The following is a 57,671-nucleotide window of genomic DNA, read 5'->3' as shown; positions in this document are numbered from 1 at the left end:
CTACATCAAATTCCATTTTCAACTACAAAGAAAATTTTAGCACCGCCGTAGATTTGTAGTGTTCAAAAGAGAACAATTAAACAAGAATAAAAATAAAATAATACTATTATGACAAAACTAATTGTAATCACAGCCTTAACTATCGGAGCAACTATATTAGGAACAAACAATGTTCAGGCGCAAAATACAACTGCAACAACTACAGTAAACATTACCCTGAACGATGTGATCTCAATCGACGCCGGAAGTACTGCAATCGGCAATACCGTTGACTTCAACTATGCTACTGCAGCAGACTATAACTCTGATCAAACGATTACTAAAGCAAACTCTTTAAAGGTTACTTCAACCAAGAACTTTAACGTTAAGGTAAAAGCCGGAGGTGCGAATTTCATGAATGGAACCAACTTAATCCCTGTAAATGTTTTGACAATCAAAGCTGCTGCAGCGGCAGGAACAATGGGTGGTACAAAAAACGCTGTCGTTTTATCTGCAACTGATCAAAACTTAGTGACAAATGCACCACTTGGAAGCGCATTAACACTGAATTTGGATTACACAATTCCTGCAGCGAAATCATCATCTGCTGATATTTTAGGTAAACCAGCGGGAACTTACACGCAAACAGTAACTTATACCGCAACAGCTTTATAAGTGAATTTTTTTCATATTAATATTTTGTGATTTGGTGTTCGAAGGCTTCCTACAGGAGGCCTTTGATTTTGTATGTATTGATACCGATATAGAGAAATTGGCTTTTATATTATGATTATTCGCAATCTGTTTTCATTGAATACTTTGTATTTCATTGTTAAGTTTACGCCTTTGTATAACCTAAAAACAAGTTAGTATTTAAATTCTTTGTTTGTCATTGCGTTAATGAAAGACAGCGGACATTCAATTTCTATTTACACCAAATGAATAACTCATGTAGTTATTTTACTACATCAAATTCCATTTTCAACTACAAAGAAAATTTTAGCACCGCCGTAGATTTGTAGTGTTCAAAAGAGAACAATTAAACAAGAATAAAAATAAAATAATACTATTATGACAAAACTAATTGTAATCACAGCCTTAACTATCGGAGCAACTATATTAGGAACAAACAATGTTCAGGCGCAAAATACAACTGCAACAACTACAGTAAACATTACCCTGAACGATGTGATCTCAATCGACGCCGGAAGTACTGCAATCGGCAATACCGTTGACTTCAACTATGCTACTGCAGCAGACTATAACTCTGATCAAACGATTACTAAAGCAAACTCTTTAAAGGTTACTTCAACCAAGAACTTTAACGTTAAGGTAAAAGCCGGAGGTGCGAATTTCATGAATGGAACCAACTTAATCCCTGTAAATGTTTTGACAATCAAAGCTGCTGCAGCGGCAGGAACAATGGGTGGTACAAAAAACGCTGTCGTTTTATCTGCAACTGATCAAAACTTAGTGACAAATGCACCACTTGGAAGCGCATTAACACTGAATTTGGATTACACAATTCCTGCAGCGAAATCATCATCTGCTGATATTTTAGGTAAACCAGCGGGAACTTACACGCAAACAGTAACTTATACCGCAACAGCTTTATAAGTGAATTTTTTTCATATTAATATTTTGTGATTTGGTGTTCGAAGGCTTCCTACAGGAGGCCTTTGATTTTGTATGTATTGATACCGATATAGAGAAATTGGCTTTTATATTATGATTATTCGCAATCTGTTTTCATTGAATACTTTGTATTTCATTGTTAAGTTTACGCCTTTGTATAACCTAAAAACAAGTTAGTATTTAAATTCTTTGTTTGTCATTGCGTTAATGAAAGACAGCGGACATTCAATTTCTATTTACACCAAATGAATAACTCATGTAGTTATTTTACTACATCAAATTCCATTTTCAACTACAAAGAAAATTTTAGCGCCGCCGTAGATTTGTAGTGTTCAAAAGAGAACAATTAAACAAGAATAAAAATAAAATAATACTATTATGACAAAACTAATCGTAATCACAGCCTTAACTATCGGAGCAACTATATTAGGAACAAACAATGTTCAGGCGCAAAATACAACTGCAACAACTACAGTAAACATTACCCTGAACGATGTGATCTCAATCGACGCCGGAAGTACTGCAATCGGCAATACCGTTGACTTCAACTATGCTACTGCAGCAGACTATAACTCTGATCAAACGATTACTAAAGCAAACTCTTTAAAGGTTACTTCAACCAAGAACTTTAACGTTAAGGTAAAAGCAGGAGGTGCGAATTTCATGAATGGAACCAACTTAATCCCTGTAAATGTTTTGACAATCAAAGCTGCCGCAGCTGCCGGAACAATGGGTGGTACAAAAAACGCTGTCGTTTTATCTGCAACTGATCAAAACTTAGTGACAAACGCTCCACTAGGAAGCGCATTAACACTGAATTTGGATTACACAATTCCTGCAGCGAAATCATCATCTGCTGATATTTTAGGTAAACCAGCGGGAACTTACACGCAAACAGTAACTTATACTGCAACTGCTTTATAAGTGAATTTTTTTCATATTAATATTTTGTGATTTGGTGTTCGAAGGCTTCCTACAGGAGGCCTTTGATTTTGTATGTATTGATACCGATATAGAGAAATTGGCTTTTATATTATGATTATTCGCAATCTGTTTTCATTGAATACTTTGTATTTCATTGTTAAGTTTACGCCTTTGTATAACCTAAAAACCAGTTAGTATTTTAAATTCTTTGTTTCTCCTAGCGTTAATGAAAGACAGCAGACATTCAATTTCTATTTACACCAAATGAATAACTCATGTAGTTATTTTACTACATCAAATTCCATTTTCAACTACAAAGAAAATTTTAGCACCGCCGTAGATTTGTAGTGTTCAAAAGAGAACAATTAAACAAGAATAAAAATAAAATAATACTATTATGACAAAACTAATTGTAATCACAGCCTTAACTATCGGAGCAACTATATTAGGAACAAACAATGTTCAGGCGCAAAATACAACTGCAACAACTACAGTAAACATTACCCTGAACGATGTGATCTCAATCGACGCCGGAAGTACTGCAATCGGCAATACCGTTGACTTCAACTATGCTACTGCAGCAGACTATAACTCTGATCAAACGATTACTAAAGCAAACTCTTTAAAGGTTACTTCAACCAAGAACTTTAACGTTAAGGTAAAAGCAGGAGGTGCGAATTTCATGAATGGAACCAACTTAATCCCTGTAAATGTTTTGACAATCAAAGCTGCTACAGCTGCCGGAACAATGGGCGGAACAAAAAATGCTGTCGTTTTATCTGCAACTGATCAAAATTTAGTGACAAATGCACTACTTGGAAGCGCATTAACACTGAATTTGGATTACACAATTCCTGCAGCAAAATCATCTTCTGCAGATATTTTAGGTAAACCGGCGGGAACTTACACGCAAACAGTAACTTATACTGCAACTGCTTTATAATAAGACATTATTTATATCATTACGAAATTAATTTTTAATGAATTTAAAAGTGATATAACTCTGAAAGATCTTATAAATTAATGTTAAAATGGTCTATTTTAATATGATAAGTGAAATCAAGGTAATAATTAAATAATTACAAAATAATATGCCGAATCTAATAAAAAAGCTATTGTTTTTACTTGAAATTGGTAATCATCAATTTGATAGTATCCTTTGGAAAACTCGTCCAGAGAAAAGAAAAACTCTTGTTAATGATATTTTCAAATTTAAAATTCCTATTGGGAAAAGCAAAAAAGAAATACGTGAACTTTTTGGACATGAGCCACATATTTATACTTCCATGACATGGTCTTATCCTGTAGAATCAGATCAATTTGGAAACACCCTTTTATCATTATCACTATATTTTAAAGACGAAATTGTAACAAGCATAATGTTGAAATAAGTGAGTAATATATAAAACACAGCAACTATATATAAGCCCTCAACACCTATAAAGTGTTGAGGGCTTTTTTATTATGATTATCCATAATCTGTTATCATTATAAATACTTTGTATTTCATTGTTAAGTTTACGCCTTTGTATAACCTAAAAACAATTTAGTATTTAAAATTCTTTGTTTGTCATTGCGTTAAATTAAGGATTATGGAAGACAGCGGACATTCAGTTTATACTTAAACCAAATGAATAACTCATGTAGTTATTTTACTACATCAAATTCCATTTTCAACTACAAAGAAAATTTTAGCGCCGCCGTAGATTTGTAGTGTTCAAAAGAGAACAATTAAACAAGAATAAAAATAAAATAATACTATTATGACAAAACTAATCGTAATCACAGCCTTAACTATCGGAGCAACTATATTAGGAACTAACAATGTTCAGGCTCAAAATACAACTGCAACAACAACCGTAAACATTACCCTTAACGATGTGATCTCAATCGACGCCGGAAGTACTGCCATCGGTAATACGGTTGACTTCAACTATGCTACTGCAGCAGATTATAACTCTGATCAGACGATTACTAAAGCAAACTCTTTAAAGGTTACTTCAACCAAGAACTTTAACGTTAAAGTAAAAGCTGGAGGTGCAAATTTCATGAATGGAACCAACTTAATCCCTGTAAATGTTTTGACAATCAAAGCTGCTGCAGCTGCCGGAACAATGGGCGGAACAAAAAATGCTGTCGTTTTATCTGCAACTGATCAAAACTTAGTGACAAATGCACCACTTGGAAGCGCTTTGACACTGAATCTGGATTACACGATTCCTGCAGCGAAATCATCTTCTGCTGATATTTTAGGTAAACCAGCCGGAACTTACACGCAAACAGTAACTTATACTGCAACTGCTTTATAATAAAAATTTTCAGCTTTAAAGATTCCTTTAGCTACGTTTTCAGTAATTTTGGGAATCTTTATTTTTAAAAAATTTACACCATGCGCAAGTTAATTCACCTTTTCATTTTCTTTATTCTTACAGGGTCTTCTTCAATTCTGGCACAAAGTATCTCGATGTCGCCTACGCGACTGTTTTTTACCGGTAATCCAGGAGAAAAAGTAACACAAACAGTTACGCTTCAAAACAGCTCGGATAAGGATTATGTTTTTAATCTCAACTATAAAGATTGGGCTAGAGAAGAAGACGGAAATAAAGTTTATCTTGAAGCAGGCAGTTCAAAAACTTCTAATGCCGCTTGGCTGTCTACCTTGGAAAACGCTGTAACGGTTCCCGCGAAAAGTACAAAGGAAATTGTAGTAACCATGCAGATTCCGGCAAACGCATCAAAGTCTACCGTAACCAACAGCATGTTGTTTTTTACTCAACTTCCTCAGCAGGCAGATCAGGCACGTATTCAGAACGGGATTGGTATTATTACCTTATTTGAGGTTGGACTTCACATCTTCTATACACCGCCAGGAAACCAGAAAAAAAGTTTAGACATTACCAATATAGCTGAGGTAAGTAATGAGAGTGCAGCAAACAAAAAAGTCGCAGTAAGCATCCATAACGATGGAAATACCATCAATGATGCCACCGTTGAGTTTGAACTTACCAATACCGACAATGGTAAAGAAATAAAATTAGCCGCAATTTCAATCTCTATGCTTCCCAATACCGATCAGGTCGTTCAGTTTTCTTTACCAGAGAACATTTCAGGGAACTTTCTTGGCGTGGCTATTATCAAAATGGCAGGATCCAATGATTTACGCGTAGGCGAAAAAAACTTTAAATTTTAAAATTAAGTCTTGAAACCACAAAATGGAACACCGACATCAGTCCGAAGAAGAACAATATTATTTTTTGTACTTTTTCTTCTGCAATTTTCATTTGCCTTTGCGCAGGAAAAGAAGGATATAGAAATTCATTTTGAAAATAACCGTGTAGCTGTTGAGAAGGGTTCTACTTTCACTAATTTCCTGGTTATTGAGAATAAAAGTTCTGAAGAAATTACTATTCAGAATATCATACCTCAGGAAAAATATCCGGGTTTACTTTTCTATCCCAAAAATGACTTTCCCTTAGGTGCTGGTCAATCTAAAAATCTTCCTGTGAAACTGATCGCCAACTTGGATTTTATGAAACTGATATCCAATGAGATCAAATTCCAGATTTCGTATACCACCCCAACGGTTACCAGAACTGAAAGCGCTTCGTTCTTCGCTGACAAAGAAGAGAACAAAAACATCGCAATTTATACGGCTACATACGAAAATTTCATTAATCCTGCTGCACCCGAATCCTCAATTATGCTGATTGTAGAAAACCAGGGTTATAGCAAAAGAACCGTTAAGATTGATTTACAATCTATTCCTGATGGTTTGGAAATGATGCCAAAACAACATACTGTATCTCTGGAAGGTTTAGAAAAACAAACGATTGAGATCAAAATTGCGGTCAGAAAACAGAATACGCTTTTCCCGGAGTTTAATATTAATGCAACTGCCACAGACCTGCTTAATAATGAGATCGTGGGAAGTAACACGCTATACTTAGTCATTTTATCAAACAACAGACAAGTTGCCCGTGGAAACGAGGGAGTGAGTGGAACTAATTTTGCAGAAATTTCCTATAACGAAAACAGTTCAGGTTTCAATTTTCTTCAATTGAGAGGAAACACAGCATTTCGAGTGACTGAAGATTTGAAATCTCGTTTCAATATAGGTGCAGATTACTATCATGAAGACGGCCGCTATAATCTATATGATACCTGGCTGGAGCTGGAAAGAAAAAATACAGTACTACGACTTGGAAATGTTAATAGTAACGATTACGACTACCCGGTTTTCGGGAGAGGTGGGAAAGCTTCTACCAAATTGGGTAAAAATAATCAGATTGAAATTCTTGCATTGGAAAATAATTATAACCTTGCTGGTACTTATTTCCAACAAATAGAAGGATCTACCATAGTGGGTGCAAAATATGGTTTCGGAAATGATAAATCTTTTAATGGGAAAGTATCCTATATATTTGACCATGACCCACGCTTTAACGTAGATACGCAATTGGCAAACGCAGTAACCTCTTTTTTGGTTAACGATAAACACACGATCCGCACGGAGGTGGGTCTCAGCCACGAAAAAGGTCTCGTAAACAGAGATGAAAACGAAGGAGCTTCAATGGGGGCCAATTACGAAGGGAAAATCGGGAAATGGGATATACAATCTGTTAATTCTTTTGCCACCAAAAGTTATGCAGGGATCAAAAGAGGATCTTTTTTCTCAAATCAGCGAATAGGCCTACAATTATCTGCTTCTCAGCGTGCTTTTATGCAATATCAGAATTCACAGGTTGATCCAGAGTTTCTGAGTTTCCAAAATACGCCAATCCAGACTGCGAATACCGCTAATTTGCGTTATTATTTCAACAGTACAGAAGCTTTCGCAACAGGCTACCAGCTTTCTTTAAAGAAGTGGAATTTCTTACTGTCTCCAAAGGTTGAAAGGCAAAAAACAGCCAATTTTTATTCATCGCAGGAACTTTTTTCTTACAGAATGGAGGCCAACATAAGTACTACATTAGGTGCTCACGGATTAAACTGGACGGCGGAATATTCGTATTCAAAAGAGAACAATAAAGATGATTGGTTCAACAGCCTGAAAACAACCTTGTCTTACAGGTATAAAGCTTTTTCCCTAAACGGGACAGCCCAATGGAACGCAACCACCGTTTTTGATTTAAATTCTTATTACGATGTAGACCGTAATTTTGCCAACTATAACGTATATGCCTCGTATAATTTCCAGATGCTTAGTAATAATCTGATTGGATCTCTTTCAGCCGGAACTTCCTATTCGGAACTTTATAAAAATTTAAACAGCAATATGAGTGGTAATCTGGAATATAAAATTTCACCTTCGTGGTCATCCACAGGTTATTTTAATTTTTCAGGTTATAAATCTACAGCTGCTTATGCAAGTAGTGGCAGTTATTACCAGTTCAGAGTCGGGATTAAAAAATATTTTACCGCAGCTACGGCTCTTGGAAATCATAAAGTGACATTCCAGTTATTTGATGATAAAAATTTCAACGGACTTCTGGAAACAGGTGAAGTGGTTCTTGCAAATGAAATAGTGAAACTGGACAATTTTGTTGCACTGACAGATAAGAACGGAAAAGTAGTTTTTCAGAATGTGCCTGAAGGTATTTACACACTGAAGGTAAACGAAAGTGCAGGTGCACGATTAATGATGGATCCTGTGATTATGGTCGATAAAAATATCAACCGCAAAGTGGGTCTGGTAAAAAACATCAGAGTAAGTGGGAAATTAATAGAGATCAAACAAGCCTACGATGTTTTGGAAACGGATGTAACAGGAATAGTAGTGTATGCAAAAAGTGAAGATGGAGCGATCTACACTGCCGTGGTTAACCAAAAAAATGAGTTTGAGTTTTTCCTGAAAGATGGAAAGTACGAGCTCTATATTGAAAATGACAAATACAGCTATATTCAACCCAACCAAACTATTCAGGTGACTAAAGAAGGTTACTCAGAAACCGTAGTATTTGAATATAAGAAGAAAGATACCACCATAAAGGTGAAAAAGTTTTAAATTTAGACATATGAAAACGATGAGAGCTTTTATAATAGGAATTTTTACCGTGTGCTGCGGATCAACAGCCACGAAAGCTCAGGATGTTTACCTTTCTATTCCTGAAAATAATATTTTTAACAGGAGTGAATTTACTTCATTACCAACAAGGGTAATGAATACCAACAGAACAAACTGGGATTATAATTTTTTCGGATTTGCACCAACAGCTCCTACATTTAACTCTACGTCTGGGCCAACCTTTACGCACTCTTCCTCCTCATCTTCTTTACCCAGCTCCGTTCTACTGTGGCAGCTAGAAAGTATGGGCGGGCAGTTACCGTCTACTGGATATTTTGGTTATTTACCAGGTTTTCAGTCGTTCAGTACAAGCGCTGTAAAATGGTTTGAACCGTCAGTGTCAACTCTTGGCGGAGGATTCAATCGAGGAAATATCAATTTCACATTTAAAATTCCTGCCGCACAGTTTGCTGCCAATATATTCAGAGCAGGAAATTACTCCATGGATATCAGTCAAAATTATAATGATTTCACGCCACGTAATTTTAAAACAATTTTAGTGATTCCGTCATCCATCAGATGGCTCACAACATCTTTAACAAAATACATAGAAATATCTTCTCTGAATAACTACCGGACTACAGGCACGCAGGTATTCAGTTTAGAAAATACGGAAATCGCGCATACGATTGATTTTAATTTTTGGGCGAAAGCTTCCGCAAATGTTCAGTTCACTTCTTCCAAAGGCGTTCCGGGAACCAGAAATATAGCAAGCATTAAATTGGGTAGTAATGGATCTGCGCTCACGACCAAAGCCTTATCTGCCAATTTTCAGAATTTTTCCCCTGCTAATCTAAGTGTTGTAGCAGGAAACAGAAACAGCTTTACCCCCGAGCTTTATGTGTCTGCGGACGATTTTAAGAACAATTTTTTTGAAGCCGGAACTTATACTTTTGAATTGAACTTTAATGCCATAAGTACAGATAATTCAATTAACAGTTTGCAAAATACAGCTGTTCAGCTAAAGGTGCTTCCTCGGTCGGAGATCACCATCCCCAGTTCCGGGCGAAATGTAAACTTTAATTTTAATACAGCTGCTCAATACACCAATGGTCAGTCACAAATGATTCCAAACCAAATTATTTTGTCCAATAATGAGAGTTTTGAACTGTATGTAAAATCTGACGAAAATTATTTCAAGAAAGGCGGCCTGCAAACCGACATTAATTCCAACATATTACAAATTGGCATCGATGGAAGTTCTGTAAATGCTCCCTTATCCAAAACTCCCCAAAAAATTCTCTTTAACGGAACACCTGCTTTGGATCGCGAACTGAACGTACGATACACCATACCATCTGCCGGTGCCCAAAGTTTGGTCGGGAAAGAAAATACGACCTACTCTATCAATGTTTATTATAGCTTTACGGCAATTTAACAATATCTTATAAAAAGACTCTTCTCTATGGACCACTTTAATAGCAATAATCAATCGCCGGATCAGCAGTATAGTGACAAATTAAATGCATTGAAAAAAAAATATTCAAATGTTTTTGATTTTTTAGTGTTCGCAGCTGCTCAGATGGCTAATATGGAGATTTGTACCATGAGTATTGCCTCGGAAGGACAAGTTTATGTTCTCGCTTCCAGTGACGCGTCCCCCAATCAGATATATCCTCAGAATCCTCAATTTCTTTTTGATGATCAAACTTCGGTTTATGAGTTTAAGAAATCGGAATTTAAATTTCATAGAAGTTATGCTATACCGGGTCTTGAGGACAATCTTATCGCTCATTTAAATTTATTTGACAGGGAAGCGAAAAATTTAGATAAAGCAGAGGAAGATTTCGTCAATAAAATAGTGAACCAAGCGTCGAAATGGTTTTTGGTAAATGAAGTTGACATCACCGAAAGAAAAAACGTGGAGAATAAAATCTTGCAAGCAAAAGAGCTAGCAGAAAAAGCCTATGTTTTAAAATCGGAGTTTGTGGCCAATATGAGCCATGAGATCAGAACCCCGTTAAATGGTATAATCGGCTTTACAGAGCTCCTTTTGGATACCAATCTGGACGAAACACAGAGACAGTATTTGGAAATTATCAATCAATCGGGAGTTTCTTTACACAGCATCATCAACGATATTTTAGACTTCTCAAAATTAGAACAGCAAAAACTGAAGCTAAACCTCGACAAAGTAGAGGTCGAGGAAATGGTTTCAGAAGCCTTCAATATTGTTGCGTACAGTAATACTAATAAGCAATTAGAAATGCTCATCGATATTGACGACACCATTCCTAGATATATATGGACTGATGAGATGCGCTTAAAACAGGTTTTCGTCAATCTTTTGAGTAACGCTATAAAATTTACCGAGGAAGGTGAGATTACTTTATATGCTAAAGTTTTAGATGATTTAGAAGAAGGAAAAAAACAAATCCGGTTTGGAGTTCGCGATACAGGTATTGGAATTAACAGTGAAAAACAAGCTGAGATTTTCAATGCTTTTTCACAGGAAGATGGCAGTATTACTAAAAGATATGGTGGTACTGGTTTGGGACTTACCATTTCGAACCAAATCTTGGCACTTGCCGGCAGTGTTTTACAAGTCGAAAGCGATCAGGGAAAAGGCAGTGATTTTTTCTTTGATATTCAGTTTGATACAGAGGAAGAGGAACATGATGTAAGCTTCACTGATATTAAGAGAGTTTTGATTGTTGACGATAATGAAAACAACCGAAAAATCCTGAAAAGGATGCTGAAACGAAAAAATATCGAAGTAACGGAATGCGATAGCGGGCTGAAGGCTTTGCTAATGATCATGGAGAAGTCTGAATTCGATGTGATCATTATGGATTATCACATGCCTATTATGGATGGCATTGAAACCATTAGGAAAATGAAGGATATCATTCCCGACGTCACTCATGCAGCGCCCTATTTTGTTTTGTGCAGCTCTTCCGATGATACTAATTTACAGGAAGCATGTGACGAATTAGAAATAGAAAACCGACTCGTAAAACCGATTCGTATGAAACAGATGTACCAGCTTTTATCCACCTTAAAGAGTTCTGAAAAGAAAGAACCGGAGAAAATAAAAACTGTCGCAAGTGAAGTGAGTAAGCGCGAAATAAAAATTTTAATTGCTGAGGATAATGCTATCAATTTACTTCTTACCAAAACTTTTTTAAAGGATATTATTCCTCAAGCTTTGATCATCGAGGCAAAAGATGGCAATGAAGCGGTTGAAAAATACCAAAAAGATAGTCCTGATCTTATTTTAATGGATATTCAGATGCCTCATCTCAATGGTATTGAAGCAACTCAGAAAATAAGAGCCTTGGAAAAAAATACAGAAATACCTATTATTGCACTAACGGCAGGAAGTTTTCCTGGTGAGAAAGAAAAGTGTCTGCAAGCAGGAATGTCAGACTTTTTAACCAAACCTTTATTAAAACAAATCCTGTCTGATATGATTCAAAAATGGTTTGGTATAGAAATCGAAAAAAAATAAGTAATAAACCATGCTGAAAAAATACCGGAGTCTATTTTTTAAAGTATTGATACTGAATTTATGAATAACCTTGTCAACGAACTACAATTAAAAATCGAAAAACTGGAAAACGAAATCAGTTTTAAGAACGGACTCATCTCGATATTGTCTCATGATTCAAAAGAACTGTTTGGAAATTTTCTGTGGCTTATAGAAGCGTTGGAGCAAAAAACTATAAGTGAGGAAGATTTTTTTAAATTGTTGCCGCAGGTAAAAAGCGATGCCCGGAAGAATCTGCAAAGTGTTCAGGATAGCACCGCCTGGCTAAAAACACAATACGGGGAATTTAAGATTAAACCTGTGAAAATTATGGTGATGGATCTTTTTTACCATTTAGAAGAAAAATACGCTGCTAAATTAAAAGAAAAAAGCATCAAATTTTATTTTAAAGGAGAATCCGATTCATTTCTTACAACCGATCGCTTGTTGCTCGAATATGTTTTAGACAAAATTTTCAACAATGCGATCAAATACTCTTTGCCGGGGCAAGATATTTATTTACAGGAAGTTACATCAGGTGATCAGGTCATACTTAATGTGATCGACTTCGGAACGGGAATGAACGAAAAATATTTATCGACAATCTTCAGCTATGATAACCCCGTATTTCAAGGTACTGCTGGCGAGAAAGGAGCCGGATTAAGTTTGAAAATCGTTAAAAATTTCATATCCTTGCTGCATGGAAACATCCAAATCATTTCCGCCGAAAATAAAGGCACTACAGTTTCCCTTTTTTTTACATAAATTTATAGAATAATGGGCTTAAAAGTAAACGTTCGTATTATTGTAGCAGACGATCACGGTATTGTGAGGATGGGTTTAATACAAACTATCAAACGCCTCTTACCTGATGCTATAATCTCCGAAGTGGAGGATTTTAAATCACTGTACAAAGCAATTTTGAAGGAAGAATTGGATCTGGCCATTATGGATGTCAATATGCCTAATGGTTCTATTCAGGAAGCGATAGATTACATCAAAAACCACAAACCCCAATTAAAAATTCTCATATTTTCTTCTCAAGATGAAGAGTTGTACGCAATGCGTTATCTAAAGATGGGTGCCGGTGGCTATCTTAGCAAACAAAGCTCCAGTGCAGTAATTGAAACTGCTCTGACAGCGATGCTTAGTACAGGCCGGTATGCAAGTGAAGATGTAAAAGAAGCGATGTTTTTAGAATCGTTAAATGGTGCGACAAAAAACTCACCCTTTGAAGCACTATCCGACCGCGAATTGCAAATTGCCAATAAGCTTGCAGAAGGTCTTCCCCTCAAAGAAATTTCTAATCAACTTAATCTCCATTCATCGACGATCAGCACTTACAAAAACAGGCTTTTTGAGAAGCTGAAAATACGATCCGTACCCGAATTGGTGGAGATTCTTAGGCTGTATAATCAGTAAAAATTCTATTATTTCCCACTTTATCATTGCAAGAAATCTTTTAAAATACAATAAAACTTACCTATTACATTCCAAATAAAATGAAGATATAGAATTTTTCGGATCACATTTAACTGAAGGGTTTTATAGTAATTCCAAATTGGTCTATAAGATTTTGCAAGAATAATAGGATATTGCAGCGTCGTACGGCCTTTCTATAATTGGCCCTTTTGTGCCAGTTGTTTTATCTTTTCCTTATCTTTACTAAAACCTAGTCTGTCGTATATGGCTGAATATACTGTCTGGTAAGTTCTCTGACGCTTCAATTGTTTTGAATGACCTCTATTTAGTAAAAATTTCTCTCATTTTCATTTCCCGATCTGAATGCAATCGGATCAGGAAAATGTAACTTAAGCGAAGTTTCTCCCATTCTTCTTACTTTTCATTCACTATATTCATAACTTCCACAATTTCAGATCGTAGTTTTCTCATATAGTCTTACAGGTTTTAGTTTTAAAGTCTAACCATATGATTGTGAACTTCCTTTCACCCGCCAGCAAATAGAAAATTTGATCGGTCTAAAAATTGAAACCATCACAAGACCAGTTAAGAAATGGAAAAGGATATTATAGTGAAAGTAAAACCCGTAAATATTGTACTGATACTAGTCTAGCATCATTAAATTCTCTAAAATAAAAGCAAAGTTGATAATTTTACATAACATTAATCTATTAAAACATTGATAAAAAATTATTGAAATTTTAATCTATTTATAAATAATTCACTAACTTCAAAGAAAATAAGTTGATAAAAAAAGTTAATTTCAACTCATTTCAACAATATATATTACTTTTAATAGTATTAGGTTTGATCATCCGACTACTTACAATTTTAGTTAATTGATACAAATGATATTCATAAAAACCATTTAGCGAATTCTGCTATTTCACAAAAACTAATATACTAACTCAGGACTAAAATTGCAATCAAGTTAAGCAACCATCCTTGTATCTATAATATTGATCACCATATTATTAATTGTCATAGATTTCTTTTCAGTATTAGTGTTCCCACTTAAAATTAAACGGAATCTAATTTAAATAAATTCTAAAACAACGAACAAATGAAAAGCACAAACCAAATAGGGTTGGGTACTGCAGCCATTGGGCGGCCACAGTACATCAATATTAAGCAAAGCGATATGGAGGTTACCTTTTCCTTAGATAAAATCATTGAAAAAGGAAATCAGGTGTTTGATGAAGCTTACAACCGGGGCGTTCGCTTTTTTGATACCTCGCCGGGATACGGACTTGCGGAAGAACTTTTGGCAAGCTGGCTTCAAAAGAAAAACGACCCCAAAATTGTAGTTTCCACCAAGTGGGGCTATACCTATGTGGCCAATTTTGACCCCAATGCCAAAGTACATGAAGTAAAGGAACATTCGCTGGAAAAACTGAACCAACAATGGACATTTTCCAAAACGTTGCTGCCATTTCTGAAAATTTATCAGATACACTCGGCAACACTCGACACGGGCGTGCTCGACAATCATGCAATTTTGAACCGTTTGCATCAACTCAAAAAAGAGCACAGCCTCCTTATCGGGCTAACTACCACGGGCAGCAACCAGCTCGAGGTTTTACAAAAGGCAATGGAAATTACTGTTAACGGCGAAGCCTTGTTCGGCTCCTACCAATCGACCTTTAATATTTTGGATACCTCGATACTGAAAATAAAAGACCAATTGCAACAGCCGCAGCTCATCATAAAAGAAGCGTTGGCTAACGGGCGCCTAATACCAAATGGACACTATCCCCGATATGAAAACCTGTATGCCCTTTTGATGGGGCTGGCCAAAAAATATAACGTAGGAACAGATGCCATTTCAATGCGTTTTTGTATGGATCATTTTCCCAACGCCCAGGTGTTGAGCGGTGCAAACAACAAGGCTCATTTACAGGCCAACTTACGGGCAAATGATTTTAAATTAACTACAGAAGAAATCGATCAGTTATACCAACACAACATTGCCGAAACAGATTATTGGAACGAAAGAAAAAAACTGGAGTGGAATTAAACTAATAAAAAAAAGGACGAAAATGATAGACAATAAAACGAAAGCGGACGACCTTATTGAAGACTATAAGTTTGTCACTCCTAAAGAAATCGAAGAAGCAGTAAAAACTGGAAAATTAAATCAAACGATTTTCGGAATGAGTTGCTTTTGGGGTCCTGATTCTAATTTTGGAAGTATGCCCGGAGTGGTGCAAACCCGTGTTGGCTACGCAGGCGCATCAACTTTGGAGCCAAATTATCAGTACATAAAAGGGCACGCAGAAGTTGTAAAAGTCATCTACGATAAAGACAAGATCAGCTATAAAGAATTGCTGGGCGATCCCGCATCGTGGTCTTTTCCCGGCAATAAACAAGGACAATACCGGCCTTTGCTTTTTGTTTTTGATGAAGAGCAGCGGCAAGTTGTAGAAGACCTGATTAAAGAAATTGGAAAGGAGAATGCTCCTGAAGTGATTGAGGCCGGAGACCAAAAAAGTCATTTCTGGACTGCCGAAGACTATCACCAAAAACATCGCCTCCGCAGGAACGAAAAGTTTGTGAAACTTGCCAGGTTAGAATTTGGGGCCCGATGGGATGAGCATCTGTATTTTACGAAGCTAAATGGCGACGGAAAGAAAGGTTTCAATGCTTCGCAATGGCTTAAAAATTTACCCCAGGAATTGCAAAAAGCATACAGAACAGGTTAAATGTCTCCCGCAGATAAACGCAGAAACCAAGTCAGCGAAAATCCGCGAAATCCGCGGGAAATAAAAAAAATATACTCCCGCAGATAGCACAGATAAACGCAGAAAATAAAATCAGCGGGAAATTAAAAGACTAATACAATGACTGAAACCGATATTTCCTACAAAATAAGAGGAGCCATATTTGATATTTATAATGAGTTGGGTGCTGGTTTGCTCGAAAGCGTTTATGTGGCTGCTTTGGAATGGGAACTTCTAAACCAAGGACTACAAGTAAAACGTGAGGTACCTGTTCCCGTTCATTACAAAGAAGTTAAAATGGACTTGGGGGTTTAGACTGGATTTATTAGTAGAAAATAAAGTAATTATTGAAGTCAAATCCGTAGAAAACCTCGCAGAAGTACATCATAAACAAGTGTTGACTTATTTGAAAATAACGAAGTTAAAACTGGGCATTTTAGTAAATTTTAATGTAGCAAATATTAAGGATGGCATATTTAGGAAAGTAAACGGTTATAATAGTCTCCCGCAGATAACGCAGAAATAGAAATCAGCGTAATCAGCGAAATCCGCGGGAAATAAAAAAATATACTCCCGCAGATGACGCAGACAAACGCAGAAATGAAATCAGCGAAATCAGCGGGAAACAAAAAGATAAAACATGAATAAAACGAGACTTGAAATCATCAACAAAAGAGGTAATAAGCTTTGCGCTTACTTGGAACTTCCGGCCAACCAGAAGCCCCATTCTTATGCCATTTTTGCCCATTGCTTTACCTGCAACAGCACTTTAGCCCCGGTGCGCAACATCAGCAGAACCCTTACCAATTACGGCTTTGGCGTGGTTCGCTTCGATTTTATGGGATTGGGCTACAGCGAGGGCGAATTTGCAGAAAGTCATTTTTCGGGCAATATAGAAGATCTTGTTTCGGTAAGTGATTACCTCGGCGAGCACTTTAAGGCACCCTCACTTTTAGTAGGACATTCTTTGGGCGGTGCAGCAGCCATTGTGGCGGCATCCCAATTGGAAAACATTAAAGCAGTAGCCACCATTGGTGCGCCAGCTTCAGTATCGCACGCAAAACGCCTGTTTTCCGAACAAATAGATTTGGAAAGCGAAGCGCCTGTTGAAGTGAAAATTGAGGGACGCCCCTTTAAAATTGATGCCCAATTTGTAAAAGATTTTGAAAAAACCGATTTATTGGCCATTGTAAAATCGCTTCGCAAACCCTTGCTCATCATGCACGCACCGTTCGACAACAGCGTGGGTATTGAAAATGCACGGAAATTGTACCACGCTGCTTTTCACCCAAAAAACTTCATCAGTTTAGACGGGGCCGATCATTTATTGACCAATAGCAAAGACAGTCAATACGCGGGGGATATGATTGGTACATGGGCACAGCGTTATTTTGGAGAAGCAGAAAACGAAATGCTCGACACAAAAGGCGAACAACTGGTGGCGCACTTAAATGTAAAAGAAGATAAGTTTACCACCTTTATGCAAACCCTTAAGCACAGCCTTATTGCTGATGAGCCAGAAAGCTTTGGAGGTAACGATTTGGGGCCAGCGCCTTACGATTTTCTAAGTGCGGCTTTGGCCTCTTGCTCGGTGCTGACCGTGAAATTGTATGCAGAAAGAAAAGGTTGGGACTTGCAGGAAGTGTATGCCTACATCACGTATTCTAAAAAGCACAGCGACGACCTGATGATTGATGTTGAAAAGCCGGGAAACATAGACCATCTTTCGAAAAAATTGAAACTTATCGGAAACTTAACGGAAGAGCAACGCATCCGATTAACAGAAATAGCCGCTAAATGCCCCGTACACAAAACCTTAACCGGCAATGTGGTAATTGAAACAGAAAGAATGGAAGCGGATGAGGTTCATTAAAATTTTAACCACTACTTGTCCCGAACATCGGGATAGATAAATCGGTAGGTAATAAATAGAAAAATCAGGTCTCTATTTGGTTAAATTAAAACACAAAAACATAATAATGAAATACAAAAATCAAAAAAGTGCAGAATTAATTGCTATATTAAATGAATGTGCAGCTACCTGTCGTTTTTGTTCTGTAGCCTCGCTTAACGAAGAAACCGTAAAATCAATGGTTTCATCTATCAAAAGCAATTTAGACTGCTCAGAAATGTGCAATCTACTGGCATCTTACCTCTCTCGAAACTCCGCACACGCATCCCATTTGCTGAAAGAATGCATTGAAATATGCGAAGCCTGCGCCACCGAATGTGAAAAGCACCCCCACATGGACCATTGCCGGGAATGTGCTGAAACCTGCCGAAAATGTGCTGAGGCGTGTAAAAATGCACTTTGATAAACTTAAAAACATAAAAAAATGGACATTACATTAGAACAAGCAGAAAAAATAGTAGCCGCTGCTAAAACAAAGGCTAAAGAAATTGATACATTAATGAATATTGCCGTAGTAGATCGTGGTGTGCACCTCGTGGCATTTGCAAGGATGGATGGTGCATGGCTGGGCTCTTTGGATATCGCCATAAAGAAAGCAAAAACGGCAAAGTTATTCAATATAAATACGGGCGACATTGGAGCATTATCACAACCGGGAGCCTCATTATACAATATTGAACTTTCCAATGGAGGATTGATTTCCTTTCCCGGTGGTGTGCCTGTTAAAAATACTGCGGGAGAAATTATCGGAGCAATAGGCGTAAGCGGAAGTTCGGTAGAAAATGACCATGCAGTTGCCGAAGCCGGATCATTAGCATTGTAAGATTACCTTGTAATTCAGGGATGATGTTGATGAATTAAGATTTAGAAATGAAGTAAATCATCCATCAAAATAATATTTAAAACAGATAAACAAATAATAAAAACATAAATTATGCAAAAAATTAATTTCGCTGATAAATCGCTACACGAATTATACTCGTTAAAAGGCAGAAACGCCGTAGTAACAGGTGCTGCACAAGGAATTGGTCTAGCTATTGCAAAACGGCTGGCAGAAGCAGGCGCCAATGTAATACTTACCGACTTACAGGAAGATGTGGTTAAAAAGGCAGCAACCGATCTTGCAAAAGTAAACGGCGTAAAAACAATAGGCGTTGCCTACAACGTTGCCGACACGGCTAAAGCCACTGAAATTGCCGCGCTTGCTCAAAAAGAATGGGGGCAACTGGATATTTGGGTAAATAATGCAGGCGTTTTTCCCGTAATGAGTGCTTTGGATATTGGCGATAAGGAATATGACTTTTTGATGAACATCAACTTGCGTGGAGCCTTTGCCGGTGCAAGGGAGGCTGCAAAACTGATGCAGCACAACAGCGACGGCGGTGTAATTATCAATATGAATTCTATTTCGGGTTTAAAAGCGGCCACCAACTCGGCACATTATGTGGCTTCCAAACACGCTATTTACGGTTTTACCAAAGCGTTTGCACGTGATTTGGCCTCATCCAACATCCGTGTGCTGGCCGTTGCGCCCACGCTGGTGCAAACCCCCGCCGTTGAACATTTAGAGCACGACAGCAAAGGAGCTGAAGAAGCCTTGGAACACATCAGGCTAAATATCCCGTTAGGAAGGGCTGCTGAGCCGGATGATATTGCAAGGGTGGTACTGTTTGCCGCATCGGATATGGCAGCTTTTATGACGGGAAGTATGCTGGTGGTTGATGGAGGAGATATGGTGCTGTAAGGATACATTAACGATTATATACTTGAAATAATTGAACGGATCAAAACGGTAATATGAGAAAAATAGTTCTATTTTTAATTATGTTGAGCCTCCCGCTTACAGGATTTTCACAACAAGAAAAAAAGGAAGAATTTGAAAAAGGTATTTGGGAATTCAGTCCATCTATAATATACAGTTACGCCCCCTCTCTGTCAGAAGGCTTGCTCAAAACAGAGTTTCACGTTACGTATTGGGTTAATGAAGAATGGGGCGGTGGGCTTTCTTACACGCATAAATTTATCAACTCGGCAGAAGTTAATGATGATTTAGCCTTGATTGGCTCATGGAATGCCAATCGTTTTCTCACACTTCATTTAGGACTGAATTACACTATTCCTAAAAAAGAAGGAGAGAATGGTTTTTTCGGTATTTATAATGAAGCTGAAATTAATTTCAGACCCAAAAAGTGGTTTTCTTTTGGTCCCGTTGTCGGTTCAGTCCTTTCTAAAAGAACAGAACTGTATGGCGGGCTGCACTTGGCGTTTGAGTTTTAACTGAATTGGTTATCAATAAATAGCACTTTTAAGAATGAATAAATTATTATTTATCATGATAACAACAATTATATTTTTTTCCTGCAAACAACAAAACGAAACAGGAAACATCAACCACTGAAAATAAGCCCTCGACTCAAACTATGCTGAATATCAATTGATAAATTCGCCGGTTTGCTTACTGGTGTGGAGTAAGCCAATAGTATAATAAAAAATCAATTTAAAAAAATAAAGCTATGAATGGAACATTACAATCAAAAATATATAAAGTTGGATATTACATCTCACTTTTAGGAACGGTAGCGATTTTGCTTTGGATAGCACTTTTAAAATTTACGCCCCCGGAAGCAAATGGAATTAAGCTATTGGTAGAAAACAGTCCTTTCACTTCGTGGATGTATGATGTATGGTCTGTTTCAACAACAGCTAAAATTATCGGTATTTCAGAAATCATAATCGTTATCTTAATTATTTTAAGTATCTGGTTTTCAAAACTCAGAATTTATGCTACACTTGGTATGACGGCTATGTTTTTGGTAACGATCAGTTTTTGGTTTACCACCCCTGCCCCTGATGGGTGGCTAAAAATAGTTGACGGATTGCCGATGCCTAATGCCAATAGATTGAAAGACATTATGTTTTTAGGTTTTGGACTGATGCTGATTAATTTTCCTAAAAATAAACAATCAATTTAAAAAAAATAAGCAATGGAAAAACAATATAAAAAGTATAAACTAAACGAATTCGTAACACTACAAGTGCTTTCTTATACGGACGAAATGATGGTGGTCAAATTATGGTTTATCGGCAAAGGCTTCGACAGTACGCACCACCACGGCAACCAGGAAGTAAACATCGTAACTGGTGGCGAGTTTGAAGCTACGAACGGTACCGAAAGAATAAAAGTATATCCCGGACAAGCGGTAAAGGTACCTTCCAATTTTGAGCACAACATGGAATGCTTGTCGCCCACCGGCGAAATGGTTACGGTTTGGACCCCGGCAAGGCAGGATATTATTGAAAAATATACAGAACAAGAATAATCTTAAGCAAACAAATTATGAATAAATTAATGTTATTTACACTAATTTTTATGGCTTTAAGCATCACTACAAAAGCACAAAATGATATGAGCGAGAAAAACAAAACCGAGAAGAAAAACATCGTCAACCAGTCCTTTGGTAAAATCGATTTTAAGAAAAAACTTTATGCGGAAAACGTAACCAATTATTTGGATCTGCCTACACAAATTGCCAAAAAATACGGTTCGTTCAGTTATGCCGATTTGCCGCTCGACCGTCAAATTGCCGAGCAGGTTCGTCTTTGGGCTTCAATTCGCTACAAATGCAGTTATTGCACCATTTTTCACACTAACGATGCAAGAAATACGGGAATGGATACTCATAAAGTTGACAATATTATGGCTTATAACCAAAGTGATCTTTTTTCTGCCAAAGAAAAAGCAGCGCTGAATTATGCTTCCGCCATTTCGTATGTGGATTATGAAAAACTGCCAGCCGCAACTGCCGAAGTAAATAAATATTTTAACGAAGCCGAAATTGAAACCATTATTATGTGTACGCTTTTAATGGATATTTGGGCAAGAATATTTGCGGTACAGGGCAACACACCTTATTATACCCAATAAACGGATAGTGATGGAAAATAATTCAGACCTAAATCAAATCAGTATTGGAAAACCACTTCCCGATTGGACTCTGGAAAGCATTTTTGGAGATGCCGTTCCCGATAAAGCAGACTTTATTGGAAAACCTTTGTTGATTTTGATATTTAGTTTCGGTTGTCCCGGATGTGTGGGCAGAGCCATTCCCTTTGCCAATCGTAATGTGTACGAAAATGGAGAAAAGCTGAATGTATTGGGCATTCACAGCAATTTTGAGGGGGTTGATTTTACTGCAGCACAATTTCAAAAACATAAAGAGGATTTGTTTATCCGCTTTCCATTTTATAAAGATTTTAAGTTTAATACCACATTTTTGGAATATGGTGCGGGCGGAACACCACATTGGGTAGTAGTTAATAAAAATGGCATTGTGGAGTATTCAATTTTTGGCTCTGACCCTAATAATGCACTGCTCCGTTTGGGGTATTTGATAGATGAATTAACAGAAGAGGATCCATCTGAGAAGAAGCAATAAGAAAAGCACAATTAAAAAATTGAAGTAAATTGATTAACAAAAAAATGGAAAAACCAGACGAAAAAATAGCATTTGGAGGAAGCTGCCACTGGTGTACAGAAGCCATTTTTCAATCGTTGATTGGGGTAAAAGTGGTAGAACAAGGTTTTGTAGCGACCAATACCGGTTTGGAAGATTTTTCCGAAGCGGTAATTGTGCATTTCAGCCCGGAGGAAATTTCACTTAAAGTTCTCATTGAAATACATTTAAGAACGCATAGCAGCACCGTGATGCACAGCAGGAGAAACCTTTACCGATCAGCTGTTTATACCTTTTCTGCGAATCAGGAATCGGAGGCTAAGGCAATACTGAAAAATCTGCAAAGCGGGTTTTCAAAACAAATCATTACCCAAGTGTTTCCGTTCGGAGCCTTTAAACGCTCTCGTCAGGAGATACTTGATTATTACTATTCAAATCCCCAAAAGCCCTTTTGCAAAAATAATATTGACCCGAAATTGAAGTTGCTGCTAAAAGAATTTGCTGATGTGACAGATAAAGAGAAACTGCAACATTTGAACGAAAATTATTAATTCAATAAAAAAAAAGAATTATGAATAATCCAAAAGATTTAGTAAGCACCATTGCCGATTTAAACAGGCAAGGCTATACACACGAGTTCAGAATTAAAAACAAACAATTATTTTCCGACCAACTAAATAAAGGATTTGCAATGGAAGCCTTTAGCATTGATGATTCGTACACGTTTAGCACAGACGGAGAAAACGATGGAAGTGAACTCTTGTTTGCTATCACACTTATGGGCGAAAACATCAAAGGATTTTTGGTAGATGCCTATTCTGCCCTCGAAACTGTAGAAGCAAGCGAAGTACGAGAAAAGTTTAATGCCAACAATGCACATATTCATCATTTAAGTGATGCAGAAACCAAATACGGCTTACCTCGTGTGAAAAAAGAAGTATTCAATAAGTCACCTGAGCGGTATATATTCCGCATTGGTTTTCCCGATTTTCCGGCCTGTCCATTTGGCAATAAATTTGAGGCACTTGGTTGGGATACAAAAGATGAGAAGTATGTATGGCTGGTTTCAAGTATTATAAAGGACAATAGATTGGTACGAAAGCAGTATTAAAATTGATTCTTTTAAAAAAACAATGTGGTTGAAAGCATCATCAAAATAATTAAAAAACAGCATTATGAAAGCAGTATTTAACAATGTAATTATCGCAGAAAGTGACAACACCGTTGTAGTAGAAGGCAACCATTATTTCCCACCACAAAGTTTAAAAAAGGAATATTTTACAGTATCCGACCACAAAAGCACTTGTCCGTGGAAAGGATCAGCCTCGTATTACTCTGTAAATGTGGACGGAAAAACAGAAACCGATGCCGGTTGGTATTATAAATCGCCATCAGAAGCCGCAAAGGAAATAAAAGACCACGTTGCTTTTTGGAAAGGCGTAAAAGTGAGCGAGTAAAACTTAAAAATATATAAATTTTAAACACATAGAGACATAGGCTACACCGGAAAAAAACTATGTCCGTATGTGGTAAAGTGGTTAAAAAAACAAAAAATGATTCAATACGATTACATTATAATAGGTTCCGGTCAGGCCGGTACACCGTTGGCTTTCAGTCTTGCCAAAAGCGGACGTGTTGCCATTATTGAGAAAGGTCAATTGGGCGGAAATTGTGTCAACAACGGCTGTATTCCCACAAAGACGTATATAGCAAGTGCCCGCAAAATGTGGGATATCTCACACGCCGAAGATTACGGGGTGGACATTCCGCAGTCCGGAAAGGCGAATATGCGAAAAATAAAAGAACGCAAAGAAGCCATTATCGGAGTAGACCGCAACGGCATAGAAAAAGGGTTTCAGGACGATAAAAACATCACGCTTTACAGAGGTGAAGCACATTTTGTAAACGATTACGAAATAGCTGTAAACGGCGAAACATTAACCGCCAAAAATATTTTTATCAATGTAGGCAGCCGACCGCGTGTACCGGAAATGTATCAGCATACGCCTTATTTCACCAATGAAAATATTTTGCAAACCACCGAATTGCCCGAGCACTTGATCATTATCGGTGGCAGCTTTATCGGTGTTGAATTTGCACAAATGTTTAAACGCTTTGGTAGTAAAGTAACCATTGTAGAGCGTGGACCCCGATTGATAAAAGTTGAAGATGAAGACATCAGTCAGGCGGTTGCTGATATTTTAAAATCAGACGGCATCGATATTATTCTTAACGCTGATGACATACAAACTTTGCAGAATAAGGACAGCTCTATTACCGTCAATGCCACCAAAGACAAATCGGTTTCGGTAACAGGGTCACATATTTTACTTGCCATTGGCCGTATGCCCAATACCGATACTTTGCAGTTGCAAAACACCAATATAAAAGTAAATGAAAGAGGCTTTGTTGAGGTAGATGATTATGGTCAAACCAATGTAGCAGGCATTTTCGCTATGGGCGATTGCAATGGAAAAGGCGCTTTTACACATACCTCTTACCACGATTATCAAGTGGTACAAAGTTTTTTATCCGGATCAAAAACAAGAAAAATCAGCGACAGAATTACCACTTATGGTTTGTTTACCGATCCGCCATTGGGCAGAGTTGGAATGACAAAAAAAGAAGCTTTACAAAAAGGATACAAGATTTTGTTGGCGCACCGACCAATGACCAAAATAAACAGGGCTAAGGCAAAAGGAGAAACAAAAGGATTTATGCAGGCGATTATAGATGCCGACACTCAACTCTTTTTAGGTGCTTGCGTACTGGGCGTTGGCGGTGATGAAATTATCAGCGCCCTCACCAACTTAATGTATGCCAAACAGCCTTACACCGTTTTGCGGGATGCCGTACACATTCATCCTACAGTAAGCGAATTGCTGCCCACTGCGCTGGAAGATTTAACACCATTGAATTAAACAATAACAATATATTTTGATAAAAAGAACATTCCATAGACTGCTGAAAAACAAATTATTGTTTTACGGAATGCTATTCGGGCTATTTTTCCTTATCGCTGGTATGGTCAATTCAGAGGCGTTAATTCATTTTTTAAATGCCGGAAATAACAGCTTGCTGTCTGTATTCAGCAATTATTATTTGTTCGTTGGAGCTTTTATTGTAGTGGTATCGCTCGTTATTTTATTTCTGCCGCTGGGTAAAAAAAGGCTGGGCAATAAAAAACCCGAATACTCTTATTTTAGCTGGATAGCCTTGTTGTACAGTACTGGTATGGGTTCCGGCTTGCTGTTAAGAGCCGTGCAGGAGCCGGTCTATTATTTAAACAATCCGCCTGTTGCCACTACCAATGCAGAAGTGCTGGCGTTGCAATACACTTTTTTCCATTGGGGTTTTACGCCTTGGGCGATGTACAGTTTATTCGGGTTGATTGTAGCCTACAATCTTTATGTCAGAAAAGTGCCCAATTTGCTGCACGCTCTTGTTCCTGCATCTAACAACAATTATTTAAAAAATATAACCATTGTATTTATTGTATTGATTACCATAACCGGTGTTATAGCTTCATTGGGGCTGGGTTCAGCACAACTTGTCGGTGGACTTAACCACACTTTTAATATAGAACTGGGCAACTACACGCTGTTGGCAATGGTGCTGCTTATCGGTCTTATAGCCACTTTTTCAGCGTTAACGGGCATCCAAAAAGTCATCAAATATTTAGCTGATTTTGACTTTGGCTTTTCCATTTTACTGATGTTGTTCATTGCCTTGTTTTTAGATTTTGCCCCATTTTTTTCGAATCTATTTACCGCAATGTATCAATACGTCATTCATTTTTTTGAAATGAGTTTGTCTATTGGCGGTTATGTAACAAGTGAAAGTTTCACCAAAGGGTGGACGGTTTTTTATTGGGCATTTTGGCTGGCGTGGGTTCCCTTTACAGGCATATTTATCGCCCGTATCTCAAAAGGAAGAACGGTAAGAGAATTTATAATTGCCACCATTTTGGTGCCCACTTTTGCTACGCTCATTTGGTTTTCGGTTTTTGCCAACAACGCCTTTGATGTATTGAGCCAAAGCAACACCGGGCAGTTTGACAATTTATACACTTCGCTGTTTGTGTTTTTGGAAAATTACCCATTCTATCAGCTCACTTTTATTATCGCCATATTATTGGTGCTCATTTCCATTATCAACTCGGTTGACTCCGCCGTTTTTGTATTGGGAATGTTGAGTGACAATGGAAATGAAAACCCTTCAAAAAATCACAAACTCATCTGGGGAGGCATCATTACCGCCACAGCCTTTGGTATTTCGGCATCCGGCACGAGCGATTTACTAAACGCCATTAGCAACCTGCTGATTATTATGGCGCTGCCATTCAGCTTGCTGTACCTGTATATTATTTGTAGATTTTTCATAACAATAGTAAATGAAAACAGCGAAAAACAATTTGAAGATAAAGACTAGAATAATTCTCACCATTTTAATTAAATCAAATCTTTAGTAAACTATGTTTACACAAAATATAAACGTCATCGACAGACTGCAAACCCCTTTTACACTTATGCCAAATGATTTGGATGAGGAATTAACCATTATATGGAATATAGGAGCAATAAGCAATGTAAAAGTGGATGGCCACGAAATTGAAATAGGCAAAAACTGTATATTATTTGTTTCAGAATTTTATATGAAGCTCGAGGCTCTATCAGGAACATTTCGGGTAATTAAGTTCAATAAAACATTTATCAATCCTATCGACTCGCTCAAAAATACGGGGGAATATTTAATGATTTTTTATGGACTTCACACAGTGGATCATTTGCCAAAAATTATGTTAAACGAAAAAGAAGTTATTATTTTTGAAACACTATGGCAGGAACTACTTTTGGAGATAAAAAATATAAACAATCCTATCTCAGAAGCGTTGACGAGAAATTCTTTTCAGCGTTTCCTGTTACTCAGTCAAAAAAACCACGCAGTAACCGAATTTGATATCCCGATTGATTTTAAAGATTTGAGGCTGATCCGCGAATTTCAATATTTGGTAAACACTAACTTTAAAGACCTAATGAAGGTTTCCGATTATGCAAGCATCTTAAAAATTTCTCCAAAAAAAATCGCTGAAGTATTTGGCTGTTGCTACAATAAAAAAGCAAGCGAACTGATTGCCGACCGGAGAAATCTATACGCCAAACGCCAATTGATGCACACCGATGAATTGATAAAAAACATTGCTTACGAATTGAATTTTTCAGATTCGCAGGCATTTTCACATTTCTTTAAAAAACAAAACAAAATGACGCCGGATGAATTCCGGACTAATAGCAAAACTGTTTAGTTTTTCTTTAATCCCCTGAAAACCAAACACCAATTAGACATTTCCAAACACCCTATTCCGTCTCATCGCTTGTTATCTTTGTGTAATAAAAGAGAAAAAAATGCCTATATTTCTTTTGAGTTCTTTCAAGTATTTATTTCACCTTTTAATAATACCAAGTTCTTAAAATTGTTTTGTAAATCGTAAAACTAAACACCAATTTCTGAAAGACAAACACTGGAACGATTTTCATTTGAGGTAAATTTGTATAAGTAAGAACTAAACACATAAGTATATGGAAAATCGAAATGCTCAGGTAAGATTTGAGACCTTTGATAAACTTACTTCCAACAAATTTTTAGAAGAACTAAAAGCAAAACAAAAAGAAAATAGTGCGTATAAAGCAGATTGCTCAACAGAAAGCTGTAAAAGATTAACCCCAAAATTCAGGCTTAGCTTGTGCAATGTCAAAACCATTATTATGCTTGGGATCATTATATATCTATGGTTGGCAAATTGATAAGAATTACAAAATTTTCATCAATCAGAAAACAAAACAACCAGTGATGAAGGCAATTAAACGGATTCTATTTAAAGTAAATTGTATAATAAATTAAAATAAAAAAATTATGATAAACTGGAATAATGTTATAAAATTCGCAACACACGGAAACCCTACACCCGATAGAAGAGTAGAAAAAACAGAGGAAGAATGGAAAAAAATCCTTACCCCGGAACAATTTAGAATTACCCGTCTAAAAGGGACGGAACGAGCCGGAAGTGGCGCTTTTTGTACCTCTCACGAAGCCGGAAAATACAAATGCATTTGTTGTGAAAATGAACTATTCGACTCTACTATAAAATTTGAGTCGGGAACAGGATGGCCAAGCTTTACGCAACCTATCAGAGAAAATGCAATAAAGTATCACAAAGATAGTTCCTACGGAATGATTCGGGTGGAAGTAATGTGCAATAATTGCGACGGACATTTGGGACACATTTTCCCGGATGGCCCAGAACCAAGCGGATTGAGGTATTGTATCAATTCAGAATCAATTGATTTGATAAGAACAGTAGCTTCAAACTAAAAATAGACCATTACCAATCGCCGAAACTTTGATCGTAATGATAACTATTACTGTTTTCAAAGGTTTAGCATAAAAAACAAAAGCAATGGATAATACACAAAATCAATCAATAAAAGCTCCGGAATTAAGAGTAGAACAATGGATAAATTCGCAAGGTTCCAAACTGGAAAATCCCATCAAATTATCCGATTATGAAGGAAAATATAAAGTTATATATTGTTTCCAGCATTGGTGCCCCGGTTGTCATAGTGTAGGGCTCCCGTCTTTGAAAAAGCTAGTTGATGCATTCAAAGACAGCGATAGGATTGCGTTTCTTGCTGTTCAAACTGTTTTTGAAGGAGTACACGCCAATACGTACGATAAAATTTTGGAAACACAGAAAAAATATGGATTAGAGATTCCGTTCGGGCACGATCCTGGAAAAGGAAGATCTACCATAATGGAAGATTACAACACCGGCGGAACGCCCTGGTTTATTTTTATAGATCAAGAAAACAATGTCGTATTCGCAGATTTTCACATCAATGTGGATGGTACAATAAAGTACTTAAAAGAAGTAACGAAATGATGAAAATCTAACGATAAGGTGGGCAAAAAAGGAAAATAAATTATATAAAGAAAACAATTACAATATGGCAAACAGTAAAAAAGTATATATCGCAGGCGGATGCTTCTGGGGAATGGAAGATCTGTTCAGAACAAGAAAAGGAATTATTGACACCGAAGTAGGCTATATCGGAGGGGAAAACGAAAACCCCACCTATGGCAACCATCCCGGTCACGCAGAAGGCATTGAGATAACATACGACACGACCGAAACTGATTTTAAAGAAATAGTAGATTATTTTTTCCGTATTCACAATCCTACTACAGTTGACAGACAAGGTAACGATAGAGGCTCGAGCTACCGATCAGCTATTTTTTTCCAAAATGACGAGGAAAAACAAATAGCCGAAGAAGTAATAGCTATCGTCAACAAATCAAACAAATGGGAAGGAAAAGTAGTAACCACACTGGAACCTTACACCAAATTTTGGCCCGCCGAGGATTATCATCAAGATTATCTGGTGAAAAACCCTAACGGATATACCTGCCACTTCGAGCGATTTGGAACTTTTCTAGACAAATAATACAAATCACCCTATAAATTTCTATGGGGTGATTTTTTTAGTAGATTTCTGAATAAATCGTAACAATTATATTGACACCAAAAGGTTTTATCCATTTGAAAATCAAAAAACTAACAGCTTTATTTATGATAATTTTACTATATTAGGTAGCATCATACCGCAAGATAAAATAACGTATCACAAATGATTGAAATATTACTTAAAAACAAAGAAATTATTAAGGTAAGTAGCACGAACGAAATTTTACCTGAACAGATGGACTTTTATGCCATTCAATTCATTGATTATACTGATCAGCAAATAAATTGGGCCGGAGAAAACTTCGGGATTAATTGTTCACTTATGAAGCGGTATGAAGATATCGAAATCAGTTCGCATTTTTTAGTAAAAAACAATCAGACGGCATTCCACATCTCTATCCCCTATTATTGTTCAAAAGAAGAAAATAAACTTGTGGAATCGCCAATATTCTTTATAATGAGTGATAGCGGTCTTTTTTTCTTTTCAAACTCTTCCATTGATCGATTTTTTAATTTAAAATACACTTATAAACTCAACGAGTTGCACGAAATATCAGATATGATAGAAATCCTGATGTTTCAACTTGAATTTATTTCTGACTATTATGCTGATATTACAGAAAGCGAAGCAAAAAAAATAAAAGACCTTGCAAATTCGATATTATTGAAAAATGAATCTTCTAAAAAAATTACAGATCAGATAACGACTTATAGTTTCAACAGTTTGCTATTAAAAGAATCTTTAATCGAAACGATAAGAGTTTTTAACCTGTATAAGAAAAATATCCAAGATCAGGATTCACATATAAAAGAGCGCATAGAATCAGAATTAGATGATCTTGCCGTGATTTCTGACTATATTCAGTTCAATTTTGAGCGTTTGGATAATCTGAGGGGAAATATAAAAAACAAAATAGATCTGGAGCAGAATTATATATTCAAGGTACTTACAGTAATCACTTTATGCGTTTCACTTCCTGCTTTAATTGCCGGAATATACGGGATGAATTTTAAAAATATCCCCGGACTGGATACAATATATGGGTATCCTATAACCGTCATGATAATGGTCGTTCCGGCTATTTTGCCTTATATTTATTTTAAGAAAAAAAAATGGTTGTGAATTATAAAACCACAACTTCGCAATGCGAAATAATTTTAGCCCTTTTTTGTAAAAAACAATTATTTTTTTTATTTCATATTCGATTATAGGTACAATAAACCTCTAAATATTTTCAGAGATTTTTATTTTAGAGTAATAACATTTTATATTTTATTTGTACAACTTGATGGTTAAAAGAAAGAGTTCTAAAGTATTTATAATGCCATCAAAAATAAATCTGAGTCTCAGGCATTTTTTTTCTTAGATCCTCAACTTCTGAAATATTGATAGGATTTCCTGTGAGAATAAGTGTTTTCAAATGTTTTAAATCAGCAATTTCTTTTGGTAATGATTGTAGCTGATTATTGGCCAGATTAAGACTGATGATGTTCTTTAGATTCTTTATTTGAGGCGAAATCTCAGATATTTTATTCTCACCTACATTAAGGAACTCCAGATTTTTTAATGCTAAAATATTTTTTGAGAGTGTAAGTAGCATATTTTTTTGCAGCTCAAGATATTTGAGCTTATTTGGAAATCCTGTTTCATTAAGATCATTAATCTGATTGGATGAAAGATTCAAAAATTTAAGACTTTTTATTTTTTCAACATCAGAAACCATACTGATTTGATTGCTGTGTAAATTAATTTCTTCGAGTCCCGAAATTTCTGTCAGAGCTTTTGGAAAAACGCTGAGGTTATTGGCATCGAGTTGTACAACTTTAAGCTTTTGAAGTTTGGCAAACTCAGGATTAAGATCCGTCAACTGATTAAGATTCATAGAAAAAGTGTTTAACTTTTTAAGTTTGCTGATTTCGTCCGGAATATATTTTATGCTGTTCTCGTTAATATTAAGAATCTGAAGTTCTGAAAGTGAAAATAGTGCATCATCTAGCTTTTCAAGATTATTCCCCATAATGTTCAGAAAAAAAACAGAATTCATTTTCGTAATATCAGGAGGCAGATTAAACAGACCTTTATCTCTGAAACTTAAGCTATAAACAGTTTCTTTCGACATCAAAGCAGCCTCCATATCTGTATAAGTAGGATATTTTACAGGATCAATCTGGGCATTTATTCTGGCAATACACAGTAAACAAAAAAGGCAAATATATTTTTTCATAAAACAAAAAAAGGTCGCCGGAAAAAATCCGACGACCGTTATAAAGTATTAAAATTATTTTTTGAAAATCTTAGCTGTTTTCTGGAATCCGTCTGCTTCAATATTTAATATTAAAACTCTTGAAACCTGAAGCTGGCTTGTGAAATCTAAGTCCAGACTAGTTGTAGATCCATTTACTTTCTTTTTATAGACAACTTTTCCGTCAATGCTGTACGCAGTAACTTCAAGATTTTTCAGTGCTTTTGGCGAATTGATTTTCACAATACCAGAAGTAGGGTTCGGAGCTACCGTTACATCATTTTCATTAACAACTTCTACTGTTCCCAAACTTCCTGAAGTCCCTAAAAACTGTTGTAAAGCAACTACAATAGTAGCCGATTTTCCTCTATAATCTATTGTATTCCCCGTTGCATCTACATCAGTAGAAATCGTAGAATTAGGATGCTGAATTGAAAAGAAACCAAATTTCTTATCCGGTGTAAAAGTAAGACCTGTTGGCTCTGATCCTGCAGGCATTGACGCAAATAATCTTACATTAGGATTTGCCTGTGTATGATCGGGACCAATCACCCAAATATAGTTTTTACCACCATCCTGCAGCACCCAAAGGTTTCCAAGTTCATCGAAAGTAAGGTTATCGTTTCCGTCCCCCCAAGATTCAGTTTTCATTCCCTGCGCGGTGTTGAATGTATAAGCTGTTGATGCTCCGCCTACGAAAGTTTCAACGTTTGAAAGCGTCATTCCGTTATCTGTCATTCTGTATACTTTATCTAATCCTTTTGCCGTAAAATAAACTTTATCGTCAAGTGGACTTATTTCTATATCTTCTACTCCATTGAAGGAAGTACCGCCTAATGACAAAGCTAAAGCAGCCGTATTATTTTGATCTGCCTGAAGTTTATTTGGCACCTGAATCCACTGTCCGGTTGTTGCTACCGGATTTCCACCACTTAATCCCTGATCAAGCTTCAAAACATATAAATTTCCTGAAGCCAGATTGTTTGGAGTATCCATCACATATTTATAAACCATATGAGTTCCGCCATCTTCGCCATAATAAGCTGTTGTTCCTGCATCGTTAATCACTACATTTTCATGATTCATGATTCCCATCTGCCAAAGCTTATCTTTAGTTCCTGCCTGGTTATGAGACATTACTTGCGCTGTGACAGGGTCTATCTCTACCAACCAGCCATAATCTTTGTATCCATCGGCATTAATATCGTTTGACGTAACAGATTCTTCAGCCGTTACCACCGTTCCCCAAGGTGTAATACCTCCCGAGCAGTTTCTGATCGTCTGCACAAGGCTCGGTGCCGAAAAACTCACCGCTCTTGATTTTGTTAACTGCCAAAGTTTGGTTGAAGTATTGTAATTAATTTCTGCCATGGTAACACCTCCCGGGTTTGTTTCATGGTTTACAGAAAGATATCCGTCCATACTGCTGTTATTTTTAGCAACATAGGCGGTAAAATCATTAAGGCCACCAACCAATCCGCCGCCTTCTGTGTAGTTATCACCTTCTTTTAGGATCAACTGATATTTATGTTCAGCAGGGATAATCAATTTTGCAGTCTGTGTTGTAGGAACAATTGATGTAAAACAGCTAATATGTGTACCGGTACAGTTGGAAACCGGTGGAGTTACCGTTGTTGTTGTTTTAAGATATGCGTCTATTGTTAAATCTGAGCTTGTAGCACTTCTATTATGAAGCTCAATTGAAATTCTGTTAGTTCCCTGTACAAATTTGTTTTTGGGAATAGAGAATATGTTAATAGCCGTTTCTGCAGCCCCATCAACAATTGTACTCGAAAAAGTACCATGAGTAATGGCTCCGGATGGCATATTATCTCTTATCACCTCTTCACCGTTTAGATAAACAATGATTCCGTCATCTCTCCTCACGCCAAATTCCATCGTATTCGAAAGATCTACCAGATTTACTGTGAAATCTTTGATAAGATAAGCAGTATCTACACCAGAAATAAAAGAAGTCGTAACAGGGTCACCGTAACCTAACGGACCATTTCCTACAGCCCAGTTTGAAACATCATAATTGGAACTTTTCCAGGTTGCGGGCAATGCCACATCTGCGTCGTTATACTTCCATGCACTCTGCAATGCAAAAATTGTCGTCTGTGCCTGGATCATCGATGTCGTCATCAATGCCAAAGCTGCGATACTAAGTAGTTTTCTTTTCACTTTTATTAAAATTTCATTTACCATGCAAAACTATTTTTTTTGCTTCGGCATTGCGTTACGCTATCTTTAATTAAACCCCGATGAATATTAAGATAACTGAAAGTAAATGTTACGAATTTTAACTTATTATTAAATTTGAAATTTATGTAAAACTGAAGCTTTATTTCGCTAATTTCTTAGCCTTACTGATGTCTGTCAAAGTATTCAGAAAAGCGATAAGTTGTTTTTTTTCAATTTCCGTCAGATCAAGCTTATCTGCAGGAAGCGTCTGATTTTTCATGGGTAAACCTAAACCTTCTCCTCCACCTTCATTATAAAAATCAATCACTTCTTCAAGCGTATTAAAAGCTCCGTTATGGAAATAGGGTTTTGTTAACGCAACATTTCTCACCGTCATGGTTTTGAAAGAATTCTCGTAAATCCATGAATTTTCTTTTTTCACATTAGAATTTATTCTTCCTCTGTCACCATCAAGTTCTATCGGTAAATTTGTGATTGGTTTTTTGGTCACTCCTAAAACTTCAGATTCATTTTCATTAAAGAACGGCGGAACAAGTCCTGAAAAATGAGGAGCAAAATGACATGTTGCACAATTGGCTTTTCCCATGAATAAATTAAAGCCTTTTTTAGCATCTTCAGAAATTTCTTTTTCATTTCTCATAAAACAGTCAAAATCACTTTCAAACGAATAAAGAGAGGCTACAAACGAACTTAATGCTTTGGAAAAATTCTGTTTGTTGATTTTTCCGTCTTTAAAAACTTTTTTGAATTCTTTTTTATACTCTTTGTTGTCATTCAACTTTTGTACAATTTTTTGATAATCGGTATTGAATTCATCCTGATTATAAATCACGTGTTCCGCCTGTTGCTCAAGATAAAAAGCTCTCATATCATAAAAAAACCTTTTTGCAAAAACTGCATTATACAAAGAAGGAGAATTTCTCAAGACGGTTTTTCCCTCTACATTACTTGCAGATTTCTGTTTTAGATCGGTATACGCATTTTCTGGAAGGTGACAGCTGGCGCAACTCATCGTTCCATTAGCACTGAAGTTTTGATCATAAAAAATCTTTTCACCTAAATTTTTCAGTTCTTCAGAATCTTCAGAAGGTTTTAAAATGGTATAAAAATAAGGATCAAGAAAATCTGCTTTAAAGAAATCTTTATTCGAAACATTCCAGCCCGAAAAATTCTTGAGATCATCAGGATTACCATCCCAACTACCTAATTCTTCATATAAAGGCTGAACAAATTGTTTATAAAACTCTATTCTGTCGAAAGACTCAAAATCGGTATTCTTCCCAAGATAAGTAATTGCCTGTTGAATAATTAAATTAGCTTTTTCTGTTTTAAAATTTTTAAAATAAGCTTCATCGTTGATGTATTCACTCATTCCTTTAAAAGCATGAGCAGCTTCCTCGGAAATATTAAGCGAACCCGGAGTATCAAAACCTGTCACACCCAAACTGTAAATTCTAATAAGTTCTATTCGCAAAGGCAAAGTTTTATTATTTCCTGAGCTTAAACCATTGTTCAAAGCACTTAAATAAAAGTTTGCATAACTATTGTAAAGGAAATTGGTAATTGTACTTATTTCTTCTTTTTTTTCATTGGCTTCCTCCAAAAAAATAAGCTCATCTAAAACCTGTAGTCCTTCGGGAGGCAAAGTATAGGCTGAAGTTCCCGCTGCTTCTATATGAAAAAGCGGCGCTGCATTAAGATGAGTTTTGGTAAATTCAGGATAATGATAAGCGACGAAAAATTCTATTTCTTTAAAAGAATTTCTGGTATTCCTTAAAGTTTGCTGAAGCTTTTCTAAGGAAATTTTTTCTTGAGAATAAAGTTCTACATCATTTTTCAGATATTCTAACTCAATTTTAAAATCACGTAAACCTCTGTTTATAAATTTATTATCATTTTGTACACCCTCATCAACGGAGTTAAAAGACATCACAGAAAAAATGAAAGCGCATGGAATAAGCAGTAAAAGATAATATCTCACAGTTTTAATCGCAAAAGTAGCCTGATTAGATTACAGGTATTTTACGCATAAATTAAATAATGTTTACAATTTGCATCCGACAAACTGTACGTTTCCCATTATTATGAATACAAAAAGCCAAAAAGACTATTTTTGTAAACGAATCTCTCATTTTATGCTTTGCAGATTTTAATTTGGTTCATCTAAAATACTTTGCACTTTTTCTCCAATTATTTTCAGCCTCACAATACTTTCACAGGTGATTCTGTCTGCAAATATGATTCTGAAATGATGACTGTATGCATCGGTGTATGAAAATGTATCTCCAGGTGTAAAAGCGATTTTTTGATTTTCACAAAATTTATAGAAATCAGGCATATTCACTTTTTTAGGAAGTCTTCCCCAAATGCTGTAACCGCCATGAGGCCTGTGAAAGTAACATTCTTTTGGAAAGTATAATCTTAATGCATTAAGAAGTTCTACGCATTGAATTTCTAATTGTTTTCGAAAAAAACGAAGATGTCGGTCATAAGAATTTTCGTCTAACAATTGTATCATTAGTTCCTGAAAAATAGGTGCTACAGACCTTCCCAAAGAAAACTTAATTCTTTCAGCCTGCTCAAAAAATCGACCTGTATTCAGCCATCCCAGACGAATTCCCGGCGCCAAAGTTTTTGAAAATGACGAATAGGTCATTACCCAACCTTCCGTATCAAAATTACGGATTGTCGACGGTCTTTCTCCATCAAAATAAAGGTCTCCATAAATATCATTTTCAATAATCGGAATCTCATTACTTTGCGCAATCGAAACAAGTTCTTCTTTTGCTTCATCTGACATTAAAATCCCTGTGGGATTATGAAAATTTGGAGTCAATACAACAGCACGAATATTATTTTCAGTTAAAATATCTTTTAAAAAATCAATATTAAATCCTGTTTTGTATTGTACCGGAATTTCGATTACCTTCAGTTTTAAGTTTGAAATCACTTCCAAAACAGAAAAAATACACGGACTTTCTACCGCAATCACATCTCCTGATTGAGTTACTGAAGACAGCGCAATGTAAAGCGCCTGCAAAGCTCCATCTGTGATGATGAGTTGTTCTGCATTTATTTTACAACCAAATTTTGTTGCCCGTGCAGCAATTTGATTTCTTAATATTTCTGATCCGTTCGCAGAATAATATCTGAGAATTGATGATCCTTTTTTCCGAATTACTTCCTGCATTTTCCTTAAGATCAATTTTTGAGGAACGAGCAAATCTGTCGGTGCAGCGGTATTAAATGAAATTTGTTCAGAAGACTTATCCGATTTTGAAGTAAGTCTTACTTTTTTATCAAAATCCACATTGCTTACAACTGGCGAAAATGTTGGTAAATCTTCAGGAATGTCTTCATTTACTTTTATAATAACAAAAAATCCTGAGCGAGGACGATTTATAACACAGCCTTTCATAACAAGATAATCATAACCACTTTGCACCGAAGTAATGCTCAGTTTATATTTTTCTTTAATTTCTCTTATAGAAGGTAACCGATCGCCTGAAACAAGAATTCCATTTTTGATCTGTTCCTCGATGACCGAAGTGAATATTTGATATTTAAAATTCTGCATAATCCCAATCTGTTCTGCACAAATTTACAAAAAGCAAAACTGTACCGTTTGATTAGTTTAAAACTGTACCGATATTATCATTCATAAATAACTTAGCTTTGAAAAAAATAAGAATGGAGATTGTTTCAAAATTTGTAGTAGGTTCAGATCAGGGAGTTGATGAATTTTTTGATGTTAAAAAAGCTTTTATTAGAAATTCGTATCAAGAGATTATTGCACCCGAAATTATAGACAACTACATTAAAGAATATTTTGATCATAGAAAAATGATCAATGTTTTAAATGACTTTTCTAATCAATTAATTATGGTGTTTGCAGATCAACAACCTGTAGGATATTGCTTTTTTCAAACAGGAAACTTTTATCCGGAAGCTGATGAAAATCAAAAAACAACAGCTATTAAAGAGTTTTCTATTCTTCAGGAATATGATTTGCCAGAAGTGAGACTTTCTCTTTGGAATAAAGTAAAATCGGCAATTCAATTTGCAGACAGTCTTTGGATCAATATCAGAGAAAACGATTCACAAATTCATTTTTTTAAAGATCAAAACTTTGTTTTTGTGAAAGATACGGTTTCAGAACCCTTCAATCTTCCATCATCCATTTATGAATTAGATTTAAAAAATTTATAAATCTTTCTTTAGTATATGACATTTTTTAACCGCAAAAGAATCAAAAGACTTTCTATAGTTTAAGTTAAGCAAAAGTTTTCAAAACGATTAACAACTCAGCTCTTTGCGTTTCGTAAACTTTTGAATTCTTATTTTTTCAATCTTTTCTTTTGATTCTTTTGAGGTAAAATATTTTTGTCATTACTAAAAAATTATTCATTATAAATCCACATCAATAAAGGTTTTTCAGAGTTTTGAATAATCGGGTCTAATTCTTTCATCGCATTATTGGAAATTGTAGGACAACCCCAACCTTCCGGCGAGCCTTTTGGGTAAACTTCATCATCACTCATCAATTCCCATGAATGAAAAACAATGAATCTTTGTAGCGCATTGTTATTGGTTTTTTCGAGACCGTGCATTAAATATTTCACATGAATTCCCCAATCGCTTCTTCCTCTTTCGCCTAATTGATATTTCCCCAAAGCCGAAAGATGGCTTCCGTCTTCATTACTAAATTGAGGATTGTCTTTTGATTCATCGCTGCTCCAACTATTGCTTCCACATCCATGACCTACCAAATATTTATTTGAAATTTTCTGCTCTTTAAAATCCCAGATGATAAAACGGCTCAATCCGGAATGCAGGCTCATATCAATTAAAATACAAAACTCAGTATTCATTTTTTTGCTTTTGCAAAATGCATAGGCTTCCGCAGCTTTCTTTTTTGTTTTATTTAAATCTAATTCGGGCTTTTTGACTTCATTGGATTTTTTATTTTCAAAAACATCATTATCAGTAAGGTTTTTCGACTCGTGTTTGCAAGACAAAAAAATGACAACTAGGAAAATCAAATAAAAATTTCTCACAAGATTTATTTATAGTGTAAGAAAATTCCATAATCTGTTGGCGTCCACCATGCTGCTTTTTGTCCGGCAGCTTTTAGTGCATCGTTTGCCCAGGTGTTGCAGGTATTCAGAAAACTATAACTTCCTTTCGCATCATAAAACGCATCATTATCGCTGTAAACAGCTTTAGTTGGAATCAATATATAACTACCGTTTGTATCTCTGTCAAATTTAGCATCGATAAACTTCACTAATTCTAAATATTGTTTTTTGCTGATCATTATTTTTTTGCAGTCAGCAGCTTCGGTCATCGTTTTGTAGAATGAAGCGTGCATTGCAGATTCACTCATCCAAAATGCAGCTTTTACAGCCGTAGAAAATTTCAGGTCTGACCAAGTTGGTGTATCCAGATAAAAACCTTTGTCTCCCCACCCGATTCCTACATAATTGTAATCTGACTTTTTTGATGTTGTATTTGCAAACGGAATTTTTGCGCTCCAATCGTGCAATTCATTTTTCACAGGCATTACAATATCGGTATGAACACCGTTGGTATAAATGTAAATCGGAATTTCTTTTTGCTCACCATCATCCTTTGCCGAAACTTCGATAAAAGGAAGCAGATAACCTAGGATAGCGTACAGCACAATGATTCCGAGGATTATTCCGAGGGTTTTCAGGAAATAGATCAGTATAATTTTCACACTCATGTTTTCAGATATTGAAGTTTAATAAAATTTAATCTAAATTTTTTCTAAAAGTATTTATTTTAATTCAAAAATTAATTAAATTTAGCTAACAAACATTCACAAATATGCTTAAAAACACGAAATCTCAAAAAAGATTTAAAGTAAGAGTAAAAACAGCTCCTAAAAGAACTCAGAAAAAACGTTGATTTTCTTAAAGATATTCTCTTTTTGAAAGTCAATTTTTCTTTTGTAGGAAAGGCTTTTTTAATTTTTATGAATTGGAATCTTTTATTTCTTTAGAACTAAAGTTTTAAGGAATGGTACAATACCCATATTATTTTTGGAAACTATAATTTCCGAACAGGTTTTTTCACCTTTTATATTTTGCTATAATTTCTCTGACGATTGATTCAAAAACTCAATATTTCTTTTCAAACCGGCAAATTTTGTGCGCTTCACAGGTGATTTTCGGAATATTTCGGAGAATATTTCCTGAGTCAATTCTTTCCATTCACCTTTTTTGAAACTTTTTAACGCTTCGTTAGGTTTAAATTTAGCCTGAAGATTCGGTGCGGAAAAACGGTTCCAAGGACAAACATCCTGACAAATATCGCAGCCAAACATCCAGTCTTCCATTTTATCTTTAAAGTAATCGGGAATTTCAGTTTTCAATTCAATCGTTGCATAGGAAATACATTTGCTTCCGTCAACAATTTTCTCCGAAACAATCGCATCAGTTGGACAAGCATCGATACATTTTCTGCAGCTTCCGCAATGATCGGTTGTTTCATGATCAGGAATTAAATCTAAATCACAAATAATTTCAGCTAAAAAATAAAAAGAACCACTTTGTTTGGTGATTAAGTTCGCATTTTTCCCAACCCAGCCAATTCCTGATTTTTTTGCCCAACTTCTTTCCAAAACCGGAGCTGAATCTACGAAAACACGGAATTCGAAATCTCCGATTTCTTCTTGTAATTCAGCAACCAAATCACGAAGAATTTCTTTTACTACTTCATGATAATCTTCAGCATACGCATATTTTGAGATTTTAAAATTCTCTAATACAGAAATTTTCTCTTCAGGAAAATAGTTATAGGAAAGCGAAATCACAGATTTGGAACCTTCTACCAACAATCTAGGATCTAATCTTTTATCGAAATGATTTTCCATGTATTTCATTTCGCCATGAAAATTATTTTTGAGCCATTTTTCCAAATGACGTGCATCTTCTTCCAGAAAATCTGCTTTCGAAATTCCACAATTCTGAAACCCAAAACTTTTAGCTTTAGATTTGATTAATTGGGAATATTTTTCAGCAGTTGAATTCATAGATTTCGCATTGCAAAACTAAGATTATTTTATAAATTTGTTGAAGTTTGGATGTGTGAAAATACTTCATACATTTATTTTGTAATTTAACTCAAAAAAATTAAATATTATGTCATTAGCAGATGTATTACAATCAGGAAATTATGCATTAATCGACGTTCGCGAGCCAATGGAGCTTGAAATGGACGGAAATATAGAAGGAGCAGTCAATATTCCTTTGGGAGAAGTTGAAGACAGAAAAGACGAAATCTTATCTATCGAAAAGCCTGTTGTTTTGTTCTGCAGAAGCGGAAACAGAAGTGGAAAGGCATTAGAATATCTGAATTCTCAAGGCTTACAAGATGGCTACAACGGCGGTGGCTGGGCTGATTTGAAAGCAAGCTTATAAGAACAGAAGGAACTTTTTTAAGTTCCTTTTTTTATTTAACTTTAATGATATTTATGATTTTAAAAGATAGATTTGAATCGCTTTGTCTAAACTTTACTGAAGATAAAATTTTAATTGAAAAATTTTGGATCAAAATTGAGAAAAATTATTCAGGGAAAAACAGGCATTATCACAATCTTCAACATTTAGAAACTCTATTTGAAGAAATTGAACATGTAAAAGATAAAATCAAAAATTTCAATACTATTTCATTTTCTATTTTTTATCATGATTTAATTTATGATGCGACTTCAAAATTAAATGAAGAAAAAAGTGCAGATCTTGCGAAAGAAAACCTTGGAGTTATAGGTTTGAATAATGAAGATGTACAACAAATTTACGAGCAGATTTTAGCTACAAAATCACACAAAAAATCGGATGATGAAGACACTAATTTTCTTTTAGATGCAGATTTATCGATTCTTGGGAAAAGCCCGCAAGTTTATTTAGAGTATATCAAACAAATCAGAAAAGAATATTCTATTTATCCGGATTTCCTTTATAAACCGGGAAGGAAAAAGGTTTTACAATATTTTCTAGCACTGGAAAATATTTTTAAAACTGAGTATTTTAAGAATAAATATGAATCTCAAGCGAGGGAGAATATAGAATTTGAATTGAGAAGTTTGTAGGTTTTTCTTATTTTATAAACCACCCCGTCAAAAATTCTTTAAATTTTCGCCACCCCTCCAGAGGAGGGGAATTGTAGCGAATTAATTTATTACGGAGTTTATAAATTCAATTGATTTATTTAAAACTATTTCCGGAGATTCTTTGTGCGGTGTATGTTCAACATTTGGAATGATGAATTTCTCCGATCTTCCTGCAACCTGCGAAACCGTTCTTTCAACTTGATCTAAAGTTCCGTATTCATCAGCTTCTCCTTGAATAAACAAAAGAGGACTTTTAATATTTTTCAATAAATACTCAATATTCCAGCTTCTGAACTTGTCGCTAAGCCAGATTTCAGTCCATGCTTTGACAATTATTTCCACTTTATCACCGTGATATTTTTCGAGACGTTGAGGTAGATTTGTGGTGTTGTAAGCACTTAATGCTTCTTCCACACCTTTCACTGTAATATCTTCAACAAAAATATGTCCGGCTTCACAGATTACAGCTTTCACTTTTTCAGGATATTTTGATGCGGCAATTAAGGCAATCGTTCCGCCATCGCTGTGCCCGAAAAGAATTGCATCGTTTATATCTAATTCAGAAAGCAAGTCATTCAATACATCTGCTTCCAGTTCCATGTAATTGTTTTCTCTTTCATGGGTAATCATTGGAAAAGACTTGCCATATCCTAAGCGGTCATATACCAAAACATTACATTGGGTAGCTTCCGCCAATTTTTCAGGAAAATCTCTCCAAAGCTGAACCGAACCTAAAGAATCATGCAGAAAAACAATTGTTGGTTTATTTTCGAATGAATTATTAAATTTTATAAATAAGTTTTGACCTTTTACATCAATTACCTCTTCAATCATTATTTATAAGCTCGGATTTTTTGTTTCATTAAATTCTTTTAAAAGGTTAGCAAAAACCGTTTCCACAGGAAGAACTTCGTCAATCAAAGCTGAAACCTGACCGATTTCCAATTCACCTTCTTCCATATCACCTTCAAACATTCCTTTCTTAGCCCTTGCTCTACCTAATGAAGCGACCAAAGCTTCCGCATTTCTTCCCACATTATATATTTCCTCAAGCTCGTTGAAAAACTTGTTTTTAACCATTCTTACGGGCGCCAATTCTTTTAAAGTAAGAAGCGTATCACCTTCATTCAGTTCTGTAATTTTCTTTTTCCAGTTTTCGTGAGCACTTGCTTCTTGTGTAGCCGCAAAACGACTTCCTATCTGAACTCCGTCTGCTCCTAAAATCATGGCAGCTTTCATTTGGGAACCTAAAGCAATTCCTCCTGCAGCAATCAATGGTTTAGAAATATGTTTTTTAACATTCGGAATCAGGCAAAAAGTTGTTGTTTCGTCTCTTCCGTTGTGACCTCCTGCTTCAAAGCCTTCCGCTACAACAGCATCAACTCCTGCTTCTTCACATTTAACGGCAAACTTGGTTGAAGAAACTACATGAGCGACTTTTAAACCTTCTTTCTGAAGCGTTTCGGTATATGTTTTAGGACTTCCGGCAGAAGTGAAGACTATCTTCACACCTTCTTCCAGAATAATATTGATGATTTCTTCTAAATTGGGGTACAGCAAGGCGATATTTACCCCAAAAGGTTGATCGGTAGCTTTCTTACATTTCTGAATATTTTCCCTTAAAATATCTGGATACATACTTGCCGAACCAATCAACCCCAATCCACCACAATTGGAAACTGCCGAAGCCAACTTCCAACCTGAATGCCAAATCATACCGGCCTGAATAATGGGATATTTTATATTGAAAAGTTCTGTGACTCTATTTTTGTTTTCGTTCATTTCATGAAGCTTTTTAGCGGAGTTGAAATCTATAAAATTACTCATAAGGTAAAAATACTAAAAACGTAGATTCTATAATACATGTGAGAACTATTTTCACAAAAAAACCTTCAGAAAGTTCTGAAGGTTTTTGTATTATTTTTTAAGAGATTCTTTTTTCCAGTTCCCTTTAAAATCACAACTGTCATATCGACCGTCTATAGAAATAAATGTGGTTGGAAGTTTTGAATTGACAAACTTCTCAATCATTTCACTTTTTTTCTTGTTGAGAGCCATCTGCTTTATTCTGTCATAATCTGTTTCAAGAGTAATCTGGTGCGCAGGAATAACATCTTCAATTTTAATGATTTTTACAACTTTTCTCTTTCTGTCATCTTCATCATCAAAAGCAGTTGTAATATCATTTTTATTAAGACCGGCAAGCTCGTAACTAATCACTCCCGGAATACTTTCTCTTTCGATTTTACTAGAACCATCTCCACCGGTAATAACACCCGCATTGAATTTAGTTTTTTTATCATCGGAAAACTTAAATGCAGCATCTTTAAAACTCAATTTTTCAGCTAAGACTAAACCTCTGATACTGTCTAATTTTTGTTTTGCAGTAGTAATTTCGGCATCTGTAGGTGTTGCCATTAAAAGAATATGTCTTGCATCATAGGCTTTCCCTGATTTTTTCACCAACTGAATAATATGGTATCCAAACTCAGATTCTACAGGGTCTGAAATTTCACCTTCCTGTAAGTTTAATGCTGCAGCTTCGAAAGGCTTTACCATTTGCCCTTTAAAGATATTTTTCATCAAACCTCCATTTGGTGCTGTTCCCTGGTCTTCAGAATAAATTCTTGCCTGACTTTCGAAACTCTCTCCACCTACAATATCAGCTTTGATTTTCTTTAATTTGCTTATTAACTCTTCTTTATGAGCCTCCGTCAATTTAGGATACATCATAATCTGAGAAAGAGAAACTTCATCTTTTATTTCAGGAAGCTGAGATTTATACAAATTGAAAAAATCGGTTACTTCATTCGGAGTAACATCGGCTTTTTCTGTAATTCTTCCATATTTTGCCTGTCCGTAATATTGATCGGTATCAATTTTTTCGATGGCATTTTTCATCTCAAACTGATTTCTGAACTTATACGCAGTAAGCATCGACTTTTCGTCCGGAAACTGAGAAAGCAATTGGTTGTACTTTGCATTTGCCCCATCTTTAATTGCCGCAGAACGGTTTTCGATCAAGGTATCTCTTTTAGCTTCGTATACCAGAAGTTTATTATTGATTAAGTTTTCCAAAAACTCACATCTGTCGGTTGTTGAAGCACCCTGCTGTTTTCCGTAATTCATCTGCTCTTCAACATCAGATTCCAAAACGATCTCATCACCAATTACTGCCGCAATACCGTCTACCAACTGACCTTTCTTTAGCTGAGCATTGATGTTTCCTGAGAACAACATCGTGAAGACTGCAAGAAGGAAAGTGATTTTTAGTTTATTTGTCATTATACTATTTTAAACAAGTTGCAAATTTAGAATTCTTAATGAATTGCACTCAATTTTTTATTATAAATATTTCTTAAAAAGAGATGATTTATTGCAATTCTACATTAAAAGTTGTCAATTCTTTAAATTGCTTCAATCTGTTTGTAATATCTGCTTCATTTACCTCCTGAATTCTTTCTGTTCCGAATTTTTCTACGGTGAAAGATGCCATTGCAGAACCTACGATTAATGCAGACTTCATGGTTTCAAAATCAAAGGTTCCTTTTTTAGCAAGATAAGCTGCAAAACCGCCTGCAAAAGTATCACCCGCTCCAGTCGGATCGAAAACTTCTTCTAAAGGAAGTGCAGGAATTGCGAATACTTTATTATCATGGAACAATAAAGCTCCGTGCTCTCCTTTTTTGATAATCACATATTCAGGCCCCATTGTATGGATCTTTTTAGCTGCTTTCACTAAAGAATATTCCCCGGAAAGCTGTCTAGCTTCTTCGTCATTGATGCTGATTACGTCAGTTTTAGCAATCATATCTTTCAAAATATCCATTGCAGAATCCATCCAGAAATTCATGGTATCTAAAATAACCAATTTTGGACGCTTATTCATTTTTTCAAGAACTGAAAGCTGAACTCCAGGGTGAAGGTTTCCTAATAACAAAATCTCTGCATCTTGCATAGAAGCTGGAATTTTTGGATCAAAATTTTCCAAAACATTCACTTCAGTAGCTAAAGTATCTCTTGTATTTAAATCATTATGATATTTTCCGGCCCAGAAAAAAGTTTTTCCTTCTTTTACAATTTCTATTCCTTCAATGTTCACATCTCTGTCGGTAAACATATCAAGATATTCTTGTGGGAAATCTCCACCAACTACCGATACAATTCCAGACTTTACACCCAAAATAGAAGATGTAATCCCAATGTAAGTAGCTGCACCACCCAAAATTTTATCTGTTTTACCAAACGGCGTCTCAATTGCATCAAATGCCACGCTTCCTACGACTAAAAGTTTCATATGTATTTTTATCTATTTTTTTAATTATATGTAATCTTACCGATTCATATGTAATTTATTATGTTTATTTTTTCCATTCAAAAGTATCCAGCAAATGCATCATATCTTTTTTGATATAATCGATTGCAGGCGCTAAAGAATCTGGTTTTGGTCTGGAATTGAAATATAAATACCCTGTCACAAAATGTTTTGTACTGTCGGTTGCATAAAACTGCAGATTGGATGCAGCCTGACCTTTCAGTTCATAAAAATTTCCGTAGACTTTTTTCTCAGGATATTCGAAAGATTTTGTATCGATAGAACTCGCTTTTACAGTATGTTTATAAACCATTTTTTCGGTTTCCATGATCTGCTGGGCAAAATCGTTGTTGATTGGGTAATACGTCAGGAAAATCTTAGCCTTCATTTTCGGGTAATTAAGATAATACCAACAAGGTTTTTTTGCATCATAAATTTTAGCATAATCTGAAACTTCAAAAGAATACAGACAATTGGGCTCAAATTTCTTATATTTTGGTGCAGGATACTCTAATCTCAATTCACCGTAAGGCTTTGGAGTAGATTCTTTTTCGCACGAAATAATCAACATTGAAAGAAAAATAAAAATGACTTTTTTAATCATTTTGCAAAAATACAAATTAGATTTTAGATTTGAGGACACAAATTTCAGCATTTCAATGAGTTTTGAAATTTAGATTACAAGAGTTTCTTTCAATGCCCATATCCATAAAGTTTGTCAGTCCGTAGGAATCTCAACTCATTTAATAAACAATAAATAAAAAAAACAGTGCTTCGATTCCTAGGGAATTATAATTATGTTGGAGATTTTTCATATTTAACATTAAAAAATTTTATATGCTATATCGTAATTTTGAATATAATTTTCTAAAGGTTTTGGAAATGATCTTTCATGAGAACCTTCAACATCCGTAATTATGTAATTGTTTTGAGCAATAAAATCTTCCCAAGCCGATTCAGAATCAACCTCAACATTAAAAATTTCTATGCTTAAATTTTTGTGGGTAAGCTTATGATTGACGGTTTTTACACTTTTAATAAATGTATTTAAATCATCAGAAATACTCAGTGGAAATTCAAATAATTTCTTCCAGATAAAATCATCTCTTCTTTGCTGAATTAAAAACTGTCCGTTCCGATGAACGAAATAATATTTTAAGTGTAAATCTTCTGCTTTCACTTTCTTGGTTTTAACAGGAAATTGTGAAGTTTTATGTAAAGAAAAAGCAAGACAATCAGCATTTACAGGACATTCTCCGCACAAAGGATTTTTTGGTTTGCAGATTTCAGAACCCAAATCCATCATTGCCTGATTAAAATCGCCTACATTTTCAGGCATAATCAAAGCTGATAATTCCGAAAAATAATTAAAAGCTCTCGAATTTGAAATATCAAAATCATCTGCAAAAATCCGGCTTAAAACTCTGTAGAAATTTCCGTCAACTGCAGGCATTTTTCCATTAAAACAAATACTTGAAACGGCAGCAGCAGTATATTTACCTATACCTTTTAGTTTTAAAATTTCTTCGTAATCAGAAGGAAAAATCCCGTTATAATCGTGGATAATTTGTTGTGAAGCTTTATGAATGTTGATAGCACGGGAGTAATACCCCAAACCTTTCCAATACAGCAAAACCTCATCTTCAGAAGATTCTGCCAAAGTTTTTACGTCGGGAAATCTTTCGATAAAATTATTGTAGTGATTTATTCCCTGAGCAATTCGGGTTTGCTGAAAAACGATCTCGCAAATCCAGATTTTATAAGGATCTTTGGTTTTTCTGAACGGTAAATCTCTCGCATTTTTATCATACCACTTCAGCAACTTGTTCCCGATGTGAAGAAAGTCTGAACTTTTTTTATTCTTTTCCAAAAAACCAATTCATTTTAGTGAGGCAAAGATAAAATTATTTTTTTGCGTTATCAAGAAGGTAAACTGGCGCACCTTTCAACCATTGATATTTGATTTGTTTCACTTCTGCAATAGATTTATAGCCTTTAAGTTTTTCTAAAAAGACGTATACCGAATCATTTTCTTCTTTTTTAAGATTTAATCTCTGATTGGAAAGAAACCGGTAAGGATACGAAATTACAGAATCTCTTTTGCTGAATAACAAATCTCCCGAATTGATGCTGTAGATATAAATTGCTTTGCCACGACCTGAAGAACTGTCGGTAACAGAAATATCTGAACTTGCCACGACCATATCGCTGATTCCGTAAGCTTCATCTTCCGACATTATATAAGCCTGATTGCTATCTTTTTTTTCGTTTTTGAAAAGATCAACTTCATATTTTCGGGGGCGCTGATATTCTTTTTCACAACTTAAAACAGCAAATAACAGAGAAGCTAACAAAGTATAAAACGTAAACTTTTTCATTAAACCGCTTTTAAAAATAATTAGAAAAAAAACCGATGTTTTTGACGCACCGGTTTCTATATTAAATATTGAGAATATTAATCCTGGATATATTCTGCATCCCACTCGTTACCGTCATCACCTTTGTGGCCGTCAAGCTTGATCACAAAACTTTTTGTCGGGAAATATGGAGTCAATCTGATATCTAGCCAAACTCTGTCTTTATTTACTTTATCCTGCTCAAAACGTACAATTTTGAACTTTTCTATTAATTTATCAGCACCTTTTATACCGTCTAAGAAACTTACAATCTGCTTTCTCAAATCATCTTCGTTTCTTGCATTCCAGTTTTCAAAGGCTCTTCTGTTTAAGAAATCCAATAAAACTTTAGTTACATAATCGAATACACGAACTACAGAATACGTCTGAAGACCGATGTTATCTCCTGTAAACAATGTTTTTGCAGAGAATGCCATGATTTTTCCGTACTCGTTCACCATAGGAACCAATCCCATTTTTTCTAACTGGGAAATTTCACTTTTCTTTAATTCAAATTTCACAGCATCTACTTCGTTGATATTACCGTGTTTTTTACCGGCAGCAACCTGTGACATTAATGTTTTGTGAATTTTTCCTGCCAACGAAGTTGAAGGTGGAAGTTCTACGTTTTCTTCTTCACCTACTTCTTCTGCTCTACCACGACCAACAAGCCAGTTACATGTCATAATGACATTACTTCGGTGCAATTCGCCACCCGTAAGATTTGCAGAGTGAAATAGATCGACTACATCATCAGGCTTATCAAGATTGGCAAAATCGGTAACCATCATTACTTTGTTTTCGTTACAGATTTTTGCCCATTTTTCAATTACTTTATTCGATCCCAAATATCCCGGAATCGCCAAAATAGAATAGTTATCTCTTAGATCTAAACGGTCGTAATAATTTTTAAACTCATCAGAAATAGCATCGATAAATAACGGGTTATCTAAATCTGAAACCTGCTCTAACGTTGCATTTACGATGCTTACATTATCTACCTTGTCTAGTTCTGTATTTTTATAAAACTGAGCAACAGTTCTGTATGAAGTTTCCAATTGACGAACAGCATCAAGAGAATTTTTAAGATTTAACTTTAAATTCTGATCTGCATTTTGTGCTTTATTTTTGCAGGTTTCTGCCATTTTTTCAGCAGATTCGTTACTGCTTAAAAGCTCTACCCAGAGATTAATTTTCTGTAGCAGCTCTTTTCTCTCATCGGTTTTATTACCATCATTCAGGAAGATTTCTTTTCTTGCTTTTCTGGTTGGGTTCATATTGGCAATCCCGTCTACGACAGATTCTATAAAGCCAAAGCCTCCGATTTTATTTAGTTCTTCTAGCGGATTGCTTTTCGGTCTGCCCGCCTGTTGTTGTTGATTATGCTGTTGACTTTCTGCAGCCTGTAATTTACTATCCATAATATTTGTGTAGGTAATTTAGATTATTTTTCAAGTTCTTGTGCAACATCTTTTAATGCCTCAATAAAAGCAGCTCTGGTCTGCTCGTTTTCCAACATATTGCGAAGAATCTTATTGGTTTTCAGCTGACGTACAATTTTATTGTACTGCTCCTGCTCCATGCTGAGCTGCTGAAGATAATCTGATTTCTGAACAAGATTTTTGGGAGTAAAGTCTGCAAGATTCTGAAAACGGAATTCTTCTTCTACCACACTTCCATCTTCTGTCTCATGCTGTACAGCGACGGAAGGCTGAAAATGTCTGAAAACATCATCTACGGTTTTTAATCCTGTAACGATTTCGGGAACATAAGTTTCGTCTGTGGTAAGCTGGCTTACGATGAGCGATTTGTTTTCCTGAATTTCCTGAATAGCTTCATTAGCGTCGACCTTGACTTCGTTTCCGCCAACACCATAATTAAACATTGCCATATTATTATTATTTTGAGATTGTTGATTTTGGTTTGGATTAGCAAATTTTTGACCAATCCATTGTTTAAATTTATAAAAAAACTGTAACATACAAAATTTTGTGAAGATTTTTCTTAAAATAATTCAATTCTCTATTGATAACCGAATGATTGTTAATATGTTTTGGTGTCACTAATCTATGAAAAATAAACAAAAAAACGCACCAAAATGATGCGTTTTAATAATAACTTATTATACGAGAATTACCAAATTTTAATTCTCTCAGCCGGAGCTTTATAAAGCTTGTCTCCAGGCTTAATATCGAATGCTTTCATAAAAGAATCCTGGTTTACCAAAGGCCCGAAAGCTCGGAAATATCCCGGTGAATGCGGATCTGTTTTCACCTGATTCATCATATACTGATCGGTAGATTTTGTTCTCCAAACTGTTGCCCAGCTCATAAAAAACCGCTGATCCTGAGTAAACCCGCTAATCAAACCTACATTTCCTTTATCTTTTAAATACATCTGTAAAGCATCATAAGCAACCGCTACGCCACCTAAATCCCCAATATTTTCACCGCTGGTAAATTTTCCGTTTACAAAACTTCCTTTTACTGGTTCGTAAGCGTTGTATTGAGCTGCCAATTGTCCCACTTTTGCATCAAAATTCTTACGATCCTGATCAGTCCACCAATTATTTAGATTTCCGTCGCCATCGAATCTTGAACCGCTATCATCAAAACCGTGTGAGATTTCATGACCAATCACTGCTCCGATTCCTCCGAAATTCACTGCAGCATCAGCTTTAGGATTGTAAAAAGGTGGCTGAAGAATCGCTGCTGGGAAAACAATTTCGTTATTTGAACCGCTGTAATATGCATTTACGGTTTGTGGAGACATTCCCCATTCCGTTTTATCAACAGGTTTTCCTACTTTTTCTAAGCTTTTCTGATATTGCCAAGCGGAAACATTTTGTAAGTTGGAATATAACGTAGCCCCTTGAGCCGGAGCTTCTACTTTTAGTTTAGAATAATCTTTCCACTGATCCGGATAAGCGATTTTCACAGAGAATTTTGATAGTTTTTCCTGAGCTTTTACTTTGGTTTCCGGCGACATCCAATCCATATCATGGATATGTTTTTTGAATGATTTTAAAATGTAGTCGATGTACATTTCCATTTGTTGCTTTGATTCCGGCGTAAAATATTTGTCAACATACAATTTTCCGAATGCTTCACCCAAAACTCCGTTTACAAGCGCTAAACCTCTTTTGTCCATCGCTCGCTGTTCTTTCTGTCCCTGAAGATATTTAGAGTAAAAATCGAAACGGATATTGTCTAGATTATCGCCCAAATTACTTGCATTCCCATTGATGATATGATATTTCAAATAATCTTTCAACAACGGAAGATTTTTCTGATTGATAAACTGATCCATATTTTGGTAATATTTCAGTTCACCCACGATTACTTTATCAGTATTTACGCCTGCATCTTTCAGATATTTAGCCAAATTTACATTTTTTACCAAGCCAGAAAGCTCAGTAACATTTTTAGGATTGTATCTTAAATTAGCATCTCTGTTTTGCTCTAAAGTCAATAAATAATTGGCCAGTTGCTTTTCAAAATCAACTACATTTTTAGCTGTTGCATCAGAATTTTTATATCCTAAAACGACAAACAATTTAGCAACATAATTTTGATATTCAGCTAAAGTTTTGGTATTGGCTTCATTTACTTTTTGATAATAATCTCTTCCTAAACCAAGATCTGGACCACCAAGATAAACCGCATTCATCTTAGAGTTTTTCATGTCTGCGCTTACTCTCCAACCATAGAAAGAGTTATCTCCCAATTTTGTCGCTTCTAAAAGATACTTCTGAAGATCATTTACATTTTTAATGGCATCAACTTTTGCTAAATCTCCTTTAATTGGATTGATACCATCTGCATTTCTTTTGCTGACATCCATAAAAGATGCATACAGATTCTGAATTTTTTGTCCTTCAGAACCTTCAGCGTATTTCTCGGTTAAAATTTTATTTAAAATACCTAGCGAAGCATCATCTACATTTTCTCTCAACGCATTGAAAGATCCCCAACTTGCTTTATCAGAAGGAATCTGAGTTTCTTTTACCCAATTCCCGTTGACATAACTGAAGAAATCATCCTGCGGACGAATCGTTTTATCCATATAAGATAAATTAATTCCGTTTTCAGGATAAATAGTCATTGAAGAATTCTCAACAACGATATTTGTAGGAGCTTTTTCCACAGTTGCAGTTGTATTTTTGGTAGTACCACAAGAATTTAAGAATACAATACCTGAGAATGCAAGTACTGCAATATTTAGCTTTTTCATTAAAATAATTTTGATGTGTAAAACAGTTTGATCAAATATAGCAATTAATGTTAAATTAATTTTATGCGTTTTTTTACATTCCTGAAATGAAAAATAGTATGATTTGGCTAAAGCCATTTGAAGAGTTTATTAAGAAAACGTGCTAAATCCCGCTTCTATTGAATAAAAAAAACCGCTCATTTCTGAACGGTTTTGAATATTTTAAATACTGATTACCAGATTTTAATTCTGTCTTCTGGTTTTTTGTATAGTTTATCACCAGGTTTCACATCAAATGCTTTGTAGAAAGCATCTACGTTTGTCAACGGACCGAAACTTCTGAAATATCCAGGAGAATGCGGATCTGTTTTTACTTGGTTCACCATATATTTTTCGCTTGATAAAGTTCTCCAAACGGTTGCCCAGCTTAGGAAAAATCTCTGATCTTGTGTATAACCGCTGATCATGCCAGGATTTCCTTTATCTTTTAAATACATTTGTAAAGCGTCGTAAGCAATGTTTACACCACCAAGATCGGCAATATTTTCACCATTTGTGAACGTACCGTTTACGAAAGTTCCTTTTACAGGCTCATACTTATCATATTGAGAGGCTAAAGCTTTAGTTGCTTTTTCGAAGTTAGCCTTGTCTTCAGGAGTCCACCAGTCCACTAAGTTTCCTTCTGCATCAAACTGAGCTCCGGAATCATCAAAACCATGACTCATTTCGTGACCGATAACAGCACCGATTCCTCCAAAATTAACCGCAGCATCTGCTTTAGGATTAAAGAATGGCGGCTGAAGAATTGCAGCAGGGAACACGATCTCGTTGTAAACCGGGTTGTAATACGCATTTACAGTTTGTGGAGTCATTCCCCATTCTGTTTTATCAACCGGTTTTCCGATTTTTGCTAAATCTTTATTATACTGCCATTCAGAAATGTTCTGAAGGTTTGCATATAAATTACCACCTTTAGATTCAGGAACGATATTTAATTTAGAATAATCTTTCCAAGTATCAGGATAAGCAACTTTTACTGTAAATTTATTTAGCTTAGCCGTTGCTTTTTCTTTTGTAGTAGCAGACATCCACGCTAAACCGTTGATGTGAACTGCAAAACTTTTCTTTAAATAATCGATCAGCTCAACCATCTGAGCTTTTGCCTCAGCCGGGAAGTATTTTTCAACATATAATTTTCCGAAAGCTTCACCCAAAGAACCATTGATCAACTCATATCCTCTTTTGTTTAAAGCTCTCTGCTCTTGCTGACCTCTTAAATATTTACCATAAAAAGCAAATTTTGCATCTCCTAATTTTTCACTTAAATAAGAAGCGCTTCCATTGATCATGTGGAATTTCAGATAATCTTTAATTACAGGTAATGTTTTGGCATTTACCAATTTATCAAAGTTTTTATAGTAATCCAGCTCCCCAATAATCACTCGGTCTGTATCTACCCCAACTTTCTTAAGATAAGCAGGAAGATCTACATTTTTAACCAAAGTTTTAAGTTCAGTCATTGTTTTTGGGTTGTACTGAAGCGTATTGTCACGGCTTTGCTCATTCGTTAATAAATGTTTTGCAATGCTTTTTTCGTAATCTACAATACCTTTCGCAGCTGCATCAGCATTTTTGTAGCCTAATTCTTTCAACATAGAAGCTACATACTTTTGGTATTCTGCAAGAGCTTCTGTGTTTTTGGCATCAACTTTCTGATAGTAATCTCTACCCATCCCTAATGAAGCGTCACCAAGGTAAACTGCATTCATATTAGAGTTTTTCAGATCAGAATAAACACCCCATCCGTAGAAATTATTTTCTCCGTCTTTGGTAACTGATGTTAAATAATTCTGAAGATCATTCAGATTTTTGATTGCATCAATTTTGTTGATGTTTTCCTGAATAGGCTTGATTCCGTCTGCATTTCTCTTCTCCATATTCATGTACGTTGCGTACAAATCCTGGATTTTTTTACCTTCACTTCCTTCTGCGAATTTATCTTTCAGAAGCGAGTTAAGAATCGTCATCGAATTGTTATCGGTATCATCCGCCAATTTGTTGAAGCTTCCCCAAGTTGGTTTATCAGAAGGGATTTTGGCAGTTTTCATCCAAGTTCCGCTTACATAATTATAGAAATCATCCTGTGGACGAACAGATTTATCCATCAAACTGATGTCTAAACCTTTATCTGTTGTAGATGCTGATTGAGTAGATTTAGTCTGAGCGTTCAACGTATTTTGTGAACAAACCCCTGCTAATAAAAACAAAGAAAGCGTTAATTTTTTCATTGTAAATAATAATTTATACAATAAGTATATTTAAATTTAATTTTGTTACGGTAAAGTTAATTTATTTTGTGAATTGAATTTTTGGAAAAAAAACATTAGATTTTTAAACGCAAAGTTCGCAAAGCTATTTATAAATATTCACTGTTTTAAAGGTCGCAAAGGCGTTTCACTCAGCAAAATTATAAAGATTTACTTTATTACAATTTCCTTCGTTTTAAGCTAAGCTTATTTTTTTATTAAAATCCCTACCAAATCCTGAAGAATTTTCTGAGATACGAAAAATGCAAAATCCTGTCGGTCTAAATGCGGAAGATGTAGTTTAAAAGATTCAGAATGGTTTTTGACTCTGATTGTATAGTAAACAGTTCCCACATCTTTACCATCCTCGCCCTTTCCGGGACCTGCAACGCCTGTTGTAGAAAGTGAAATATCTGTTTTAAATAAATTCTGGCAACCTTCTGCCATTTCTCTTGAAACCTCTTCGCTTACTACGGTAAAACGCTCAACGGTGCTTTCAGAAACATGTAAAATATTAATTTTCATTTCCGTTGCATAAGCTACCATTCCACCGATAAAATACTTTGAACTACCCGGATTTGAAGTTAACAAAATAGATAATTCTCCGCCGGTACAACTTTCTGCGGTAGAAATCGTAAGATCTTTTTCGTGTAATATCTCACCTAAAATCTTTTCAATTTTATCTTCTGAAGTCGCAATAATATTTTCACCGATGATGGGGAATAGCTTTTGAATTTCGTTTTCGAGCTGAATCTGCAACATATCTTCATCAATTCCAGTTGCTGTCAATCTCAGTTTCACTCTGGTACCAACGGGAAGATAAGACAGTGCAAGGTTTTCCGGCAGCGCCAATTCCCAGTTTTCAATCTGATCTGCCAAAATACTCTCGGGAATTCCAACCACCGAAACGATGCGTGTGGAAATATAATTAAGATTAAATTTTTCTTTTAAATAAGGAATAATCTGGTCTTTTATCAAAGGTTTTACTTCATACGGAACGCCGGGTAAACTGAAAGAAAGTTTTCCGTTTTGCTGCATCATCATACAAGGTGCAGTTCCGAAATGATTTTGAAAAACTGTAGATTTTGTAGGCACAAAAGCCTGTTCACGGTTTCTTTCTAGAATTTCTATACGTCCGCGTTTTTCCATATAGGCTTTTAGATGTTCGAAAGTGGGTTCATCCAAAGCAATTTCATCATCAAAAAATTCGGCTAAAGCTTTTTTTGTTTTATCATCTCTCGTTGGCCCCAAACCTCCTGTTGTAATAATCAGGTCTCCAATTTCAAAAGCTGATTTTAAAGTCTCTTTTATTGTTTCTATTTCGTCTGAAATGGTAATGATCTGAGAAACTTTTATCCCTATATTTTTAAGTTCGGTAGCAATAAAATTTGAATTGGTATCAACCGTATTTCCTGAAAGAATTTCGTCACCAATGGTGATAAGAACTGCGTTTTGCATGCGTTTAATTTTGAATAAATTCACTACAAATGACGTGAAAATCTCTGTAGTGAACAAAAGAAAATGATTTTTTATATCTTTGATTTAAACTGTCTGAAACTATAATAAAGATTATGACTAAATATGATGATGCTTCGTGGCATTATGGCGGAGATTTTCCTGAAGGACTTCCGGAAAAAAACGGCGCTACACACACCGGAATGTTTATTAACTGGTGTATCAACAAAAATCTGCATTCTGATGAATTGAAAGAAGATTG

60 protein-coding genes (1 of these 60 running past the window's edge) are annotated in these 57,671 nt (G+C 35.6%); 41 read left to right on the top strand and 19 right to left on the bottom strand.

Translation table 11 applies throughout. The annotated features are described in order from the left end of the window. Positions 1-108 precede the first annotated feature (108 nt). The 37 genes from EG358_RS07005 to EG358_RS06830 all read left to right on the top strand — a co-directional run bounded on the left by EG358_RS07005 (position 109) and on the right by EG358_RS06830 (position 31,263). On the top strand, positions 109-654 hold the full coding sequence (locus EG358_RS07005) for a peptidoglycan-binding protein LysM (protein ID WP_076561717.1): 546 nt from the start codon (positions 109-111) through the stop codon (positions 652-654). 396 nt (positions 655-1,050) lie between these two features. Beyond that, entirely contained in the window at positions 1,051-1,596 is a 546-nt protein-coding gene (locus EG358_RS07000) for a peptidoglycan-binding protein LysM (RefSeq protein WP_076561717.1), read from the top strand. A gap of 396 nt (positions 1,597-1,992) precedes the next feature. Beyond that, positions 1,993-2,538, top strand: a complete 546-nt coding sequence (locus EG358_RS06995; protein ID WP_076561717.1) for a peptidoglycan-binding protein LysM — start codon at positions 1,993-1,995, stop codon at positions 2,536-2,538. A gap of 397 nt (positions 2,539-2,935) precedes the next feature. Then, the gene (locus tag EG358_RS06990) at positions 2,936-3,481 is read left to right on the top strand and encodes a peptidoglycan-binding protein LysM (protein WP_076561715.1); all 546 of its coding nucleotides are present in this window, start codon (positions 2,936-2,938) and stop codon (positions 3,479-3,481) included. A 148-nt stretch (positions 3,482-3,629) separates the two neighbouring features. Next, a complete protein-coding gene (locus tag EG358_RS06985) occupies positions 3,630-3,929 on the top strand; it encodes a hypothetical protein (protein ID WP_076561716.1) in 300 nt (99 codons plus the stop codon). Between the two features lie 372 nt (positions 3,930-4,301). Beyond that, positions 4,302-4,847 (top strand): peptidoglycan-binding protein LysM, encoded by a 546-nt coding sequence (locus EG358_RS06980; RefSeq protein WP_076561717.1) that lies wholly within the window; start codon positions 4,302-4,304, stop codon positions 4,845-4,847. Between the two features lie 80 nt (positions 4,848-4,927). Then, a complete protein-coding gene (locus EG358_RS06975; protein WP_228421432.1) occupies positions 4,928-5,728 on the top strand; it encodes a fimbrial biogenesis chaperone in 801 nt (266 codons plus the stop codon). 9 nt (positions 5,729-5,737) lie between these two features. Then, the gene (locus EG358_RS06970) at positions 5,738-8,542 is read left to right on the top strand and encodes a hypothetical protein (protein ID WP_076561718.1); all 2,805 of its coding nucleotides are present in this window, start codon (positions 5,738-5,740) and stop codon (positions 8,540-8,542) included. Between the two features lie 10 nt (positions 8,543-8,552). After that, complete coding sequence (locus EG358_RS06965; protein WP_076561719.1) at positions 8,553-9,980, top strand: hypothetical protein; 1,428 nt, start codon at positions 8,553-8,555, stop codon at positions 9,978-9,980. A 27-nt stretch (positions 9,981-10,007) separates the two neighbouring features. Beyond that, the gene (locus EG358_RS06960) at positions 10,008-12,053 is read left to right on the top strand and encodes a response regulator (RefSeq protein ID WP_076561720.1); all 2,046 of its coding nucleotides are present in this window, start codon (positions 10,008-10,010) and stop codon (positions 12,051-12,053) included. A gap of 60 nt (positions 12,054-12,113) precedes the next feature. Further along, a complete protein-coding gene (locus EG358_RS06955; RefSeq protein ID WP_076561721.1) occupies positions 12,114-12,836 on the top strand; it encodes a sensor histidine kinase in 723 nt (240 codons plus the stop codon). A 12-nt stretch (positions 12,837-12,848) separates the two neighbouring features. Further along, positions 12,849-13,493 (top strand): response regulator, encoded by a 645-nt coding sequence (locus EG358_RS06950; RefSeq protein ID WP_076561722.1) that lies wholly within the window; start codon positions 12,849-12,851, stop codon positions 13,491-13,493. Between the two features lie 548 nt (positions 13,494-14,041). Further along, on the top strand, positions 14,042-14,104 hold the full coding sequence (locus EG358_RS20015; protein WP_394337952.1) for a hypothetical protein: 63 nt from the start codon (positions 14,042-14,044) through the stop codon (positions 14,102-14,104). A 491-nt stretch (positions 14,105-14,595) separates the two neighbouring features. Further along, a complete protein-coding gene (locus EG358_RS06940; RefSeq protein WP_076561723.1) occupies positions 14,596-15,549 on the top strand; it encodes an aldo/keto reductase in 954 nt (317 codons plus the stop codon). A gap of 22 nt (positions 15,550-15,571) precedes the next feature. Then, on the top strand, positions 15,572-16,234 hold the full coding sequence (locus tag EG358_RS06935) for a peptide-methionine (S)-S-oxide reductase MsrA (protein ID WP_076561878.1): 663 nt from the start codon (positions 15,572-15,574) through the stop codon (positions 16,232-16,234). A gap of 138 nt (positions 16,235-16,372) precedes the next feature. Continuing rightward, positions 16,373-16,567 (top strand): GxxExxY protein, encoded by a 195-nt coding sequence (locus EG358_RS20010; RefSeq protein ID WP_394337947.1) that lies wholly within the window; start codon positions 16,373-16,375, stop codon positions 16,565-16,567. Beyond that, entirely contained in the window at positions 16,512-16,778 is a 267-nt protein-coding gene (locus EG358_RS06930) for a GxxExxY protein (RefSeq protein ID WP_394337946.1), read from the top strand. Before EG358_RS20010 ends, EG358_RS06930 begins: the two co-directional genes overlap by 56 nt. Positions 16,779-16,892: 114 nt before the next feature. Further along, positions 16,893-18,125 (top strand): bifunctional alpha/beta hydrolase/OsmC family protein, encoded by a 1,233-nt coding sequence (locus EG358_RS06925; RefSeq protein WP_076561724.1) that lies wholly within the window; start codon positions 16,893-16,895, stop codon positions 18,123-18,125. 106 nt (positions 18,126-18,231) lie between these two features. Next, a complete protein-coding gene (locus EG358_RS20005) occupies positions 18,232-18,567 on the top strand; it encodes a four-helix bundle copper-binding protein (protein ID WP_076561725.1) in 336 nt (111 codons plus the stop codon). A 21-nt stretch (positions 18,568-18,588) separates the two neighbouring features. Beyond that, positions 18,589-18,987, top strand: a complete 399-nt coding sequence (locus EG358_RS06915) for a GlcG/HbpS family heme-binding protein (protein ID WP_076561726.1) — start codon at positions 18,589-18,591, stop codon at positions 18,985-18,987. Between the two features lie 111 nt (positions 18,988-19,098). After that, complete coding sequence (locus EG358_RS06910) at positions 19,099-19,908, top strand: SDR family NAD(P)-dependent oxidoreductase (protein WP_076561727.1); 810 nt, start codon at positions 19,099-19,101, stop codon at positions 19,906-19,908. 53 nt (positions 19,909-19,961) lie between these two features. Next, the gene (locus EG358_RS06905) at positions 19,962-20,441 is read left to right on the top strand and encodes a hypothetical protein (protein WP_123890037.1); all 480 of its coding nucleotides are present in this window, start codon (positions 19,962-19,964) and stop codon (positions 20,439-20,441) included. Between the two features lie 236 nt (positions 20,442-20,677). Continuing rightward, a complete protein-coding gene (locus EG358_RS06900) occupies positions 20,678-21,136 on the top strand; it encodes a DUF417 family protein (protein WP_076561729.1) in 459 nt (152 codons plus the stop codon). Positions 21,137-21,148: 12 nt separating this feature from the next. Beyond that, positions 21,149-21,484 (top strand): cupin domain-containing protein, encoded by a 336-nt coding sequence (locus EG358_RS06895; protein ID WP_076561730.1) that lies wholly within the window; start codon positions 21,149-21,151, stop codon positions 21,482-21,484. A gap of 29 nt (positions 21,485-21,513) precedes the next feature. Then, positions 21,514-22,089, top strand: coding sequence for a carboxymuconolactone decarboxylase family protein (locus tag EG358_RS06890; protein WP_159436388.1), 576 nt, complete (start codon positions 21,514-21,516; stop codon positions 22,087-22,089). A 10-nt stretch (positions 22,090-22,099) separates the two neighbouring features. Continuing rightward, complete coding sequence (locus EG358_RS06885) at positions 22,100-22,600, top strand: TlpA family protein disulfide reductase (RefSeq protein WP_076561732.1); 501 nt, start codon at positions 22,100-22,102, stop codon at positions 22,598-22,600. Positions 22,601-22,644: 44 nt separating this feature from the next. Further along, a complete protein-coding gene (locus EG358_RS06880) occupies positions 22,645-23,169 on the top strand; it encodes a peptide-methionine (S)-S-oxide reductase (RefSeq protein WP_076561733.1) in 525 nt (174 codons plus the stop codon). A gap of 20 nt (positions 23,170-23,189) precedes the next feature. Further along, a complete protein-coding gene (locus EG358_RS06875; protein WP_076561734.1) occupies positions 23,190-23,729 on the top strand; it encodes a hypothetical protein in 540 nt (179 codons plus the stop codon). Between the two features lie 64 nt (positions 23,730-23,793). Beyond that, positions 23,794-24,075 carry a DUF427 domain-containing protein gene (locus EG358_RS06870; protein WP_076561735.1) on the top strand — a complete coding sequence of 94 codons (282 nt, stop codon included), beginning with the start codon at positions 23,794-23,796 and terminating at the stop codon, positions 24,073-24,075. Between the two features lie 69 nt (positions 24,076-24,144). Beyond that, positions 24,145-25,539: a mercuric reductase gene (locus EG358_RS06865; protein ID WP_228421434.1), complete on the top strand. Its 1,395-nt coding sequence runs from the start codon at positions 24,145-24,147 to the stop codon at positions 25,537-25,539. A 16-nt stretch (positions 25,540-25,555) separates the two neighbouring features. Continuing rightward, positions 25,556-27,049: a BCCT family transporter gene (locus EG358_RS06860; RefSeq protein ID WP_123890035.1), complete on the top strand. Its 1,494-nt coding sequence runs from the start codon at positions 25,556-25,558 to the stop codon at positions 27,047-27,049. 43 nt (positions 27,050-27,092) lie between these two features. Next, on the top strand, positions 27,093-27,923 hold the full coding sequence (locus EG358_RS06855; RefSeq protein ID WP_083677073.1) for a helix-turn-helix domain-containing protein: 831 nt from the start codon (positions 27,093-27,095) through the stop codon (positions 27,921-27,923). 274 nt (positions 27,924-28,197) lie between these two features. Beyond that, positions 28,198-28,422 (top strand): hypothetical protein, encoded by a 225-nt coding sequence (locus EG358_RS06850; RefSeq protein ID WP_076561739.1) that lies wholly within the window; start codon positions 28,198-28,200, stop codon positions 28,420-28,422. 109 nt (positions 28,423-28,531) lie between these two features. After that, positions 28,532-28,990, top strand: a complete 459-nt coding sequence (gene msrB / locus EG358_RS06845) for a peptide-methionine (R)-S-oxide reductase MsrB (RefSeq protein WP_076561740.1) — start codon at positions 28,532-28,534, stop codon at positions 28,988-28,990. Between the two features lie 85 nt (positions 28,991-29,075). Then, positions 29,076-29,558, top strand: a complete 483-nt coding sequence (locus tag EG358_RS06840; protein WP_076561741.1) for a peroxiredoxin family protein — start codon at positions 29,076-29,078, stop codon at positions 29,556-29,558. 64 nt (positions 29,559-29,622) lie between these two features. After that, complete coding sequence (msrA, locus tag EG358_RS06835; RefSeq protein WP_076561742.1) at positions 29,623-30,120, top strand: peptide-methionine (S)-S-oxide reductase MsrA; 498 nt, start codon at positions 29,623-29,625, stop codon at positions 30,118-30,120. A gap of 183 nt (positions 30,121-30,303) precedes the next feature. Continuing rightward, positions 30,304-31,263 carry a CorA family divalent cation transporter gene (locus EG358_RS06830; RefSeq protein ID WP_076561743.1) on the top strand — a complete coding sequence of 320 codons (960 nt, stop codon included), beginning with the start codon at positions 30,304-30,306 and terminating at the stop codon, positions 31,261-31,263. Positions 31,264-31,468: 205 nt separating this feature from the next. Here the strand turns inward: EG358_RS06830 and EG358_RS06825 are convergent, their stop codons facing one another. From EG358_RS06825 to EG358_RS06810, 4 genes are all read right to left on the bottom strand, one after another. Further along, a complete protein-coding gene (locus EG358_RS06825; protein ID WP_076561744.1) occupies positions 31,469-32,365 on the bottom strand; it encodes a leucine-rich repeat domain-containing protein in 897 nt (298 codons plus the stop codon). Between the two features lie 54 nt (positions 32,366-32,419). Continuing rightward, on the bottom strand, positions 32,420-34,567 hold the full coding sequence (locus EG358_RS06820) for an alkaline phosphatase PhoX (RefSeq protein WP_076561879.1): 2,148 nt from the start codon (positions 34,565-34,567) through the stop codon (positions 32,420-32,422). A 160-nt stretch (positions 34,568-34,727) separates the two neighbouring features. Then, positions 34,728-36,518: a cytochrome-c peroxidase gene (locus EG358_RS06815; protein ID WP_115596409.1), complete on the bottom strand. Its 1,791-nt coding sequence runs from the start codon at positions 36,516-36,518 to the stop codon at positions 34,728-34,730. Between the two features lie 219 nt (positions 36,519-36,737). Continuing rightward, a complete protein-coding gene (locus EG358_RS06810; RefSeq protein WP_076561746.1) occupies positions 36,738-38,165 on the bottom strand; it encodes an aminotransferase-like domain-containing protein in 1,428 nt (475 codons plus the stop codon). 113 nt (positions 38,166-38,278) lie between these two features. Between EG358_RS06810 and EG358_RS06805 the strand changes: the two genes are divergently transcribed. Further along, positions 38,279-38,797, top strand: a complete 519-nt coding sequence (locus EG358_RS06805; RefSeq protein ID WP_076561747.1) for a hypothetical protein — start codon at positions 38,279-38,281, stop codon at positions 38,795-38,797. 191 nt (positions 38,798-38,988) lie between these two features. Here EG358_RS06805 and EG358_RS06800 read toward each other — a convergent pair whose 3' ends face one another. The 3 genes from EG358_RS06800 to queG all read right to left on the bottom strand — a co-directional run bounded on the left by EG358_RS06800 (position 38,989) and on the right by queG (position 41,645). Beyond that, complete coding sequence (locus tag EG358_RS06800; protein WP_394337945.1) at positions 38,989-39,459, bottom strand: murein L,D-transpeptidase catalytic domain-containing protein; 471 nt, start codon at positions 39,457-39,459, stop codon at positions 38,989-38,991. Positions 39,460-39,650: 191 nt separating this feature from the next. After that, complete coding sequence (locus EG358_RS06795) at positions 39,651-40,334, bottom strand: TIGR02117 family protein (protein WP_076561749.1); 684 nt, start codon at positions 40,332-40,334, stop codon at positions 39,651-39,653. A gap of 366 nt (positions 40,335-40,700) precedes the next feature. Beyond that, a complete protein-coding gene (gene queG, locus EG358_RS06790; RefSeq protein ID WP_076561750.1) occupies positions 40,701-41,645 on the bottom strand; it encodes a tRNA epoxyqueuosine(34) reductase QueG in 945 nt (314 codons plus the stop codon). Positions 41,646-41,754: 109 nt separating this feature from the next. Here queG and EG358_RS06785 point away from each other — a divergent pair, with 109 nt between their 5' ends. Further along, positions 41,755-42,033: a rhodanese-like domain-containing protein gene (locus tag EG358_RS06785; protein ID WP_076561751.1), complete on the top strand. Its 279-nt coding sequence runs from the start codon at positions 41,755-41,757 to the stop codon at positions 42,031-42,033. 53 nt (positions 42,034-42,086) lie between these two features. Then, on the top strand, positions 42,087-42,704 hold the full coding sequence (locus tag EG358_RS06780) for an HD domain-containing protein (protein WP_076561752.1): 618 nt from the start codon (positions 42,087-42,089) through the stop codon (positions 42,702-42,704). 81 nt (positions 42,705-42,785) lie between these two features. Here EG358_RS06780 and EG358_RS06775 read toward each other — a convergent pair whose 3' ends face one another. From EG358_RS06775 to EG358_RS06720, 12 genes are all read right to left on the bottom strand, one after another. Beyond that, complete coding sequence (locus EG358_RS06775; RefSeq protein ID WP_076561753.1) at positions 42,786-43,559, bottom strand: alpha/beta fold hydrolase; 774 nt, start codon at positions 43,557-43,559, stop codon at positions 42,786-42,788. 3 nt (positions 43,560-43,562) lie between these two features. Beyond that, positions 43,563-44,507, bottom strand: coding sequence for an NAD(P)H-dependent flavin oxidoreductase (locus EG358_RS06770; protein ID WP_076561880.1), 945 nt, complete (start codon positions 44,505-44,507; stop codon positions 43,563-43,565). 135 nt (positions 44,508-44,642) lie between these two features. After that, entirely contained in the window at positions 44,643-46,010 is a 1,368-nt protein-coding gene (locus EG358_RS06765) for a peptidylprolyl isomerase (protein ID WP_076561754.1), read from the bottom strand. Positions 46,011-46,098: 88 nt separating this feature from the next. Next, a complete protein-coding gene (locus EG358_RS06760) occupies positions 46,099-47,022 on the bottom strand; it encodes a PfkB family carbohydrate kinase (RefSeq protein WP_076561755.1) in 924 nt (307 codons plus the stop codon). A gap of 64 nt (positions 47,023-47,086) precedes the next feature. Next, positions 47,087-47,644: a gliding motility lipoprotein GldD gene (gene gldD / locus EG358_RS06755; RefSeq protein ID WP_076561756.1), complete on the bottom strand. Its 558-nt coding sequence runs from the start codon at positions 47,642-47,644 to the stop codon at positions 47,087-47,089. 219 nt (positions 47,645-47,863) lie between these two features. Next, the gene (gene mutY, locus EG358_RS06750; protein WP_076561757.1) at positions 47,864-48,910 is read right to left on the bottom strand and encodes an A/G-specific adenine glycosylase; all 1,047 of its coding nucleotides are present in this window, start codon (positions 48,908-48,910) and stop codon (positions 47,864-47,866) included. Positions 48,911-48,944: 34 nt separating this feature from the next. Then, positions 48,945-49,418 carry a hypothetical protein gene (locus EG358_RS06745; protein WP_076561758.1) on the bottom strand — a complete coding sequence of 158 codons (474 nt, stop codon included), beginning with the start codon at positions 49,416-49,418 and terminating at the stop codon, positions 48,945-48,947. Between the two features lie 77 nt (positions 49,419-49,495). After that, positions 49,496-50,857 (bottom strand): DUF5458 family protein, encoded by a 1,362-nt coding sequence (locus EG358_RS06740; protein ID WP_076561759.1) that lies wholly within the window; start codon positions 50,855-50,857, stop codon positions 49,496-49,498. Positions 50,858-50,880: 23 nt separating this feature from the next. Then, positions 50,881-51,417 (bottom strand): type VI secretion system contractile sheath small subunit, encoded by a 537-nt coding sequence (locus EG358_RS06735; RefSeq protein WP_083677075.1) that lies wholly within the window; start codon positions 51,415-51,417, stop codon positions 50,881-50,883. 152 nt (positions 51,418-51,569) lie between these two features. Beyond that, a complete protein-coding gene (locus EG358_RS06730) occupies positions 51,570-53,669 on the bottom strand; it encodes a M13 family metallopeptidase (protein WP_076561882.1) in 2,100 nt (699 codons plus the stop codon). A 212-nt stretch (positions 53,670-53,881) separates the two neighbouring features. Beyond that, positions 53,882-55,936, bottom strand: coding sequence for a M13 family metallopeptidase (locus tag EG358_RS06725; protein ID WP_076561760.1), 2,055 nt, complete (start codon positions 55,934-55,936; stop codon positions 53,882-53,884). A 225-nt stretch (positions 55,937-56,161) separates the two neighbouring features. Continuing rightward, positions 56,162-57,412, bottom strand: coding sequence for a CinA family nicotinamide mononucleotide deamidase-related protein (locus EG358_RS06720; RefSeq protein ID WP_076561761.1), 1,251 nt, complete (start codon positions 57,410-57,412; stop codon positions 56,162-56,164). A 113-nt stretch (positions 57,413-57,525) separates the two neighbouring features. Here EG358_RS06720 and EG358_RS06715 point away from each other — a divergent pair, with 113 nt between their 5' ends. Continuing rightward, positions 57,526-57,671 carry the start of a DUF7832 domain-containing protein gene (locus EG358_RS06715; protein WP_076561762.1) on the top strand. It continues 331 nt past the right edge of the window, so the window shows 146 of its 477 coding nt (coding positions 1-146); the start codon lies at positions 57,526-57,528; its stop codon lies beyond the right edge, outside the window.

The organism is Chryseobacterium indoltheticum, from assembly GCF_003815915.1.
GTDB classification, from domain to species: Bacteria; Bacteroidota; Bacteroidia; order Flavobacteriales; family Weeksellaceae; genus Chryseobacterium; species Chryseobacterium indoltheticum.
This window is presented reverse-complemented; position numbering and strand designations above follow the sequence as displayed.

Excerpts from the sequence above, each read along its gene's own strand:
- EG358_RS06950 (WP_076561722.1), top strand. The coding sequence starts at position 12,849 with ATGGGCTTAAAAGTAAACGTTCGTATTATTGTAGCAGACGATCACGGT.
- EG358_RS06765 (WP_076561754.1), bottom strand. The coding sequence starts at position 46,010 with ATGACAAATAAACTAAAAATCACTTTCCTTCTTGCAGTCTTCACGATG.
- EG358_RS06785 (WP_076561751.1), top strand. The coding sequence starts at position 41,755 with ATGTCATTAGCAGATGTATTACAATCAGGAAATTATGCATTAATCGAC.
- EG358_RS06855 (WP_083677073.1), top strand. The coding sequence starts at position 27,093 with ATGTTTACACAAAATATAAACGTCATCGACAGACTGCAAACCCCTTTT.
- EG358_RS20005 (WP_076561725.1), top strand. The coding sequence starts at position 18,232 with ATGAAATACAAAAATCAAAAAAGTGCAGAATTAATTGCTATATTAAAT.
- EG358_RS06885 (WP_076561732.1), top strand. The coding sequence starts at position 22,100 with ATGGAAAATAATTCAGACCTAAATCAAATCAGTATTGGAAAACCACTT.
- EG358_RS06730 (WP_076561882.1), bottom strand. The coding sequence starts at position 53,669 with ATGAAAAAGCTAAATATTGCAGTACTTGCATTCTCAGGTATTGTATTC.
- EG358_RS06990 (WP_076561715.1), top strand. The coding sequence starts at position 2,936 with ATGACAAAACTAATTGTAATCACAGCCTTAACTATCGGAGCAACTATA.
- EG358_RS06875 (WP_076561734.1), top strand. The coding sequence starts at position 23,190 with ATGAATAATCCAAAAGATTTAGTAAGCACCATTGCCGATTTAAACAGG.
- EG358_RS06725 (WP_076561760.1), bottom strand. The coding sequence starts at position 55,936 with ATGAAAAAATTAACGCTTTCTTTGTTTTTATTAGCAGGGGTTTGTTCA.
- EG358_RS06830 (WP_076561743.1), top strand. The coding sequence starts at position 30,304 with ATGATTGAAATATTACTTAAAAACAAAGAAATTATTAAGGTAAGTAGC.
- EG358_RS06915 (WP_076561726.1), top strand. The coding sequence starts at position 18,589 with ATGGACATTACATTAGAACAAGCAGAAAAAATAGTAGCCGCTGCTAAA.
- EG358_RS06910 (WP_076561727.1), top strand. The coding sequence starts at position 19,099 with ATGCAAAAAATTAATTTCGCTGATAAATCGCTACACGAATTATACTCG.
- EG358_RS06780 (WP_076561752.1), top strand. The coding sequence starts at position 42,087 with ATGATTTTAAAAGATAGATTTGAATCGCTTTGTCTAAACTTTACTGAA.
- EG358_RS06935 (WP_076561878.1), top strand. The coding sequence starts at position 15,572 with ATGATAGACAATAAAACGAAAGCGGACGACCTTATTGAAGACTATAAG.
- EG358_RS06800 (WP_394337945.1), bottom strand. The coding sequence starts at position 39,459 with ATGAATACTGAGTTTTGTATTTTAATTGATATGAGCCTGCATTCCGGA.
- msrB (WP_076561740.1), top strand. The coding sequence starts at position 28,532 with ATGATAAACTGGAATAATGTTATAAAATTCGCAACACACGGAAACCCT.
- EG358_RS06815 (WP_115596409.1), bottom strand. The coding sequence starts at position 36,518 with ATGTCTTTTAACTCCGTTGATGAGGGTGTACAAAATGATAATAAATTT.
- EG358_RS06720 (WP_076561761.1), bottom strand. The coding sequence starts at position 57,412 with ATGCAAAACGCAGTTCTTATCACCATTGGTGACGAAATTCTTTCAGGA.
- EG358_RS06905 (WP_123890037.1), top strand. The coding sequence starts at position 19,962 with ATGAGAAAAATAGTTCTATTTTTAATTATGTTGAGCCTCCCGCTTACA.
- EG358_RS06965 (WP_076561719.1), top strand. The coding sequence starts at position 8,553 with ATGAAAACGATGAGAGCTTTTATAATAGGAATTTTTACCGTGTGCTGC.
- EG358_RS06940 (WP_076561723.1), top strand. The coding sequence starts at position 14,596 with ATGAAAAGCACAAACCAAATAGGGTTGGGTACTGCAGCCATTGGGCGG.
- EG358_RS06760 (WP_076561755.1), bottom strand. The coding sequence starts at position 47,022 with ATGAAACTTTTAGTCGTAGGAAGCGTGGCATTTGATGCAATTGAGACG.
- queG (WP_076561750.1), bottom strand. The coding sequence starts at position 41,645 with ATGAATTCAACTGCTGAAAAATATTCCCAATTAATCAAATCTAAAGCT.
- EG358_RS06825 (WP_076561744.1), bottom strand. The coding sequence starts at position 32,365 with ATGAAAAAATATATTTGCCTTTTTTGTTTACTGTGTATTGCCAGAATA.
- EG358_RS20010 (WP_394337947.1), top strand. The coding sequence starts at position 16,373 with ATGACTGAAACCGATATTTCCTACAAAATAAGAGGAGCCATATTTGAT.
- EG358_RS06745 (WP_076561758.1), bottom strand. The coding sequence starts at position 49,418 with ATGAAAAAGTTTACGTTTTATACTTTGTTAGCTTCTCTGTTATTTGCT.
- msrA (WP_076561742.1), top strand. The coding sequence starts at position 29,623 with ATGGCAAACAGTAAAAAAGTATATATCGCAGGCGGATGCTTCTGGGGA.
- EG358_RS06995 (WP_076561717.1), top strand. The coding sequence starts at position 1,993 with ATGACAAAACTAATCGTAATCACAGCCTTAACTATCGGAGCAACTATA.
- EG358_RS06775 (WP_076561753.1), bottom strand. The coding sequence starts at position 43,559 with ATGATTGAAGAGGTAATTGATGTAAAAGGTCAAAACTTATTTATAAAA.
- EG358_RS06980 (WP_076561717.1), top strand. The coding sequence starts at position 4,302 with ATGACAAAACTAATCGTAATCACAGCCTTAACTATCGGAGCAACTATA.
- EG358_RS07000 (WP_076561717.1), top strand. The coding sequence starts at position 1,051 with ATGACAAAACTAATTGTAATCACAGCCTTAACTATCGGAGCAACTATA.
- gldD (WP_076561756.1), bottom strand. The coding sequence starts at position 47,644 with ATGATTAAAAAAGTCATTTTTATTTTTCTTTCAATGTTGATTATTTCG.
- EG358_RS06975 (WP_228421432.1), top strand. The coding sequence starts at position 4,928 with ATGCGCAAGTTAATTCACCTTTTCATTTTCTTTATTCTTACAGGGTCT.
- EG358_RS06985 (WP_076561716.1), top strand. The coding sequence starts at position 3,630 with ATGCCGAATCTAATAAAAAAGCTATTGTTTTTACTTGAAATTGGTAAT.
- EG358_RS06895 (WP_076561730.1), top strand. The coding sequence starts at position 21,149 with ATGGAAAAACAATATAAAAAGTATAAACTAAACGAATTCGTAACACTA.
- EG358_RS06840 (WP_076561741.1), top strand. The coding sequence starts at position 29,076 with ATGGATAATACACAAAATCAATCAATAAAAGCTCCGGAATTAAGAGTA.
- EG358_RS06900 (WP_076561729.1), top strand. The coding sequence starts at position 20,678 with ATGAATGGAACATTACAATCAAAAATATATAAAGTTGGATATTACATC.
- EG358_RS06770 (WP_076561880.1), bottom strand. The coding sequence starts at position 44,507 with ATGAACGAAAACAAAAATAGAGTCACAGAACTTTTCAATATAAAATAT.
- EG358_RS06955 (WP_076561721.1), top strand. The coding sequence starts at position 12,114 with ATGAATAACCTTGTCAACGAACTACAATTAAAAATCGAAAAACTGGAA.
- EG358_RS06810 (WP_076561746.1), bottom strand. The coding sequence starts at position 38,165 with ATGCAGAATTTTAAATATCAAATATTCACTTCGGTCATCGAGGAACAG.
- EG358_RS06735 (WP_083677075.1), bottom strand. The coding sequence starts at position 51,417 with ATGTTACAGTTTTTTTATAAATTTAAACAATGGATTGGTCAAAAATTT.
- EG358_RS06960 (WP_076561720.1), top strand. The coding sequence starts at position 10,008 with ATGGACCACTTTAATAGCAATAATCAATCGCCGGATCAGCAGTATAGT.
- EG358_RS06850 (WP_076561739.1), top strand. The coding sequence starts at position 28,198 with ATGGAAAATCGAAATGCTCAGGTAAGATTTGAGACCTTTGATAAACTT.
- EG358_RS06880 (WP_076561733.1), top strand. The coding sequence starts at position 22,645 with ATGGAAAAACCAGACGAAAAAATAGCATTTGGAGGAAGCTGCCACTGG.
- EG358_RS06890 (WP_159436388.1), top strand. The coding sequence starts at position 21,514 with ATGTTATTTACACTAATTTTTATGGCTTTAAGCATCACTACAAAAGCA.
- EG358_RS06925 (WP_076561724.1), top strand. The coding sequence starts at position 16,893 with ATGAATAAAACGAGACTTGAAATCATCAACAAAAGAGGTAATAAGCTT.
- EG358_RS06805 (WP_076561747.1), top strand. The coding sequence starts at position 38,279 with ATGGAGATTGTTTCAAAATTTGTAGTAGGTTCAGATCAGGGAGTTGAT.
- EG358_RS06795 (WP_076561749.1), bottom strand. The coding sequence starts at position 40,334 with ATGAGTGTGAAAATTATACTGATCTATTTCCTGAAAACCCTCGGAATA.
- EG358_RS07005 (WP_076561717.1), top strand. The coding sequence starts at position 109 with ATGACAAAACTAATTGTAATCACAGCCTTAACTATCGGAGCAACTATA.
- EG358_RS06870 (WP_076561735.1), top strand. The coding sequence starts at position 23,794 with ATGAAAGCAGTATTTAACAATGTAATTATCGCAGAAAGTGACAACACC.
- EG358_RS06740 (WP_076561759.1), bottom strand. The coding sequence starts at position 50,857 with ATGGATAGTAAATTACAGGCTGCAGAAAGTCAACAGCATAATCAACAA.